Genomic DNA, 57,671 nt, shown 5'->3' with positions numbered 1-57,671 from the left:
TATGTGTAATAAAGAAATAAACGAGTATGTATTAAAAAATATAAAACTATACTTTTTTACAAATATGCGATATAATGATATGAAGTAGTATTTTTTGTCAAAGTGTATATTTTAAAAATATAAAGTCTTTAAATGATTTATCATACAGCCTTGTACCTATAACAGGGCTGTTTTATTTTTATTTAGTTATTTTATAAAATTTAAATCGGAGGTTTTATGAATTACGTAAAGAAACAAGAGCTAAAAAGACAGTATAAAGTTGAAATTTTTAAAGGAATACAGGTTATAAATAATGAGAATTATGACTTTATAGATTCAAGACAATTTTTTCCTACACCAGAAGATGCATGCAAATATATTGAAAAATTAAAGTTAAAATTAGAAAACGATTGGGTTATTAGATATTTCAAAAGAAGTGAAGAGGATTGGGACCTATTAGAAATTATAAACTAATAAATATTTTTCTTGAATTTATATTTGATTAATGGTACTCTAAAAATAAAATTTCAAGAAGGATGTATTTATGATTAAGAGAAAATCTGATTTAAAGGTTAATGAAATTGAAGGTTTAAAAGGTGGATTTGGTAGGTTGAAGATGATTGAAATTTTAACTGCAACTGAATTAAAAGATGAGGGAAAACTCTTTAGTAGAGTGATTTTAGAGAGAGGTTCATCAATAGGGTTTCATAAACATATTAATGATTTTGAGGTTTACTATATCTTAAAAGGAAATGGTGAAGTTCAAGAAGCAAATGAAATATATAAAGTTGGTGAAGGAGATGTTGTATATACATCTCATGGAGAAGAGCATTCTCTTATTAATACTGGCCAAAGTGAACTAGAAATGATAGCAGTTATAATTAATCATAAAGAATAATATAAAAAGATAGAATTTAAAAAATTCTATCTTTTTTTTATAAAAAAAATAAAATAACAAATTTATTTAAAAGAAGATTTTAAATAAATATTATTTTTTTTAAAGGAATCGCATTTTTTATTTTGAATAAAAAAACAATTTTGAATTGATTATTTTCAAATTATAAATTATTTTATTATCAAAATAAGGAGGAATTTATTATGACAGCACCATTAAAGGGAATCAAAGTAATTGACTGGACACAAGTACAATCAGGACCAGCATGTACACAATTATTGGCTTGGTTAGGAGCAGATGTTATTAAAATTGAGCGACCGGGAACAGGTGATCCAACAAGAACCCAGATGTTAGATATTCCTAATTTAGATGGATTATATTTTTTACAATTAAATAGTAACAAACGTTCAATAGAATTAGATGCAAAAACACCTGAAGGAAAAGAAATTTTAACAAGACTTTTAAAAGATGCTGATATTTTTGTTGAAAATCTTCATCCAGGAGCAGCAGATAAATTAGGGTTCTCATGGGAAGAAGTTCATAAATTAAATCCTCGTTTAATATATGGTTCTATAAAAGGATTTAATCCAGAGTCTCCATATGCAAATGTAAAAGCATTTGAACCTGTTGCTCAATGTGCAGGTGGAGCAGCAGCAACTACAGGATGGTGGGATGGGGATCATAATATTCCAACTCAATCAGGAGCAGCGTTAGGAGATAGTAATACAGGAATGCATTTAGTAATAGGACTACTTGCCGCATTAATGCAAAGAGAAAAAACAGGAGAAGGTTGTTTTGTATATCAATCAATGCAAGAAGCTGTTTTAAATTTATGTAGAGTTAAACTTCGTGATCAATTAATTTTAGAGCATACAGGAGAATTAAAACATTTTCCAGGATATCCTGAAGAAAAAGTGAAAGATACAGTTCCACGTTATGGAAATGCTGAGGGTGGCCAAGTTCTTGGTTGGTGTTATAAATGTAAAGGATGGGAAACAGATTCAAATGCTTATGTATATATAGTTTTACAAAATGAAGATAAAGCTTTTGCGGAAGCTTGCAAAGGTATTGGTAAGACTGAATGGATTACAGACTCTAAATTTAATACTCCAGCGGCTCGTAATCTAGTAAAACAAGAAATTTATAAAGAAATAGAAAAATATACAATAACAAGAGATAAATTTGAAGTAGTAGATGAATTGAGTAAATTTGGAGTGCCTTGTGGGCCTGTTTTAAGTATGGCTGAAATAGAAAAAGATGATTCACTACATAAATGTGGAACTCTTGTAAAAGTTGAGCAACCAAAACGTGGAGAGTATTTAACAATAGGTTGTCCTCAAAAGTTCTCAAACTTTACTCCAGATATAAAAAGCGCGCCCTTATTAGGAGAGCATACAGATGAAGTTTTAAAATCAATTGGATATTCAGATGAAGAAATAAAACAATTTCGTGAAAAACATATTATTTGTAAATAATTAATTAGATTTTGTGGTAATTGATTCTAATTACCACAAAATTCTTTACAAAGACATAAATATATTTAGGAGGTTACTATGTCTAGTGTTCAAAATGATAACTTAACAGATGGAATGCATGTAATGGTAGAAGCTTTGAAAAAAAATGGAGTTGATACTATTTATGGAGTTGTAGGAATTCCTATAACAGATTTAGCAAGACATGCTCAAGAAGAAGGAATTAGATATATAGGATTTAGACATGAACAATCAGCTGGAAACGCAGCAGCTATAAGTGGATATTTAACAAAAAAACCAGGGATATGTTTAACTGTTTCAGCTCCAGGATTTTTAAATGGTTTAACTGCTCTTGCAAATGCAACAGTTAATGGTTTTCCAATGATTCAAATAAGTGGTTCTAGTGATAGAGCTATTATAGATTTGCAGCAAGGAGACTATGAAGAGTTAGACCAAATGAATATTGCAAAACCTTTTGCTAAAGCAGCCTATAGGATAAATAAACCAGAAGATATAGCAATAGGATTAGCTAGAGCTATTCGAGCTGCAACTTCAGGAAGACCAGGAGGAGTTTATTTAGATGTAACTACAGAGTTATTAGGAAGTGTCATTGATAAAGTAGAGGCAGAAAAAACTTTATTTAAAGTAGAAAATCCAGCTCCAAAGTCTATACCTAGTTCTGATTCTATAATTAAGGCATTAAATTTACTTTCAAATGCAAAAAAACCTTTAGTTCTTTTAGGAAAAGGAGCTGCCTATTCTCAAGCAGACGAATTAATAAAAAAATTTTTAGAGGAAACTGGAATTCCATTTTTACCAATGTCAATGGCAAAAGGGTTGCTTCCAGATAATCATCCACAATGTGCAGCAGCAGCTCGTTCATTTGTTTTAGAAAATGCGGATATAGTTATGCTTATAGGTGCTAGATTAAATTGGCTTTTAGGTCATGGAAAAGGAAAACATTGGAATCCAGACGTTCGTTTTATTCAATTAGAAATCGATCCTAAAGAAATAGATAGCAATCGTCCGATAGAAGCTCCAGTGGTAGGAGATATTGAATCAAGTATGGAATTATTAGTAAATGGATTGGAAAAAATATCTATAAAAGTAGATTCTTCTTGGATTGAAAATATTGAAAAAGATAAAGAAATTAATATAGATAAGATGGCAACAAAATTAAATGCAATAACTATGCCTTTAAACTACTATAATGCTTTAAAAATTGTTAAGGAAGTTGTAGATTCTCATAAAGATATTTATCTTGTAAATGAAGGAGCTAATACTCTAGATGATACAAGAAATGTTATAAATATGTACTATCCTCGTAGACGTTTAGATTGTGGAACTTGGGGAGTAATGGGAGTAGGAATGGGGTTTGCAATTGGAGCAGCCATAACTAGCAACAAACCAATTTTAGCCATTGAAGGAGATAGTGCTTTTGGATTCAGTGGAATGGAAATTGAAACAATTTGTAGATATAAACTTCCTATAACAATAGTAGTATTCAATAATGGTGGAATTTATCGTGGAGACCATGAAAATTTAGGTAGAGGAACAGATCCATCTCCAACAACTCTTATGGCAACAGCACGATACGATAAGTTAATTGAAGCTTTTGGAGGAACTCCATATAATGTAGAAACTCAAGAGGAGTTAAAAAATGCAATTACAAAAGGTATAGAGTCATTAAAGCCAACTTTAATTAATTGTAAAATAGATCCAAAAACAGGAACTGAAAGTGGTCATATTACCTCTTTAAATCCTAAAACTGCAATAAAAAATTAGAAAATTAAAAATTAAAAGGAGCTGATAATATGTGGGATATTATTATGAAAGATATAGTTCCAATTTTTGTAATTATGCTTTTAGGATTTTATGCTGGAAAAACAAAAGCTTTTAATCAAGATAATGCTAGAAGTTTTAATAAATTGGTTCTAAATTATGCTCTACCTGCAGCTTTGTTTGTATCAATTGTAAAAGCAGATAGACATATGTTATTTGAAGATATAAAACTAACTTTAGTAAGTACTTTTGTTATTGTAGGTGTTTTTATGTGGTCATTCTTTAGTTGTTATAAATTTTTTAAACATACAAAGGGTGAAGCAGCTGTCTGTGCATTAATTGCAGGATCACCAACAATTGGATTTTTGGGATTTGCTGTTTTAGATCCTATATTTGGTGCTACAGCTAATACTGGACTTGTTGTAGCTATAGTTTCAATAGTGGTTAATGCAATTACAATTCCAATAGGACTATCTCTTTTAAATCCTGGTGGAGCAAAAGTTCAAAACCAACTAATTAAAGACTTAAGCACTGAAACTGGCATAAAAAAAGAGATTGACGAGTTTGAGCAAGAGATGCAAAAATTAGAAAAAAATCCAGTTATAAGTGCATTAACACAACCAGTAGCTTGGGCTCCTATACTGGCCGTGATAATTGTTTTACTTGGAATAGAATTTCCTCCTATTTTAGATCCTAACTTTGAATTAATATCAAAAGCTAACTCTGGAGTTGCTGTATTTGCAGCTGGATTAACATTATCAGGATTAAAATTTGAATTTGATTTAGAAATTATTTATAATACATTCATTAAGCTAATATTAATGCCTGGACTTTTATTAATAGTTGGATTACTTGTAAAATTAGATCCAATACACCTTCAAATGCTTGTACTTTCAGGAGCTTTACCACCTGCATTTTCTGGGATTATTATAAGTAGCCGTTATCAAGTTTATGTACGTACAGGTACATCCTCATTAGCTGTAAGTGTACTTTTATTTATGGTTGCTGCACCGTTCTGGATATGGATAACAAGAATGGTATCAACATGGAATTTTTAGACTTCTAAAATAAATAGTCTAACTAAAGATGAGGAGAGTAATTTATGAAGAAACGATATTTGATATTTTCTTTTCTTTTAACTTCAATTTTATGTAATAAAGCTTTTGCAGAACTCAAAAATACAGAGATTGGAAATAGTATACAAACTTCTTATGATAAGAGAATAAAACAAGAAACAAATTTTTTAGAAAATTCATTTACTCCTTATGGAGAAGTTGGAAGTATATTTACAATTTATGGAAATTCCGGTAAGTATAAAACTGCGACAGCTCATCCTATGCTTTACTTAGATTATACATTCACACCCCAATGGTCATTATTTTTTGAATGGAATAGATTAATGAATATCTATAGTGGTGAATATAAAAAAGATAGTAATAAAGCTAATCATAATTTTAGTGTACCTAAGGGCTATTTTGAATATATTCATAAAAACTTTTTTGATACTAAAGCTATTTGGAGAACTCAAATAGGAGCTAGACAAACAAATTTTTTTAAAGATTCTGATGATAAATATTGGACTTGGATAAGTTCATCTTTAGATTTTTATAAATATTTTCCAAAGAGTGAAAATTTTGAAGTATTGCAATTTGCAATACAACCATTATATTATTATGGGTCATTTGTAAAATCTAATCCTAACGGTCATATGAATCATGCAGCACTTAATTTATTAACACAATTTAAAATTTATGAAGATTTTAAATTTCAATTTAACGGATACTTATCTAAGGAATGGTATAATGGTGATTTTAAAATTGATAAAAAAGAGGAGATGAATTACTTTGCAATTGTTTCTTGGCTTGAATATTCTAAAAATATTTATCAATTTAATAAAAGAACAAATCTTCAATTTAATTTTGCTACAGGTTTTGATCCGTATATATTTACAAGTAGTAGTGAAAAGAATTGGAAGCCAACATTTTGGATAATAAATCATGGGTATGGTTGGTTATGGCCAACAAAATTAGATAGTGATAAAAGTTACTCTAATATGTTTAATGCTTTTGTTTTACCTCAATTAAAAATAATATATAATCATTCTGAAGATTTAACAATGGATTTATTTGTGCAAGTCAAGTATTCAAATCAAGTTTGGGGTTCTTCGCAAAAAGATTGGAAACTTCAACCTCAAGGAGGAGTTGGAATTACTTATAGATTTTAAAATTAAAAGCTGAAGTAGGTTTATTTTACTTCAGCTTTTTTTAATAAATATGTATAATTACTAGGAAAAACGTATTTTTTTTCCACTAAAATAATACCTTGTTGAGAAAATAATTTTATAATATCTTTACAAGAGTAAATTTTATAATCTCCAGTTTTCATATAAGGAAGAAATAGATTTATCAAATTTCTAAATATAGGTGGTAACCAAATTTCTCCTAAAATAAGTATTCCTTCTGATTTTAAAACTCGATTTATTTCATATATTGATTTTTCAGGATTAGAATAATGATGAAAAGAATTAATACATGTTATAATATCAATTGATAAATTTTTATAAGGTAATGATTCACTATCTCCAACGTTTAAGTTAACAGGGAGTTTTTTTTCAAGAGCTTTTTTTATCATCTCTGGCGATATATCTAAGCCAATTAAATTCCAAGATTTATTTTTAATAGAGATATTATTTAGAATTTTTACTAAAAGATCTCCTTTCCCCGTTCCTAAATCTAAAAGGGTATATTTCTCATTTATGGATAGTTCTTTAAGCCATTTTAAAACATTATTATAGTGCTTAAAAGAATCTCCATGACTTTTATGAGCCATTTGATTAAAAAATTTAATTGTATTTTCTTTGTATTTTATAGATTTATCTGATTTCAAATTATTCTCCTTTTTATTTTTTTATAGAGAACCAATGAGTAACTGCAGGAATATTTCCTGGATTTCTATATTTATGAGGTGTATTTTTCTTTATATAGATAGAATCTCCTTCTTTTAATTTATAAATTTTTCTATTTGAAAGATTTATTTCTAATTCACCTTTAATAACTATTCCAATTTCATCGTGCGAATGACTCCATCGTACATTTTCAGATGTACATTTAGGATTGATAATAACATAACTTCCATTAATTTCTGAATTATCAGGTATTAAATTATAGTACTTAGTTCCTTCTTTATTGGAAGTAAATAATAATTTTCGATCTTCTGCTTTTAACGTTGTAACGGATTCTTTATCTTCTTTTAAAAGATCAATCAAACTAATATCTAAAACTTTACATATTAGTTGAAGATTAGCAATAGATGGACTATTAATATTTCTTTCTAAATTACTAATAAATCCAACAGAGAGACCTGTTTTTTCAGAAAGTTCTTTTATAGATAACCCTCGATCTTTTCTTAGATTTTTAATTTTTTCAGATATTTCCACTAGTCAACTCCTATTTATTTTTTATTAATTATATCATAAAAATTACTTTAGTACAAAAATTCAAAATAATGAATAAAATATTCATTATTTTGTTGAAAAAAACATTTTTTTATGTTAATATCTCTTTGTAATATTAATTTTACAGACAAATTCATATAGAAAGGACTAAAATATGCTACTAAGTTTTTTATTATCATCTTTAATTATTGCAGCAACACCTGGAATAGCAACAATTTATGTATTGAATAACTCAGCTTCTTTAGGAAGAAAAGAGGGAATTTTATCAGCTTTAGGTATAATGACAGGAGGTATGATTTACAATATTCTTGCTGCTATTGGACTTTCTTCAATTATATATATATTTCCAAATATGTTAAGCCTTATAAAAATTGTTGGTGGTCTTTATTTAGTATATATTGGAATTGTTACTTTAAAAAGTAAACAAAATAATGAAAGTTCAAATGCTTCACTAGTATTAAAAAATGATTGTTATATAAGAGGAGTTATTACTAATTTAGCAAATCCTAAAATACTATTATTTTTTGTAACTTTTATTCCTCAATTTGTAATAAATACTAATAATTATGCAAAAGAAGCTTTATTATTAGGAACTGCATATTTAATAGTTGAAATTATCTGGTTTATTTGTTTGGCTAGTTTTGTTTCTCATTTTATAAAAAATATAAAAGGGAATTTCCAAAAATATATGACTTATATTTCAAGTGGAGTATATTTAACTATGGGTTCTGTATTAATATTAAGTATATAATTGATTTTTACTATAAATTACAAATTATAATAAATAATTATTTTTCAAAAATAATTTTAAGAAATAATAAAGTGAATCCTATGAATTTAATCTACTGGATTCCTTTTTTTATTTATATAATCTCGTATTTAGTTAATTCAAATCTCTTTTTTTTATGTATATTTTATAATTTATTAAAAAACTTTAGTAAATTCATTACAAATCATCTCGTATTATACATATAATACGAGATGATTTATAAAAAAAAATCTTTCTAAATAAATAGAAAGATTTTTTTATTAAGATTTTTTTGCACTTTGTTGTTTATTTGAAGATTTTTTAAATCTATTAGATTTAGGTTTATTTTGAGTATTGGTAGGTTTTTCATTATATTTTTTTATAGGCTTTTTAGATAAATCTTTCTCATTTCCATGAACTTTAGCAAATTCTATCTTATTTAATTTTAAAATTTCTGTTAAAATCTTTTTATCATCTAATGACGAAAAAGAAATTACTATACCATTTTTATTAGCTCTTCCTGTTCTTCCACTTCTATGAGTAAATGCTTCAGCCGTTTTAGGTAAATCAAAGTTTATAACATGAGTAACTTGAGGTATATCTAAGCCTCTAGCAGCAATATCAGTAGCTACAAGTATATTATATTTTCCTTCTCTAAAACCAGATAAAGCAGCATCTCTTTGATTTTGTGATAAATTACCTTGAAAATTTACAGCTTTTAATCCTTTAATTTCTAATGTTTTACTAAGATGTCTAGCTTTGTGTTTTCCATTTGTAAAAACAATAACAGATTCTATACTCGAATCATCAAGTAATTCTATAAGTTTTGATTTTTTATCATCGTGATCTATGTGATATAATTCATGCTCAATCAATTTAACAGGATCTTTGTATTCTACTTCAATTGTTTTATGTCCCTTTTCTAAAACTTTAAATGCTAAAGTTTTAATTTCTTTTGGCATTGTTGCTGAGAAGAAAAGAGTTTGCTTTTTTTTAGGAGTATGTTTTACAATTTTTTCAATATCTTTTAAAAATCCCATGTCTAACATGTGGTCAGCTTCATCTAATACCAAAAATTCAAGTCTTGTTAACCCTAAATTTCCTTGGTTAATATGGTCTAATATTCTTCCGGGACATCCTACAACAATATCCACACCTGTTTTCAAACCTTCTATCTGTTTTTTTGCTGATGTTCCACCATAAACAGTTAAACTTTTTATTCCAATTTGTTTTCCTAATTGTAAAACTGTATTATTAATTTGTTCTGCAAGTTCTCTAGTCGGTGCAATAATAAGAGCTCTGACTCCTCTTCCTTTTCCTTTTGTTGTTGCTATTTTTTCCAAAATAGGTAAAACAAATGCAGCAGTTTTTCCTGTTCCAGTTTTTGCTAATCCAAGAATATCATTACCTTCCATAATAACAGGAATAGCTTGAGCTTGTATAGGTGTAGGTTCTTTATATCCAACAGCATCTATTTGTGCCATTATTTCTGTTTTAAAATTAAATTCTTTAAATTTCATATTTTCTCCATTTATAATATTTTTTGTGTATCTGTTATTATAACATTATTTTGAAGAAAATAATATAAATTAATTAATAATTTGTCACTATTGTTCCTTTACCATTTTTTTTAGCTGTATATAGAGCCATATCTGCTTTTTTATATAAATCATTTATTGTTTTTAGTTCTATCTTTTTTTCAGCAACTCCTATACTTATACTTTTATTAAAAGCCTCAAATTCTGATAAAATTATTTTAGCTAAATTTAATGCTTCTTCTTTTGTTTTTTTTACTAAAATTAAAAACTCATCTCCACCCATTCTTATTGCATAACTTTCGGAATTAATAGTCTCTTTTATTATTTTAGAAAGAGCTTTTAGTATTTTATCACCTTCAATATGACCTTTTGTATCATTTAAACTTTTGAAATTATCTATATCTAGTAAAATTACACTAAGATGTTCCATATTATTATAAATTTTAGAAATTTTTTCTTCATAAAAATTTCTATTATATAAACCTGTTAAAACATCTCTGTATACTTTTTTATTTACTTCATCTATATTTTGATAATATAAATAAAATTCACTAACTTTATCATGCTTTATTGGAAATACTTCAATTAATACCTCACCTTCGTCTGAATCAATTACAGGTTTCACACTAATTCCAAAAAATTTTTTTAATTTTTGTTGCTCTTCTGATAAGTAGAATTCCTTTTCAAAAACAACAATTTGAGAAGCTTTAGAGACTTCTCCTAAAGATTTTCTTAATGGACATTCGGGACAGTTTTCGGTTTCCCCACATCTTTGATTACTGTCTTCTGTATGAATACAAGTAAATAAATTTCCAAAAAGTTCACCTAATTGTTGATTTTTTAAATGCTTTTTTTTCATTATACTCATCATATACTTATTTAAAAATTTAACTTCAGCCTTATTATTTAATACAACGACTCCTGTTGATAAAGTATTTAAAATTAATTGTAGTCCCTCTAACATTTGTATCCCCCTAATTATTTTGATTAAACTTTTATGTCCAAATTTTTTAATCTTATTATTAGTAGTATAACTTTTGTTCTATTAAAAATCAAACTAATTTTTATTTGTTATGATTGTAAACAATTGAACATATTATAAAGTTGAAAAATTATACCAAAACTTTTGATCTAAAATTTCAAATATACAATCTCTTAAAATAGTTGTACAATATGTCGTAAATTTAACAACAAAAGGAGTTCTAAATGAAAAAAATTTTATTATCTTTAGCAATACTAACAATTTTTACAGCGTGTGGAAAAGAAGAGGTTGCTCCACAAGAAGTTATAGTTGAACAGACTACTGTTATTGAAAAAGTGCCTACTAATAGTGCTATTGAAGCTATTGAACAATCTGTTGTAGCAGATGTAATCGAAGAAACAAGTGGAGATGTTATAATTCCAAACTCTGAAATTGTATCAACTGAAGAAATAGTTGAAACAGTTGCTAACTAATTATAAAATCGAGCATCAAGATTTTCTCTTGATGCTTATTTTTTTATAAACTTAAAGGAAATAACTATGTTTAACTGTATAATTTTAATATAAACTATATATTATGGAGGTGGGTGAGAGAATATTTATCAAAATATCTCTCTTGAAAATGGATATAAAAGATAACGAAAAAGTGTTGACTGTCAAAGACTGGATTATAATTCAAATAATTATGATGATTCCCATTGTAAATATAATTATGTGGATTAAATGGCTAGTTTCTGATAAAACTAATCAAAATTTAAAAAATTTTTTAATTGCTTCTTTAGTTATGCTAGTTATTGGTATGATTATTTGGTTTCTTTCAATGACATTTTTAATGACTTCAAGTATGCAATAAAAAAAAGGATAAAATTCATTTAGAATTTTATCCTTTTTTATTTTAAACTTTTATATGGCTCTATATTTAACAATTCATCAAGTTTGACAAATTCATATCCTTTGCTTCTATAATATGGAATTAATTTTTTCAAAGCTTCATATGATGTATCTTTATCTGGTTGTGTATGCATAAGAATAATACTTCCATTTTTTGTTTCTTTTTCTTGAGTATTTACTACATAATCTAATGATCTCTTTGCATTCCAATCCTCTCCATCTACATTCCAAAGCACTATATTCATATCTAAATTTTTAACAGCCTTTTTTACATTTTCTGTAATTATACCGTATGGTGGTCTATATAACTTTGGAGTCATACCTATAATATCATTAATTGTATTATTTGTTTTTTCTATTTCAGATATTATAAGTTCTTGAGATGCCTTATCAAAATTTGAATGCGTATAACTATGATTTAAAACTAAATGTCCTTCCTTATAAACTCTTTCAACTTCTAATTTTCTATCTAAAATATTTTTACCTATGAAAAAAAAGGATGCTTTTATCTCTTCTTCTTTTAATAAATCTAAAACTTTCGGAAGAGAAGTATCATTCGGTCCATCATCAAAAGTTAAAGCTATCTTTTTGATTTTACTATTTCCTTGAGAATATATTTTTTCTTTTGCAAATCCATTACTAAAAATAATAAAAAATATTATCATTAATGAAAATAACTTATTTTTTTTTTTCATGATTACCTCCAAAGCTTAAAAAAATTTTAAAATAAAAAGACATACTTTGTTTTATCTATTCGTTGAAAATACTTACCTTCCTTTTATTTTAAATACAGCTTGAAATTTAATAATATATTTTTTATTTCAAACATATCATAACTATATATTTTTTATATTTTATTTAATTAATAATACCAGTGTATAATAACAAAAATTTATAACAATAATATTTTTTATTTGGTACTATTTGGAGGGGATTTTTTATGAGTTTAATTACAGCTATTATTTGTGTTTTGGGAGCTCTAGCTATCGGAGAAATAATTTCTATTAAAACTAAGGCTATTGTTCCATCTGTTTTTATTACCGCTATTGTTTTTTTAATTGGTTATTGGACAATATTTCCAGAAAATATTCTTGAAATAGCTGGATTCGTAACTCCAATTATTATAAGTTCTATGCTTTTTCTTGTTACACATTTAGGAACTATGTTAAGTTTAAAAGAACTTATTAGACAATGGAAGTCATTTTCAATAGCTATTTTTGGAATATTGGGAATTTGTTTTGGAACTTTAGTTTTAGGAAAACTATTTTTTCCTTGGGAAATGTTAGTTATTGCAACCCCGCCACTTAGCGGAGGTGTTGTTGCTTCAATTATTATGTCCGAGGCCGCAACTGCTAAAGGATTGCCTGAGCTTGCTGTTTTAGCTGTTGTTATGTATGTTATGCAAGGATTTATTGGTTATCCTTTAACAGCTTTTGTTCTAAGATTAGAAGGAACAAGTCTTTTGAAAAAATTTAGAAAAGGGGAAGCTATTAATCTTGATAAAAAAGAGATTGAAGAAGAGGAGACAAAGCGATTAATTCCACCTTTACCGAAAGAATATCAAACAACTTATATTGTTCTTTTAAAGCTTGCTCTTTTAGTTGGAGGTGCAATTTTATTTACAGAAGCAATTAATGAAGTTGTTTCTAGATATGTTATCTGTTTATTTGTTGGAGTAATTGGTGCTGAAAGTGGCTTTATTGAAAGAAAACCTTTAAATGTATCTGGAACTTTTGGATTTTATATGACTGGTCTAATGGCTTTTATATTTGGAGGATTATCTAAAGCTACTCCTGAAATGCTTCAAACTCTTTTGATTCCTTTCATAGGTATTATTGGATTTGGTGTAGTTGGAATGTTAATATTTTCATTTGTCGTTGGTAAAATTTTAAAAGAATCTTCTCCAATGGCTTGTGCCATATCTTTAAATGCTTTATATGGATTTCCTGCAAATTATGCTTTAACAGTTGAAGCAGCTAAATCTTTAGGAGAAACAGAAGAAGAAAAACAATTTTTAATTGATGCTATGTTACCAAAAATGTTAGTTGGAGGATTTGTTTCTGTAACTATTGTTTCTGTTATTATAGCTGGAATATTTGTAAAATTACTATAAGGAGGATAGAAAATGATTAAAAAACTTGTAGAACAAAATAAAAATTATATTATTAACATGAGAAGGGAGTTTCATAAATATCCTGAACCAAGTTTTCAAGAATTTAGAACATCTAAGAGAATTCAAGAAGAATTAACAAAAATGGGGATTCCATTTAAAGTAATTGCAGGTACTGGCGTAGTTGGATTTATAAATAAAGGTAAAAAAGGTAAAAAAATTATTTTAAGAGCAGATATGGATGCCTTACAAGTTCAAGAGTGTACTGGTGTAGAATATTGTTCTGTAAATAACGGTTTGATGCATGCGTGTGGCCACGATGGACATTCTGCAATGCTTTTAGGAGCTGCTAAAGTATTAAATGAAATAAAAGATACTTTAGCTGGCGAAGTTCGACTTTTTTTCCAACCTGCAGAAGAAATTGCGCAAGGTGCTTTAAAAATGCTTGAAGAGGAACCTATTGATAATGCAGATGGATGTTTTGCAATTCATTTATGGAGTGATCTTCCTTGTGGTAAAGTTTCTGTAGAAGCTGGTCCTAGAATGGCATCAGCAGATATATTTGAAATTGTTGTAAACGGTAAAGGTGGGCATGGATCGCTCCCACATCAAACTATTGATGCCGTTGTTGTTGGTTCAGCTTTAATTATGAATTTACAATCAATTGTAAGTAGAGAGATTAGTCCGTTAGAATCTAGTGTTGTAACTGTCGGTTCTTTTCATTCTGGAACAAGATTTAATGTTATTGCAAATCAAGCTATTTTAAAAGGAACAACTCGTGCTTTTAATCCTGAAATTAGAAATAATTTTAAATCAATATTAGAAAGAGTTACAAAGGGAACTTGTGATACGTATAGAGCTTCTGGTCAAGTTAATTATACATATGGAACTGCACCTTGTATAAATGATGAAAATTGCTCAAAGATAGCTTTAAAATCTGTTGAAACTATTCTTGGAAGAGATGGAATTATAAAAATGGAAAAAATTACTGGTGGAGAAGATTTTTGCTATTTCTTGGAGAAAGTACCCGGAGTTTTAGCTTTTGTTGGAGCTGGAAATCCAGCTAAAGATGCTAATTATCCTCATCATCATGAAAAATTTGCAATAGATGAAGATTCTCTAGAAATTGGTACAGCTTTATATGCTCAATATACTTTAGATTTTTTAAGTTAAAATAAAAACACACGGAATGATCCGTGTGTTTTATTTTTTCAGTAACTCAACAATTGTATCAAATAATATTTGGCAACCAGCTTCTATATCTCTTTCTTTAGTTAATTCTTCTTTACAATGACTTCTTCCATCAACACTTGGTACAAATATCATCGCTGATGGGATATGTTGTCCTAAAATACTTGTATCGTGATTAGCTCCACTATAGAGCTTTGTATAATTATACTTTCTTATTTTTATAGTATTTTCTATTATATCTAAAATATCTGAATTAGATTTTACTCCCTTTGCTTCAGCTATTTGTTCAATTTCACAATAGAAACCTTTTTCTTTTAATTCATCTAATTGGCTACCTATTACATCTATTACAGTTAATAAATTTTCCTCATCGATTCCTCTTAAATCTATTGTGAACTCTATAAATTTAGCAATTATATTAGTTTGATTCGGAAATATATTTATTTTTCCAACAGTTGCTACTATTGAACTATCATCCATAGATTTTACAATATTTGGTATTTCTGAGATTAACTTACATCCTTCTACTACAGGATCTAATCTGTACTTCATAGGTGTAGCCCCTGCATGATTAGACTCACCTTTTATTATTATCTTAAACCACTTTAATCCTACAATACCTTTAACTACTCCAAGAGATTTATTTTCTAAATCTAATACTCTTCCTTGTTCTATATGAAGTTCAATCATAGCCTTAAACTTATTAGAATCAAATGAAATCTTATCTATATCCTCTGGATTATATTCTACTGCTTTCATAATTTCATACATTGACTTTCCATCCGAATCTTTAATTTTCTTGCTATGAGCTGTAGAAAAATTTTTACAAAAAGCTTTGCTTCCTATTAAATTAGTACTAAAATGAGGCCCTTCTTCTTCAACAAAAATTGAAACTTGATAATCATTATAGATTTTCACTTCATTCTTAGAAAGTATTCTAGCAACTTCAAGAGCACCAATTACTCCGAGGTTCCCATCATATTTTCCTCCATTTGCAACAGTATCTATATGTGAGCCACTTAATACAATCTTTTTATTATCTCCATTTCCTTTTAAAAGTCCATGTAAGTTTCCAATACCATCAAACCAAACTTCCATACCAGCAGCTTTCATTTCACCTATCAAGTATTCCTTTGCTCTTTTATCTTCAATAGTAAAAGAATATCTGCTACAACCATTTTTAGGAGTGTTGTTAAATGTATTTAAAATTTCTAAGTCACTCATAATTCGTTTAATATTAATTTTCAAAACTCGTCCTCCAAATATTTTAATTATAGTTGTTCGTTATCTATATTTACTGTATTATCTATCCAATACCTACAAAGATCTTCATTAATATCGTATAATACTCCTCCATTACTCTCTACAGCTTTTCTAGAAGGTATATTATCTTCATAAATTGTTATTAAAATTTTATAAACACCTTTTTCTTTTAGAAGCTCTACTCCTTTTTTTATAATTAATTTACCATATCCATTACCTCTAAATTTTGGAGAAATACTAACACCCATATTTCCACCATTTATTAATAAATTTTCATTCAATTGAGGTCTTAATTTTAATATTCCTACAATTTCATTATTAATATACATCCAATATATTTCTTGCATTACTCGACCTATTGGCTGAATTTCCTCTGAATCTTTTAAAAATTTTTTTAATAATTCTTTGAATTCTGTTTTATCACTTGGAGGGGTCATATGAAATCCATTTTCTCCTATTCCTAAATCACAAAGAAATCTATAAACATCAACTCCATCATTTAAGTTAGATTTTTTCATTTCAAGTTTCATATAGTCACTCTCCTTTAAAATTTTTGTTCTTATGATATTATTATATTGAGCCTCAAATGTCAATACAAAATTATTTTTATTAAAAATATATTCCAATTTTTTTTAGAGAATGTTACTATGAGGTTAGAAAAATAATAAAAAGGAGTTTATATGAAAAATACTATTAAAGGCATTCTTTTTGATTTAGATGGAACTATTTTGAATACTCAAAAAATGAATATAATTCCATTACAAAAGTTAATTTTAGAGGAACTTGGAAAAGAAATTTCTTATGATAATCTTATTAAATATTGTGCATATCCTGGCAAACAAACTATTAAAATGCTTGGTTTTGATAATATTGAAGACTCTTATGGTAAATGGGTTAAATATGTTAATGAATTTGAAGAAGGGGCAGTTTTATATGATGGATTTAATGAGGTTTTTAAAACTTTATATGAGAAAGGAATTAAAATAGGAATAGTTAGTTCTAAAATGAAAAAACAGTATGAAATTGATTTTATTCCTACAAAACTAGATAAATATATTAACTGTGCTGTCCTTGCAGAAGATACTACTCTTCATAAACCTAATCCTGAACCATTACTTTTAGGAGCAAAGCTTTTAAGCTTAAATCCAGAAAATGTTATATATGTTGGTGATACCATAGCTGATGAGATTGCTAGTAAAAAAGCTGGTATGAAATTTGCTCTAGCTTCTTGGGGAGCAATCGATATTTCTAAAACAACAGCTGATTTCATTTTGAATAAACCATTAGATATTTTATCAATAATTTAAAGGAATTTATAATTTTCTAAATATATTATTTAATATAACTCTGAATATTTATATTCCTAGTAGTTATTTCATGAATTCAACTAAAGTTAATTATTTTCAATAAATAAGTTTTCTGATACACTAATATATAAAATCTTCCATAGAATATTTGAAAGCTCATGCTAATGACTTAGTATTGATAATAATAATTTCGTTTAATAAAGTTTTGAAATAAAAATTAGAGAGGAACTTTCTCCTCTCTTAATATTTTATAAATTTATATAAGAAATTCCCTCAGCAACTATTTCAACAGGACCATCTATAAAAACTTCATTATTTTCATGAGAAACTTCTAACCAACCTCCCGGTTGAATAATTTTTGCAAAATCTATATTTTTATATTTTTTTAAATAATATCCAACTGCAGTTGTCCCTGATCCACAACTATTTTCCCAAACTCCATCAAATCCTTGAACTTCTACATATGGTACCATATGCATTTTATTATAATCAAAAAACATCACTCCAAAAGCTGAATATTTTCTCTTATTAGAATACTCTCTAATTTTATTTATAATTTCATTATCTACAGAAGACTCTACAATAAAATGAACAATTCCTTCAAAAATAATTTCACTTATTTTTAAAATTTTTTCTTTTGATAATTTTAAATCTATTGTTTCAGTAGAAATACTTTTAGGCATTTTAATTCTTGATAAAAATATATTATCAATTTCTGAAACTCTAACTTCTACATTTAATTTTGAATTTTCACCAGAGCAAGTTATTTTATAATCTTTTTTATTTTTAAAATTTATATCATTAAACGCTAAATAAGCTGCAAAAGATCTGCAAGCATTTCCACAAAACTCTCCGCCCATCATTTGAAGATGAGTATCATTAATAAATCCTACTTGTTCTGCATACAAATTTAAATCACCCATAGAAATTTTAGAAATTTTTTGAATATCATCGCTATCTATATTTTTCATATCATAAAGTAAAGTTATATTTCCTGCTGGATTTATTTTTGAAAACTTTAATTTTTTTAAACTCATTCTCTCCTCCTTATTGTATATAATTATTCAAAATGACTAAGAATAAGTTCATAAATTATATTAGCCATCAATCTAGATGTTCTATCATCATAATCAAAGGTTGGATTAATCTCTGCTACATCTATTGTTAAATTTTTTGAATATCTTGCAATTGTTTTTAAAAGAGGTAATGCATTTCTTGGATTAACTCCAAAAGTTTGTGGTGCACTCACTCCAGGAGCAGAAGTTATATGAAATACATCAGTACATAATGTTAAATGTATATAGTCATTTCTCTTTAAAATCGAGTAAAGATCATCACTTGGAATAGTTCTTATCTCTTCAGCAAAATAATATTTAACTCCTAATTCATCTGCTCTATCAAAAAGTCTCTTAGTGTTAGAAAATTTTTGAATTCCGAAAACATTATAATCAAAATTTAACGCTTTTTCCTTACAAATATCAGCTATTTGTAGAAACATAGTTCCTGAATTTCTACCGTTTTTATACTCTCTCATATCAAAATGAGCATCAAAATTTATTATTCCAATCTTAGGTTTTTCTTCTTTTTTTAAAGCATAATCTAAAATTCCAGAATAATTTGCAAACGCTATATCATGACCTCCTCCTAAAACAACTACTAGAAAATTTCTTTCTTTTAAAGCTGAAACTATTTCAGACATTCTTATATGAGCTGACTCCAAGTCATGATTTATAACTTCGATTGTTTCTTTTAAATCATAAAATTTTAAATCTTCTTTAAAAATTGGGAATCCTGACAAAGCTTTTTTAACATGAATCCATCCATCTTTTGCTCCTAATCTTCCGGAGTTTCTTCTAACACCCTCATCAGAATTAAAACTTACAAAACAAACTTTTTTCTCTTTTAAATCAACTCTAAGTAATTGATTTAATTCCATAACGTTAACAACTTGGTGTATACGAAGAACATCTAATTCTTCTCCATCTATCCTTCCGCTCCAGTACATATCTTATCTTCTCCTAGCTTTTTATTAAATATTATACACAATTTCTCCATTTTTTATAACCATTTTTGTATGATTAATACCAAAATGATAAAGAATATACTCTAACGATTTAGAGTTAAACATAACTAAATCAGCTTTTTTCCCAATTTCAATAGAACCTATTTGCTTCTCTTTATTTAATGATTTTGCTCCATTTATTGTAACTGCTTTTATAATCTCTATTGGAGACATATTTAAGTATAAAGCTGCTATCTGCATAATTAGTTGTAAATTTTCAGTAGGACATGATCCAGGATTATAATCTGTTGATAAAGCTATTTGAACTCCATGGTCAATCATTTTTCTAACAGGAGCGTATTCTTTTTTTAAATAAAAGGATGTCCCAGGAAGAATATTAGCAATAACTCCACTATTTTTTAGTGCTATTATTCCTTCGTCGCTAACAGCCATTAAGTGCTCAGATGATGTAGTCTCCAACTCTCCAGCTAATTCAGCCCCTCCAATACTTTCAATTTCATCAGCATGTATTTTTAATTTAAATCCTAGTTTTTTTGCTGCTTTTAGTACCTCTCTACTTTGATCTACAGAAAAAATTCCGTGCTCACAAAAAATATCACAAAATTCTGCCAAATTTTTTGCTTTTATTTCAGGAAGCATTTGAATAATATTTTTAATAAAAGCCTCTTCTTTTCCTTTATACTCCTTTGGAATAGCATGAGCTCCCATAAAAGTAGAAACAATATCAATAGGTTGTTCTTTATCTAGTATTTGATTAACTTCTAGCTGCTTTATCTCTGTTTCTAAATCTAATCCGTAACCACTTTTACTTTCAATTGTAGTAACACCAAAGGCTAACATTTTTTTTAAACTAATTTTAGCTTTTTCAACTAGCTCCTCTTTTGTAGCTTCTTTTGTAGCTTTTACAGTACTTAAAATTCCACCACCAGCATTTAAAATTTCCATATAAGTTGCTCCCTTAGCTTTTAAGAACATCTCATTTTCTCTAGATCCACCATGTACTAAATGAGTATGAGAATCAATTAGTCCAGGAATAACAACATTTTTTTCAGCATCAATAAGAATAGTATTATTCTCTATAAGACTACTATCATAATCACCTTCTCCTAAGGAAAATATGTGGCCATTTTTTATAGCCACATATGCATTATTTAATACTTCTATATTTTCCATGGAGGTTTTATTAATAATATCAATTTCTTTAGAAGTTATTAGAACTCCTATATTATATACTAATAAATCACTCGCCATTTTTACTCCTTTATTTTACTAATTTTTCTATTAAATTTTCGTTTACAATATATGGTAAAGTAATATGATCTGTTCCCTCATTATTTTTATTAAATTCTATAACAGTTTCTATAGAGTGTGGATTTCTTGCCCAAGCTCTTCTTGCAACTCCTCCCATAACATCCCATGGCATTGCTTGAGCTAAAATATTATCTACTCTTTTACTTCCGTCTAAAACCATTCCAAATCCACCATTAATAGATTTTCCTATTCCTACTCCACCACCATTATGTAATGCTATCATAGTCATTCCTCTGGCAGCATTTCCAGCAAAACATTGTGTTGCCATGTCAGCCATAATATTACTTCCATCTTTTATGTTTGATGTTTCTCTAAATGGTGAATCTGTTCCTGAAACATCATGGTGATCACGTCCTAACATAACTGGTCCTATCTCACCTTTTCTAACCATATCATTAAATTTTAAAGCTATTGCAGTTCTACTCATAGCATCTTGGTAGAATATTCTAGCTTGTGTTCCTACAACAAGTCCATTTTCATCTGCATCTTTAATCCACATATAGTTATCTCTATCTTGATATCTTCTATTTGGATCTACTAGTTCAAGAGCTGCTGCATCAGTTTTTAAAAGATCCTCTTTTTTACCTGATAAACAAACCCATCTAAATGGTCCATAACCATAATCAAATAGTTCTGGTCCTAAAATATCTTCAACATATGATGGAAATATAAATCCACCTTTATCATCTCTTCCATTTTTTGATATCTCTTTAATTCCAATGTCATAAATAGATTTTAAGAAACTATTTCCATAATCAAAGAAGTATACCCCTTTAGTTGTTAAATTTTTAATTACGTTGTAGTGTCTTCTTAATGTTTCATCAACTAATTTCCTAAAAGTTCCTCTATCTTCTGCTAGTAATCTTGTTCTTTCTTCAAATGTTATCCCAACTGGACAATATCCTCCGTCGTAAACTGCGTGACAAGACGTCTGATCAGACAACAGATCTATATGAACGTTATTTGCATCTGCGTATTCTAATAAGTCTACTATATTTCCTAAATAAGCAATAGCATATGGAGTTTTTGAATCCATTTTCTCTTTAGCTAAATCAAAAGCTTCCTTAGGAGTTGAAACAAATTTATTTATCCAACCTTGTTCTAATCTAGTTTGAATTCTAGATAAATCAACTTCTGCGATAATAGAAACCCCTTTAGCTATAACAGTAGCTTTTCCTTGAGCGCCACTCATTCCTCCAAGTCCTGATGTTACAAATAGTTTACCCGCTAAATCTCCATCAGCAGGAACTCCACAGAAAAGTCTTCCTGCATTTAAAATTGTAGAATACGTACCGTGAACTATTCCTTGAGGACCAATGTACATCCATCCTCCTGCAGTCATCTGACCATAGTTAGCTACTCCAAGAGCTGCCCCTCTAGCCCAGTTATCGTAATCATCAAAAGCTCCAATCATAAGTCCATTAGTTATTATAACTCTAGGAGCTGAAGGGTGAGATTTAAATAATCCTGTTGGATGCCCTGAAGCTACAACTAAAGTTTGATCCATTGTTATATTTTCAAGATATTTTTTAATTAATCTATATTGCATCCAGTTTTGACAAACTTGTCCTGTTTCACCATAAGTCACAAGTTCATATGGATAAAGAGCTATGTCAAAATCTAAATTATTATCTATCATAACTTGAATTGCTTTAGCATCAGTACATTTTCCTTCATATTCAAATATAGGTTTTCCATGAATATTTCCTGCAGGTCTAAATCTATATCCATATATTCTACCGTGAGTATGAAGCTCTTCTAAAAATTCAGGAGCTAACATCTCATGGAATTCTTCTGGAATATATCTTAAAGCATTTTTTAACGCTAATGCAACTTCATCTTTTTCTAAATGTACAACTCTTTTAGGAGCTCTTCTAATTTTAGGATCAAACTTAGGTGCTTCTAAAGGGATATCATAGGCAGTTAACTTAATAGTCATAGCATTGAAAATTTCTTGATTTAACATAATTTAAAACCTCCACACTTTATATTTTTTAAATGACTTTAATAATTTCTAAAAAATTTAACTTCTGATAATGTTAATACCTCGAAAAATATGAAAAATATAATATATATTTTATATAAAGTCTATTCAAAAAAAATACAATACTCTCTATTATTATGTTTTAAGAATAAAATACGAACTATAATTTTTTTTAAAAAAAAGAAGTGTTGACTTTAATTTTTTTTAAAGGTATATATTTGATTAGAATACATCTGAATTACTAAATTGGTTTTAAAAATATCTTTGGAGGAATAAATGTATCAAAAAAAAATAAAAGAAAATAATGAAAAAAAGGTCTTTCATTATATTTATCAAAAACAAAGGAATCTATCTATAGCTGATATTTCTAATGATTTAAATATAAGCTTTCCAACTGTAAAAACGATTATTAATAAATTTTTAAATACAAATATTATAAAAGAGGATTTAAAAATAGGATCTGGTTCAGGAAGAAAAGCACAATATTACTCTTTAGAAAAAAATTTTTTTTATAGTATAGGAATATCAGTACATTTGAAAGCATTGAAAATACATCTTGGAAATGAACGAGGTGAAATATTAAAAGAGGTTATTATAAAAGATGACTTTTTTAAAGAAACTTTAATAGAAAAAATTGACGACGCTTTAGATGAGTTTCTTGCAGATATTCAAAACCATGTAAAAGAAAAAATTATAGGAATAGGAATATCTATACCTGGAATCGTTGATAATGAAAATAATATAATTGAAATTACTTCATCCATAAGAATTAATTTAGATAAAATTAAAATTCTGTCTAAGAGATATAACTTAAAAGTTCTTATTGATAATGAGGCCAATCTTTGTGCTATAGCTGAAAAATTTTTAGGAATAGGAAAAGATTTTTCTAACTTTTTAGTACTTAATATTTCAAGTACTTTAAATATGTCAAGTTTTATAGAGAAAGATTTTTATGGTGAATTTTTTTTAAAAGCCTCTAGAGTTAATCATATGATTATAAATTTCAACGGACTTTTATGTGAATGTGGAAATAAAGGGTGTTGGGGAAAGTATGTTTCTGAACTATCTTTAGTTGAAGAAGCGAAAAAAGTTAATCCAAATATAGTTAAATTAAAAGATGTATTTAAAAATGAAAATTTTGAAAATAAACAAATTAAAGAAATATTTGAAAAATATTTAGATTATTTATCTATTGGCATTAAAAATATTATTTTTATGTACAATCCAGAAAAAATTATTATTTCAGGAAATATCTCTCAATATAAAGACTTCTTTAAAGAAAAACTGATAAAAAAAATATATGATAAAAATATTTTTTTTAGAGGAAGTGAAACAATTATATTTTCAAACTTTGGAGAGCGTAGTGTTTCTCTTGGAGCTACAATGTTACCGTTAATAGATGAACTATTTTAAGGAGGAAGAAATGAAAAATACTTATGTGATTGAAAAAAAGGACATTTTATTAGAGGATCTTATGAATATTACTAGAAAAGGTTACAAAGTAAAAATTTCAGAAGAAGTATATAAAGATGTTGAAAAAGCTAGAGAGCTCGTTGAAAGATACGTAGCAGATCAAAAAGTTTGTTATGGAATAACTACTGGTTTTGGAAAATTTTCTGATCAAGTTATCTCTGAAAATGAAACAGAAGCTCTTCAAAAAAATCTAATAATGAGTCACTCTTGTGGAGTAGGAAACCCTTTATCCATTGAATATGTTAAAGGAATTATGATGTTACGTATTGTCAATCTTTGTAAAGGACATTCTGGAGTTAGAAAAATAACTTTAGATACTCTTGTTGAAATGTTAAATAAAAATGTAACTCCATATATTCCAGAAAAGGGTTCTTTAGGAGCTTCTGGTGATTTAGCTCCTCTTTCTCATATGGTATTAGTTATGCTTGGTTTAGGAAAAGCTTATTATAAAAATGAACTTCTTTCTGGAAAAGAAGCTATGGAAAAAGCTGGTATTAAAATCTTAGATTCTCTTTCATCTAAAGAGGGATTGGCTCTTATAAATGGAACACAAGTTATGACATCTATTGGTGCTCATGTGACATATGATGCTTTAAATTTAATGAAACATCTTGATTTAGCAGGTGCTTTAAGTATAGAAGCCTTAAATGGAATTATCTGTGCTTTTGATAAAAAAGTTCATAAAGTTAGACCTCACGCTGGGCAAATAACAACAGCTGAAAATATAAGAAAAATATTAAAAGGAAGTAAATGTATAACAAAACAAGGAGAGCTAAGAACTCAAGACCCGTACTCTTTAAGATGCATACCTCAAATTCATGGAGCTAGTAAGGATGCTTTTAATTTTATAAAAACAAAAGTAGAGATAGAGATGAATGCTGTTACCGATAATCCTATTATCTTTGTAGATGAAGATGAAGTTATCTCTGGCGGAAATTTCCATGGGCAACCAATGGCACTCCCATTTGATTTTTTAGGAATAGCTCTTTCTGAAATGGCTAATATATCTGAAAGAAGAATTGAAAGACTTGTTAATCCTCAATTAAATAATGGATTACCTGCATTTTTAGTTGAAAAAGGTGGTGTTAATTCAGGATTTATGATTGTTCAATATAGTGCAGCTTCTTTAGTTTCAGAAAATAAAGTTTTAGCACATCCTGCATCTGTTGATTCAATTCCATCTTCAGCTAATCAAGAGGACCATGTTTCTATGGGAACAATTGCAGCTAGAAAAGCTGGAGAGATTTTAGGTAATGCTAGAAAAGTTATAGCTATGGAAATTTTATGTGCTTGTCAAGCAATTGATTTAAAAAAATCTAAAGACTCTCTTGGTTTAATGACTCAAGAAGCTTACAAAATCATCAGAGAAAATGTAAAGTATTACGATGAAGATAGAGTTATGTACCCTGATATAGATACAGTTGAAGATGTAATTAAGAAAAATTTAATTATTGAATCTTTAGAAAAAGAAAATCATCATATTAAAAATTAAGAATTACATCAAAATTAATAGGAGGGCAATATGATTTTTAATCCAGTAATACTCTCTGTTTCCACTATGATTATACTCAGTTTATTAAAATTAAATGTAATTTTAGCTATATTAATTGCTGCTTTAGTTGCAGGAGTAACTTCAGGAATTGGAGTTAATGAAACGATGAAAACTTTGATACTAGGCATGGGTGGAAATTCTGAAACTGCTCTGAGCTATGTACTTTTAGGTACTTTAGCTGTTGCTATTAATAGTACTGGAGTCGCTGCACTATTATCAAAAAAAATTTCAAAAGTTGTTAGTGGAAAAAAATGGATTCTTGCCGTAATTATTTCTACAATAGCTTGCTTTTCACAAAATTTAATACCTGTGCATATAGCTTTTATTCCTATTTTGATTCCTCCTTTATTAAAATTAATGGATGAGTTAAAAATGGATAGAAGATCTATGGCTTGTGCTTTAACTTTTGGTTTAAAAATGCCATATATTGTTTTACCTGTTGGCTTTGGTTTGATTTTCCACGGAATTCTTAGAGATCAGATTGTCAGCAATGGACTAAATATTGAGCTTAATCAAGTTTGGAAAGCAACTTGGATTTTAGGATTAGCAATGTTAATAGGACTTTTGATTGCTATTTTTATTAGCTATACAAAGCCAAGAGTTTACAAGGATTTAACTATAGCTGGTGTTCATGAAGAGATACCTGAAAAAATGGAGTTAAAGCATTGGTACACTTTATTATCTGCTATAATAGCCTTTGGAATTCAACTATATACAGGATCTTTACCTCTAGGAGCAATTGCTGCTATATTATTTATGTTAATTACTAAAGTTATTAGATGGAATGAGATTGATGATTTAATAAATGGTGGTATTGGTATTATGGGATTAATTGCTTTTATTATGTTAGTTGCGGCTGGTTATGGAAGCGTAATTAGAAATACTGGCGCAATTGCTCCTCTTGTTCAAAGTGTTGTGGGGGTTGTTGGGGGAAGTAAATTAATGGGATCATTTGTAATGCTTTTAGTTGGTCTTTTTGTAACTATGGGAATAGGAACATCTTTTGGTACAGTTCCTATTTTAGCAGCTATTTATGTTCCATTATGTATAGAACTTGGTGTTTCTCCTCTAGGTACTATTGTTTTAATAGCATGTGCTGGAGCTCTTGGAGATGCTGGTTCTCCAGCTTCTGACTCCACATTAGGTCCAACTGCTGGATTAAATGCTGATGGTCAACATGATCATATAAGGGATACTTGTATTCCTACATTTATGCATTATAGTATTCCTCTCTTAGTTGCGGGAGTAATTGGTGGTGTTTTGTTCTAATAATAAAAAAAGACACTTAAAGGTGTCTTTTTTTATTCATAATTTTTCTTATAAAGAAAAAAATTATGAATATAATTATCGCAGTTATAAGACTATATATTCCTATATTTTTTGTTATTTTTTCTCCATAAAAATATATCAATATACCTTGAGGAATATGCCTCAAAGCTCTACTAAAAACTACTCCTAATAAAAATATTTTAAATTCTATTTCAAGAATCCCTGCTACTATAATATATCCTTCAAAAGGTATTGGTGTAAATGCAGATGTCAGCAATGTTAATAAAGCATTTTTTTCATACATTTTTTTTATTTTAACAAATATTTCTGATTTTAAATATCTATTTTTAATTGGTCCACTAATTTTTCTCCAAAATAAATAACCAATTATGCTACCTAAAGTAGAGCAAATTATTAAAATTATTAATAAATACGCCACTTTCTCTCTTGAAGAAAGATATACTGGTACGGATATTGTCTCCATTGGAATAGGTAATATTGTTGCCTCTAACAATCCAGCTATTGCTATTCCGTAAATCCCAAACTCTTTTAATATTTCAAACATAAACTATCCTTTAAGAATTTTTTTTAATTATACCATTATGGAAACAAATAGTAAATCAATTAAGCTAAAGCCTCTAAAGATTCTGGTAAAATTTGTCCACCGTCTATAATTAAAGTTTGGCCTGTTATATATCTGCTTTCTTTTTTAGCAAAAAACATAACACCGTTAGCTATATCGGAAACATCACCTAAAAATCCTACTGGTACACTTTTTTTCATACTATTAATATAATCATTTCCTTGCTGAGCTAATCCTTCTGTTAATATATTTCCTGGCATAACTGCATTTATTGTAATCCCAAATTTAGCAACTTCTAAACAAGCTGATCTCATAAACCCTAACAACGCCGCTTTACTCGCACCGTAATGACTCCATCCCGGAAATCCTGTTACTGGTCCTGTTATTGATGATGTTAAAATTATTCTTCCATATTTTGCTCCAATCATCTTCTTTATAGAATGTTTAGTTACTAAAAATGTGCTTGTTACATTTACTTTTTGAACTTTTTCCCAATCCTCAACATTCATATCCATTATTTTTTTTTGTGGAAATATTCCACAGTTACTACATAAAACATCTATTTTTGGAATTTTATCTATAACTTCTGCTAGTTCTATCTCTTTAGTTATATCTACTAATCTAAAATGAACACGATATCCTTTATCATTAAGCTCATTCTCTAATTTATTACCACTTTCAAAATCCATATCTAAAAAATATATATCTGCATTTTCCTTGGCAAAAGATTCTACTAGTCCTCTTCCAATACCCTTTGCTCCACCTGTAATAACAACAATTTGATTTTTAAAACTCATATTTCTACCTCCAATTAGTTGTTTATTATGTTATTCTAATTTTTTAGTAATTTCCCTTTTAAAAATCAATAATTACTATTTTTTAGTTTGCAAAAGTTCCGTTTTTTAATTGATATGTTTCTAACTCTAAATAAGTCCTAGTAATCTCATGTAACTTATTTAGAGTATCTATATCTTCTAAATATTCTGATCTTTGCATATCTACAAGTTTTGGCTTAACTCCATCTCCATCAATAAGAAGAAGATTATCTTTTATTACTCCGTAAAAGTTATTTTGTACTATGTAAGCATATGAACTTTCTTCAGAAGAAATAAAAAGATTTTTTCCCCAACTTGAATTTTTATAAGTTCCTCCTAAAATTCCCATTATAGTGGGAAGAATATCTACTTGAGATGATGTGATGTCTCTAATTTCAGGATTAAATATGTCTCCTGGTGACCATAAAAGAAGTGGAATTTTAAAATTTTCCCAATTTAAATCAAAATTTGAATCTGTTTTAAAGCCATGATCAGCTACAAAAACAAAAATTGTATTTTTAGCCCATTCTTGTTTCTTTGCTTTTTCTATAAACTGTCCTAAAGCCATATCCGCAAAATAAAAGGCATTTAACCTATTAGTTAATTCACCAAACTCATTATTTTTAAAACGTTTGTAATTTGAATCTATATCATATGGTGCGTGATTACTCAAAGTAAAAATTGTTGTAAAAAATGGTTTCTTTAAATTATTTAAATAATCTATAGATTTTTCAAATAATTTATCATCTGGTACTCCCCATTTAATAGTTTTATCATCTTTAGAAAAATTTTTTTCGTCTATTATATTATCTACACCATTTAACTTTAAAAAACCAGCCATATTATCAAATTCAGCGTCACCACCATATATAAATGATGTTTCATAACCTCTTTCTTTTAAAATCTTTGGTAACGAATAAAATGCCTTTTGACCTGCTGTAAATTCTTTAGTTACAGAAATTACTTTAGGCGACGGGTATGAAACTGTAACAGAAGCTATACCTCTATTAGACCTAGTTCCAGTAGCATAAAAATTATTAAATAAAACTCCCTCTTTTGCTAGTTTATTAAAATTAGGTGTTAAATCTATTTCAGCTCCTTGAGCTCCAATATATTTTGACATAAAACTTTCCATCAATACAATTACAACATTATAATTTTCCTGATTTTTTTTTGTATCTGTTATTCTTAGTAATGGATTTTTATCAGAAATATATTGTGCTTGTTGATCTTTTACTATTTCTCTTATATTATATTTAAGTTCATCTATTGAAAAAGTTCTTTCCAATGCTCGTCCTTTTCTTTGCTCTTTTTTTAAATTGTAATAAGATCTACCTAAAGAAAAAATAGGATTTATAGCAAATTGGTTCATATATGAATATTCTGAATAATATCCTCTTCCCCAGTCTAAAACTGCCTCTGAAAATCCACCTCTTGATGAAAATACTCCTAATGTTATAATGACTAAAATAGATACCATAGTCTTTAAATTCCCAAAGAAATCAAATCTTAAATTTATTTTTTCTAAATTTTTTTTAGTTAGCTTTATAAAGCCTATTGTTAAAATTAAAATAATTGATAAATTTGTTATAGGGTTATAGTCGTTTCCTGAAAAAAATGTAGCTACTATTTCATTCGTGTCTCCAAAGTAGTTTAAAATAGATGAATTAACATTAAATCCAAATTCTCTAAAATATTCAACATTTCCAAAACTTAAAGAACAAATGATTAAAAATAAAATACTAGTTGGGATTATGTAGATATTCTTTGCTACTCTATAATTTTTTTTATTTAGAATATAAAAAATTATAAATAAAAGTGATGTAATCACGGTGAAACTACCAATAATAGAATTATCGAAAATCCATCCGACTTTAAATCCTTCATAAATTATTTCTTTTGGAATTTTTATTTCTTTGGGAAAAGTTCTATACAAAAAATAAATTCTACTGATTACCATCATAAAATAAAGATAGATATACTGTTTTATAAAAAATTTCAAAATTATAAAACAGTTATTTTGATTGTTCTTTAACATAAAATAAACCTCGCTCGTAATTAATTGAGTATAAATTTTAACATTTTTTTTATATTAATACAAGTTTTCTAGTCTTTCTTGAACTCTTGTAAAAAAGTATGTATCATTTATTTGAAAATCATGATAAAATTAGAGCATTGCGTATCGTAAAAAAAATATTAATTAAATATATTAGGAGTTAAATTTTATGAGTATTTTAGATGTTAAAAACGTAAGTCATGGATTTGGTTCTAGAGTTATTTTAGAAAATGCCTCTTTCAGACTTTTAAAAGGTGAACATGTTGGATTAGTAGGAGCCAACGGAGAAGGAAAATCTACATTTTTAAATATTATTACTGGTAAACTTATGCCTGATGAAGGACAAGTCTCTTGGTGTAATCACATCACTACAGGATATCTTGATCAGTATAGTACTTTAGAAAAAGGAAAAACAATTAGAGATATCTTAAAATCTGCTTTTGCTCATATGTTTGAGTTAGAACAAGAAATTATGGATCTTTACACAAAAATGGGAGACTGTACTCCTGAAGAAATGGACATAATTTTAGAAGAAGTTGGAGAAATCCAAAGTATCCTTGAAGGAGCAGATTTTTATAATTTAGATTCTAAAATTGAAGAGTACGCTGCTGGATTAGGTTTACTTGATATTGGTTTAGAAAGAGATGTTTCTGAACTTTCTGGTGGTCAAAGAGCTAAAATACTTTTAGCTAAAGTTTTATTAGAAAATCCTATGATTCTAATTTTAGACGAGCCTACAAACTTCCTAGATGAAGATCATATAACTTGGCTAAAAAATTTCTTAAAAAGCTATGAAAATGCTTTTATTTTAGTTTCACATGATATTCCATTTTTAAATGAAGTTACAAATGTTATCTACCATATTGAAAATGCAGTTTTAACTAGATATACTGGTGATTACTATTATTTTAGAGAGATGTACGAACTGAAAAAAAGACAAATAGAAGCAGCTTATAAGAAACAGCAAAAAGAAATTGCTCATCTAGAAGATTTTATAGCTAGAAATAAAGCTAGAGTTGCTACAACAAACTTAGCTAAAGATAGACAAAAAAAGTTAGACCGTATGGAAATTATCGAAATTGCTAGAGAAAAACCAAAACCAATTTTTGGATTTAAAACTGCACGTACACCATCTAGAGAGATTATTACTGTAAAAGACCTTGTTATTGGATATAACGAACCTTTAACAAAACCACTTAATTTTACAATAGAACGTAACCAAAAAATTGCTATAAAAGGTGTTAATGGTTTAGGTAAATCTACACTTTTAAATACAATTTTAAAAAGAATAAAATCTTTATCTGGAGAGATTGAACACGGACAATTCTTAGAAATTGGTTATTTTAAACAAGAAGAAGAAAGTTCTTCTATAACTGCTTTAGATGAATTTTGGAATGAATTCCCTGGATTAACTAATGCCGAAGTTAGAGCAGCTCTTGCTAAATGTGGTTTAACTACAGATCATATTACAAGTCAGATGCGTGTTTTATCTGGAGGAGAAAATGCAAAAGTTAGACTTGCTAAAATTATGAATCGTGAAATTAATTTCTTAATTCTAGACGAGCCCACAAATCACTTAGATGTAGATGCAAAAGAAGAGTTGAAAAGAGCAATTAAAGAATTTAATGGAACAGTATTAATGGTAAGCCATGAACCTGATTTCTATATGGATGTTGCTACTGAAATTTGGAATGTTGAAGATTGGACAACAAAAATAATTTAATATTAGATTTAATTTCGAAACTGCTAATAAAGTTTTTATTAGCAGTTTTTTTATTTAAAAAATTAAAAATAGCTTGCATTTTTTTATCTTATAGTTTATAATTAATTTAAAATTGTAATAATTACAATTTTATAAAAGGAGGAAAATCATGAAATTATTAATAATAAGTTCAATATTATCTCTATCTTTAATGGCTTATTCTACTGAAAAAAATTTATTAGTTCCTGCCACTGGAACTTTAATGAAATATACTTCACAAGATACGAAAACAAATTTTAAACCTGTTTCAGCTACTGGAACAATGTTTATTTACTCAAATAATTAATACTTACGCAAAAAAAGCCCATTGAATAGATTAACTATTCAATGGGCTTTTTCTTTTAAAAAACTTCCAAAAATAATTCCAACAACTATTAAAATAATACCTACCATAGATAATATTGAAGGTAAATTATTGCCTAGCAATACTCCTCCTATAATCGTAAATACTATTTCCGTAGCTTGAGTTGCTTCAATTACAGCCAATCTATTCGGACAATTTTTACTTAAATCTGTAGCTTTAAAAAATAATGTTGTCGCTATAACTCCAGAAAAAAGTGCAACTAATATTGAACTTAAAATTTGGTTATATTTTGGATATCCACTTGAAAAAAAACCATAAATTGATACTATAATCCAAAACGGAAGACTACAAAGGGTCATTCCAAAAACTCTTTGTAAAGCTGTCAATCTTTCTCCTACAAGATTCATCATCTTTCTATTTCCTAAAGGATATGCAAAAGCTCCTATAAAAACCGGAATAATTCCGAAAAGTCCACTTTTCAAAGAAATCACTTTAAAGTTTTCAAACTGTATAATAAATATCCCTAAAAGAATTATTAATGATAGTTTTAAAAATTTTACTGGGAGTTTACCTTTAGAAATAATAGGAGTCATCAAAGCTCCTGCTACTATTGTTATTTGCCATGTTGAAGCAACTAACCATCCTTCACCATAAGTTGATGCAAAACATAAAGGTAAATAAAAAAATCCAAATCCTATTGTGCTCCAAAATATCCATTTTTTTGGAAATTCTAAAATATGTTTATATACTTCACTAACCTGCTTTTTAGTTAATAATATTACAAATAAAATTATTAACATAAAAATATATCTAAGAGAAGCTGTCCATAAAAAATTTCCTTGAGTTGAACTAATAACCTCATTTAAAATAAATGTTAATGAAAAAAATAAAGCTGAAATAATACCTAGTATAAACCCTCTCATCAAATTCTCCTTTTTATTTTCATTATAACATATTTTTTTTTCATTATATAAAACTTTTTTAAAAAAATAAAACTGTCATAATTAAGTTGACAGTTTTATCTAAAAAGTATTTTTTTATTTCCAAATAATGTTTGGAGCTTTTCTCGGAGCAGTTCTTGAATACTTTACATTTGGATATCCAATAACCATGCATGTTACTACAATTTGTTTCTCTTCGATTCCTAAAAAATCTTTTATTCTAGAATTACCTTCACAAGCTCTTGTAAAAAATCCACTAAAAACAGTTCCTAATCCTAAAGCATCAACCATAAGCTTCATATTTGCTGAAGCTAATCCAGCATTTAAAGGATGTTCTGAAGTAACTACTATCAAAGCTGGTGCTCTAAAAAATAAATTATCTATTCCTAAAGGATTATCTATAAAATCATTATACATTTTTCTCCACATTTTAGCATATCTTTTATATAAAGGATTTGTTGAATTCTCTAAAACATATTCTCCTAAACTATTCAAAACTTCTAGAGTTATTTTTCTAACTTCTTGAATCTGCTCTTTTATTACTACATAGTTTACATTTTGTGCATTACTAGCTGTTTGTGTAAATCTTCCAGCTTCAATTATCTTTAAAAGCTTTTCATTCTCTACATCTTTTTCCTTAAATTGTCTTATTGTTCTCTCAAATTTTATAAAATTTAAAAGATTATCAGGCTCAATAGTAAATTTTTCTTTATTATATTCAACTACATCATCCATACTATATTCATCTGTAGACACCGCTGCTACAGGACATACAGCTACACAATGTCCACACTTAAAGCATGTCACATTTTTTATTACTGCCTTTCCTTCAACTAACTCAATATCTCGTACAAAACAATCTTTTACACACATTCCACAACCTATACATATTTTATCATTTACTTTAAACATTTTAAAAACTCTCCTTTCATAAGTGTATTTTTTATTAAACTAATTATCTAATATTTTTAATTTTACTATAAATTTATTCTGATCTACTTTTATCTCGTATTTTATTGATGCTAAATTTAAAGCTTTAGATATTATAGATAAGCCTAAACCCATTCCATCAAATTTAAAATCTTCAGCATTTTTGCCTCTTGAAAAAGGTTGAAGAAGTTTTTCAATCTCATTTCCAAGTTCTCCTTGAAAAGTATTCTCTATAACTAAGTAATTAAATTTTTGGAAAATCTTTACATCACCACCAATAATACTATATTTTAAAGCATTTTGGATTAAATTATTTAAAACTAATTTTATAATTCTTGAATCTCCAAGTACATTCTCTGTATCTAAATTTAGATTTATATTTATATCTCTTTCTAATTCAATTATATCGTATCTTTCCAAAGCTTCCTCTATAATTTTTTTTAAATTTACACTCTCATTTCTTAATTTGAAAACTGTACTATCTAATTTAGATAATATTAATAAATTTTCAATTAATTCTTTCATTTCATTTCCAACTTTTAAAATTATTTCATAATACTTTCTTTTCTCATCTTCTTTAATTTCTTTATGCTCAAGGAGTGCTGTTGCATGAGTACAAATAACAGCAATCGGAGTTCTTAGTTCATGAGATGCATTTGATACAAAAGATTTTAAATTAGATACTGATGTTGAAAGTTCTTTTGACATTTTTTCTAAATTTTTACTTAAATCTCCAATCTCATCATTTCTATTAATTTCAATATTTTCTGAGAAATCTAATTTTGAAATTTTATCAGCCTTTTTATTTAAATACTCTATATCTTTTGTAATTCTTTTTGAAAATATTAATCCTGTTCCTAAAGATATAGCTAATGCTACTAATGCTGTCATAATATTAAATATGTTACTTTCATGACTATGGGCTTGAATAACTGATAAAGAAGTACTTACAAATATTCCCGTATCTTTTGATATCTCTTCTCCATAGTACAAAATCTTAGCATCATTTCCTAACAACTCCTTATCTATAAATTTATTATATGGAATATTATCTATACTATCACTTCTTCTCATCATATGACTTCCCATCATACGACTCTTCTTGGAATTTTTTATATCTATATCTATTCCCATGGATTCTTTTACATCATAGACATAATTTTCAAAATTATTTTCAGACTGTGTTTCATAAATAATTTTTGCATTTTGTATAACTTTTAACATTACTTCTTTTTTTCTATAAATATAAAACTTCTCTAAGAAAATAGCATTAAAAGAATAATTTATTAAAATTGTTATCAATACTATAAATAGTGAAAATACAAATATTTTAGTAAAGAGGTTAACTCTTATTTTTGCTAAATACATATCCTACCCCTCTTATTGATTTTATATGTTCTCCATACACTCCCATTTTTTTTCTGAGACGAGTTACTAATGTATCTACTGCTCTTTCTTCTCCACTAAATTCAAACCCCCAAACTTCATTTAATAATGTCTCTCTTGATAAAATTATATCTTGATTTCTAAAAAAATATTCTAAAAGTAACGTCTCTCTTTTTGATAATATTATCTCTATATCCTCTATCATAATTTTAAATGTATTATAATCAAAGCTTAATTTATCTAAATAAAAAAAACTATTATCCTCCATTTTCAAAAGTTTTTTTATTTTTAATATAATTACCTTTGTACTAATCGGCTTAGTTACATAATCATCAGCTCCTAATTCTAATCCATGAATTTCATCTAACTCTGTATCTCTAGCAGTCATTATAATTATAGGTATTTTTGAGTATTGGCGAATTTCTTTACAAATATCCCAACCATTTTTTTTAGGTAAATTTATATCAAGAAGAACCAATGCCGGAGAAAAAGAATAAAATTCATCTAAGGCCAAATCTCCTTGAGTTACTATTTTTATTTCAAATCCTTCATTTTCTAAACTTTTTCCTATTATATTTGCCAAGTTTTGTTCATCTTCTATTATTAAAATTTTTTTTCTCATAAAAACTCCTTTTAATACATCCCTCAAAATTTACTTTATTATACAATAAAAAGACGGGAATTCCCGCCTTTTTATAATAAATTAATTTGTTTTCATCATATTTTGTTGCATTTTTGTCATATGAGTAGCTTTTATTTGATATATTTCATTATTCAATCTCTCTATTTTTTTCATATCTGGATTTGTTGTATTCATTATTTTATTAATTTCTAATTGTTTTTCTTGAATTTTTATCATATCATCTTGCATTTGTTTTTTTAATTCTGGAGTCATATTCATTTTCCCCATCATTTTACAATTCATATCTCCATTCATCATTTTCATACTTGAATGGTTCGTATTACTTCCCATAGATCCATGATTCATATTCTCCATTGTTGTATGTCCATTTGCAAATGAAACTGCTGATATTACAAAAGCTCCTACTAATAATATTTTTTTCATAATCTTCACTCCTCTTTTTTAATCTATTTTTTATTTTATAAATTAATATTACCAAAGATTTGTTACAGAAATATGTCAAAATAAATATATTATTAAAACTCTATTATTTTTTTAAAAAACCATGTTTCTCTAGTTCGCAAACATTATTTAATATATACTTAAAATCCATCTTTATCGTTGGAACTTTTGTCTTTTTTATATTTATATCATTTAAAGTTAATATGAAATCTATTTCATTTTCATTTTTTAAAAAATCTTTTAATTGATAATTATCCAATATCTTTAAAATGTTTACATAATAATTTCCTTTTATATATTTTAATAACATTTTTCCATAAATATGATTAAAAGAGTTATCTATTATTGCTATATTTTTTGGTTTTTTATGTTCTAAGTCATTCATATCTACACTATTTTTTATAAGTATAGTTAAGTATATGATATCCTCTAAATAAAATTTAGGAATAATTTCTTTAATTACATTATTTATTTCTACATAATATTTTTTATATTCTCTATCTAATTTATGTAGCTCTTTATGCTCTAAAAAATTTAATTCTGCTTTAAACTTTCCTATTCTTATTGCATTAGAAACTTGCATTAAAAAATCTTGTTCTTTTGGAATAGTTATATTTAATTTAAATTCAAGATTTTTTAAAAATAAATTTACTTCATTCTCAATATTCATTGTATATCTTTCAATATCTAATGATAAAAGAAGTTCCGCTATTGTATCTAACTCGTATATTTTTAACTCCTCCAATCCATGAGTTTTTAAAAAATTTATAACTTTATTATAATATTTATTTTCCAATAAAACCTGAGAAGTTCTATATTCCTCGTATGAACATGGAAAATTAATCTCTCTAAACGAATGAATCAAAATTATTGAAACAATTTTAAAAAAATCTTCTGGTGGAAGGGAAATATTCATTTTATTTATTAGATTTAAAACTATCTTTTTAGCTAGACTCACCTCTTTTTTAGAAAAAATGCTGTTAATCAAATTAATAAATAGATTATGACAACTATCTCTTTCTACAAAATACTTAGTTAAATAACTTGCAAATAAAAATCTTATATTTATTTCATTTCCAATGAGAAAAACTCCTTTTGAAGGTAAACTTTCTAATTTAAGCTTATACTTTATTAAATATTCTTTTATTCTTTCTAAATCATAGTTTAACGTTCTTCTTGTGATATCTAATTCAATAAAACTATTACTTAATATCACTTTATTAGTAAAAAAAAGTTTTAATAAAATATAGTCTCTTCTTTCAATAGGACTAAAAGGTGCATGTGATAATAAATCTTTTATTTTTAAAATTTCTTTCTCGTCGATATAAAAAATTTCATCCTCTTTCAGTATTCCATTTATATTATGGTTATGTAAAAAACTATTTACTGTATTTATATTCATTGTTATTGATCTTTTCTTTATTTTCAGAACTGTTTCTAATTCTGAATAACTGTACCTCTTTAAACTTAAAAACAAATTTAAAATATTCAATGATTTTTTATTTAAAAACATTTTTAGATAACACTTTTAGCTTTATTTTTCTATATTAAATTGCTAAAAGTAAATCCTTTCACCCCTCTTCTTTAATTTTTTTACTCTTACTTAATGATAATTAAATAAAGATATGTTTAAAGAAAATAATCCTCTAAAACATATCTTATCAAATTTATTATATTTAAAATTTTAATAATATATATGTCTTAATAGTATATCATTTTTCTCATATAAATAGAAGAACTTTTAATTATGCAACACAGTACATTTTTTTTAGTATTTCTTTGCAAATATACAAATATTAAATTTAAAGTATATAATATTTAGTCAAATTTAAATTTAGGAGGATACTGTGATCAAAGTTTTATTTTTATTACTTATAATGAATATTTCTATTTTTTCTAAAACACTTAATACTGCAGTTATTTTAGAAAATAATGATGAAATATCAAATACTTACTTAAATATTCTAAAAGATGAACTAACTAAAAATTTTGCTGGTACTAATTTTCAGCCGAATATAATAAAAGTTCTATATGTTGATAATCAAACTCTAGAAAATCAACTAAATTCTATTAATTTAGATAATAAAATTGATAGTCTTTTTATTTTAACTGATACTTCTATCGATAAAATAAAAAATTTAAACAAAAATAAATTTTATTCTGCACCTTTAGGTTTTGGAAAAAATTTAGAAAAATTACCAAATAATTTAAATTATGTCTACAGTGATTTAGATTTAAAAAACTATCTTCAAATCTTTAATAATGTAAATGGAGTAAATGAAATCGATATTTTTATTTCAAATATGAGTGAAGTAAACATTACTAACTTATCTAAAAATATTAATATAAACAATTTAAAAATTAATATATATAAAGCTGACGAAAAGAAAATAAAAGAAAGTAAAAATCCTATATTTTTAATATCGTTCAATGAAAATTTTAATAAATATGCTTATGTTGGTATTGATATGAAAAAGGAATTTTCAAAACGTATTAGAGCTGCATCATTAAATTATATGCTTTATAAAACTAACAATAGATTGGGCAAAGTAGTTGAAGTCAATGAACCTAGAGAAAATATTTTTTTTAATGGAGATGTAGCTAACAAACTTGGACTATATCCAAATCTTATTTTTTTACAAAATATTTCAAATTTAAAAATATCTGAAAAAGATAGAATTAAACTTACATTAAAAAATGCAGTTGAAAGAGCATTAAATTCAAATTTTTCACTTTTAAAATCTAAACAAGATTTAGAAACTAGTTCTTATAATGTGAAAATTTCTAATAGTTCAAGATTACCTCAGTTGAATGCAAATATGCAATATAATGCTATTGATAAAAAAACAAGTAATTTTAAGATGGGAGCTCCTACAAATAGTGTAAGCTCATATTTAGAACTTTCTCAAGTTATTTTCAATGATCAACTTAATGCTTCTGTTCAAATTGAAAAACTTGCACTTGATTCTAGTAGAAAACAATATGAACAGACAAAGTTAAATATTTTATATTATACAGCATCTACTTATGTCAATATACTTCAATTAAATGCTCAACTAGATATTCAAAAAAGTAACTACGCTCTTTTAAAAGAAAGTTTAGAGATTGCTAAATTAAATTATAAAGTAGGTGCTGGTGGTCTTCAAGATGTTTATAGACTTGAATCTGATGTTGCAAGTTCCTTAGCAAATATAGCTAATATCGGAAGTGAAATCAAAAATCAAGAGATTTATCTAAACACTCTTTTAAATTTACCAACAGATAATAGTTATAATTACGAGTCATTAAAAGATGTATCTACTTATTTTGTTTTAAGTGATTCATTCAATAAAAATTTTTCATATGGATCTGATAGATCTAAAAAGATAGAAAATTTTCTTGTTCAAGGAGCTATTTCAAATTCTAACTCTTTAGCATCTTTAAATAATAATATAAAAGCTAAAGAAAGAGAATTATCTGCTAATAAAAGAGAACGATTTTTACCAAAGGTTTCTGCAGCAGGAAAATATTATAAAGATAATATGATTACACCATGGGGAGAAAATTCTAATAAAAAATTCCCAGATGAATATTGGGAAGCTGGAATAGTTGCAACATTACCTCTTATTTCTGGTGGTGAAATATATTATAACTCTAAAAAAATAGAAAGTGAAATTCAATCTTTAGAATATTCTTGGGCAGATTCAAAAAATAATTTAGTTCAGCAAGTTTTACAAACTTATACTGAACTTTTAAGTAATTATGTTCAAAATTATTCAACTTCAACTTCTTCAACTGTAGCTAAGAAAAATTTAGATATAGTACGAAATCTTTACTCTGAAGGTACAATCACTGTTACAGATTTACTTTCGGCACAAAATAATGCACTTTCTCAAGAATTAAATAATGTTATTCAAAATTTTAATCTAATTAATTCAGCATTAAAATTAGAAAATCTTTATGGTAAATCGTCAATTACAATGACTTCTGATGAAAAATTAGAAATATTAAATAATTTAAATGAAGTACTAGAAAAATAGGAGGATCACATTGAAAAATAAATTTTTAATTTTTTTACTAACACTATCAGTTTTAGCTTGTGGTAAAAAAGAAAGTAATAATAAAAATGAAAATATAAAACCAGTTGTTTATGAAATTGTAGGTTCGAAAGAAAATTCGGTTAAAAGAACATATTCTGGAACTATTAAATCAGAAGCTCTATCAAATCTAAGTTTTAGAGTTTCTGGAACTATAAATAAAAGAATTGCTGATTTAGGAGATACTGTAAAAAAAGGTGAAGTTTTAGCAACATTAGATAATACTGAGTATGTGCTAAACTACGAAAAGGCTTTAGCAGATTTAGCCAAAGGACAAGCTTCTTTTGCAGAAACAGAAGCTAATTATAAAAGATCTCAGATTCTTTATTTAGAAAATAGTATTTCTAAAGCATCTTATGATAGCGCTATAGCTCAATATAAATCTGCTTTTTCTACTGTAAATGCCTTAAAAGAAGCTTTAAATTTATCTAAGTTAAAGCTTAGTTATACACAATTAAAAGCACCAGAAAATGGAACTATTGGACAAGTTAAAAGTGAAGTTAATCAAATTGTTAGTCCTGAGACTACTATTTTTATCTTAAATAGTGATGGTGATAGAAGTGTTGAATTTAATGTTTCACAATCTATCGTTGGGAAATTAAAACAAGGACAAATGGTTAATATTACTATATCATCTTTAAATAATAAAAAAATAGATGGCGTTATAACTAATATTGGAACTCTTTCAACTGGTTATGGAAGTACATACCCTGTTAAAGCTAAATTAAACGATGCTAATTCCTCAGATATAAAAGTTGGAATGATTGCTAATATATCTTTAAATACATTAGAAGAGGATGAAAATATAATCTCTCTTCCTTTAAGTTCTATCATTACAGGACCTAGTAACGAAAAATATGTTTATGTTGTTACAGATATTGTAAATAATATTGGTATTTCTAAAAAACAAAAAGTAGAAATTTTAAATACTCCAACATCAAATGGAGTTATTATAACATCTGGCTTAAGTCACGGGGACTTTGTAATAACAAAAGGAAGTAATCAAGTGTTAGAAAATCAAAAAGTTTCTTTAATAAAAGGTGAGATGTAATATGAGTTTAACAGAATTAACCATAAAGAACAAAGTTACAGCTTATTTATTATTTATTCTTCTTTTAATAGTTGGATACGTATCTTACGATAAGTCAGAAAAAGCCGAAGATCCTGGTTTCACAATTAAAGTAGCATTGATTACAACTAATTGGCCTGGAGCAAACGCAAAACAAGTTGGTGATTTAGTTAGTAAGAGAATTGCTGATCAAGTTCAAAATATGGATGCTCTTGACTATGTCGAATCCAAAAATGTTGATGGACAATCAAATGTATATGTAAATATAAAAAGTGAATACAAAGATTTACAGCCTGTTTGGCAAGAGTTAAGAGATAGAATTAATACTTTCGTTGTTCCTTATTTGCCAACTGGAGTCCAAACACCACAAATAAATACATATTTTGGTGATGTGTATGGAACTCTTTTAGCATTAGGTGGAGATGGGTATACATATGAAGAGCTTTATGAAACTGCAACAAAATTAAAAGAAACACTTTTATTTGCTGTTCCACAAATTGGAAGAATTGATATAAGTGGAGTTCAAAGTCAAACTATATATGTTGATATCGACAATAAACTCCTTTCACAAACTGGAATTACCTTACAAACTATTCTTACAACTTTAAATAATTCTAATATTATTATCAAGGGTGGGGATATTGTTATCAATGAAGATAGATTAAAAATAAATCCAACTGGTAATTTTGAAAGTATAGAAGATATTAAAAATACCGTTATTACAAGTAATGATGGAAAAGAAAGTATTTACCTTAAAGAAATTGCTAATATCTATAAAGGATATCAAGACCCATCACCATATTCAATAGATTTCAATGGGAATAATGCAATTACTTTGGGAGTTTCTTTAGGATCTGGTGAAGATATTTTAGTTATGAGTAATGGAATTCAAAATACTTTAAAAGAGTTCAAAAAAAATCTTCCTATAGGTTTAGAAATAGGTGAAATTTATTATCAACCTGATTTAGTGCAAGTAAAAGTTACCTCTTTTATTGCTAATCTTTTTCAAGCTGTAATTACAATAGTTCTTGTTATGCTAGCATTTTTAGGAATTAGATCTGGTCTTATAGTTGCTGCTCTTACTCCAACATCAATCGCATTTACTTTAATTGGTTTATACTATATGGATTATGGTATTAATCAAATTACCTTGGCTGGTCTTATAATTGCTCTTGGAATGTTAGTAGATAATGCTGTTGTTATGTCTGAAAATATTATTGTTCTTTTAGAAAATGGAAAAGGAAGAATGGAAGCTTGCTTAGAATCTGCTAAAACTCTTGCTATTCCTTTACTTGTAAGTTCTATAACAACAATAATGGCATTTTCGCCTATTATTTTGAATAAAGAGGACATGGGACAATATGTTGGACCATTAACAATAGTTGTTATGTTAGCTTTAATTGGATCATGGCTTATAAATCAAACTTTGATTCCATTGCTTTGCTATGATTTTATTAAAATAAAAGCTGGAGAAAAACAAGACTTAAATAGTAAACCATATCTAATATATAGAAATATTCTTTTAACAGTTCTAAAAAATAAAAAGATAACTCTTATTGGAACTGCTATTTCATTTATTTTAGGACTTTGGCTACTTGGGCTTGTTCCAAACAATTTTATGCCAGCTTCAACTGATCCTGTTATGTCAACATACATAAGATTACCTAAAGGTACTGACATAAACTTTACAAGAAAAGTGGTTAAAGATGCCAATAATTTTATATCTAAGAATTATTCGACTGGAGATCAAGAACCACTATCTCCAACGCTTTGGGACTACATAACAACTGGTGGAACAACTTTAGTTTATAAAAAACCTGGAGTTTTAAGTTGGGGGTCTTTTATAGGAGGTGGAGCTCCAAGATTCTCTACAGGATATACTCCTGAAACTCGTTTAACTGAATACGCTTATATAATGTATAATTTAACTGATTATACTCTAATTCCTAAAATAAGTACTGAAATAAACACTTACTTAAAAAATAAATATCCAAGTATTGATATTGTTACCAAAGGTTTAGGAAGTGGAGTTACTTTAGAAAAAGATTTAGGATATGTTTTAACATCAAATGATATTACACTTCTTAAAAAATGTGCTAACGAACTTAAAAATAAACTTAATAATACTCCTGGTGCATACTCTATCTCAGATGCTTGGGGTAATGAAGTACCTGATATTAGTATAGAAATAAATCAAGAAAAAGCTCAAGCAGCTGGATTTAATAACGATACAATTGGAAAAGATTTACAATTTGTTCTACAAGGTTATAATGCTACTATTTTTAGAGATTTCAATGCTCCTCCTCAAAGCACAATCATTCCTATTGTATTAAGAGGAAAAAATACTTATAAAAATGATATTAAATCTATTGAATCTATTGAGTTAATAAACTCTTCTGGAAAAGCAGTTCCTTTAAAACAGATTGCTAATATAAAATTAGATTTTAGACAAAATTATATTTCTACAAGAAATATGGCTTACTCTATCGAAATTGATGCAGCTGTTAAAGATGACACTACCCCTTTAGAGGTTAATAAACTCGTAGAACCATGGCTAGAAGAAAAACTAAAAGAATGGGGTCCTAATATAAAGTATTATCCATCTGGAATAATGAAAACATCTAAAGAAAATCAAGATGCATTATTTGCACAAGTTCCTTTTGCGATACTTATGATGTTTGTTTTAGTTGTAGGACAATTTAATTCTATGAAAAAAGGATTAACTATAATGCTTGTTATTCCATTATCTCTTTTAGGAATTGCTATTGGTCTTCTAATTACAAATACGCAACTAGGATTTATGGCTATGATTGGAATTATATCCTTAGCTGGGGTTGTTTTAAATCATGCAATTATTTTAGTTGATAAAATGACAATTGAAAAAGAAGAGTTAAAAAGAAGTGATCAAGATGCAATCGTATTTGGATGTCAATCTAGACTTAGACCTATATTCCTAACTGTTGCAACTACTTTAGTTGGACTTATGCCTCTATACTTTTTCGGTGGGCCTCTTTTTCAACCATTAGCCGTTGTATTAATCTTTGGTTTAGCAACAGACACAGTTTTAGCTCTAGGAGTTATTCCAGTTATTTATGCAACTTTCTATAAAGTTAATTTTAAAAATTATGAATACGATGAAAATAAATTAATTATAAAATAAAACTAATTTATAAAAAGAAAAATTAAAAAAGGTACCTAAGTACCTTTTTTAAATATTTCTTTTTATTGAAAAACTTATCATAACTAAATTTATACCACTAAATAAAATATACCAAGCTATACATAAAAAAATAAACTGTTGTGATATAAATGGAACTACCATTAATAAAACTCCAAATAAAATATCTATCAATCCACTGCTAAAACTTACACTAGCTAATCCTGGAAAAATATTTTTATGAAATAAAGTATTAAATACAACAAATATTCCTTTTAATAACATAATGAATCCAATATAAATTATTATAAAAATTTGGCTTGAAAATGGAGTTATTAAAAGTGATAGTGCTGCTATAATTTCTAAAATACTTAAAAGTATAAATAAACTCCAATGGACATTTGGATTTTTAATTAACTGTATTCCTTTTGTTAAATTTTTAACTCCATTCATAAAGAAAAATATAGCTAAAATTTCAATTAAATAAATAGAAAACACTAGTGGATTAAAAATACCAAACACTCCAATTAAACTAAAAATTATTCCAATTACTAATAATGTGAGGTAAATATTTTTTGATAAATTATTCATTTTTAAAACCATCCTTATATATTATTGTTCTGATAGATTAATTGTATCATTTTTTTATTTTTTAACTATTTGAAACTTGTTACCTATTTTTCTTTCATAATTTGCAAATATAATTTTTTTTAATTTTAGCTTCAATTTTTCTACAAATTAGTATAAAATATACATATATAATTTTTTTCGGGAGGGATTTATTTGAACAACTTAAATAAAAGAGAACATTTATCAGAAAGTGAATTATGTGAAAAAATAACAAAAGAACTACTACCAAAATTAGAAGCATTAGATTTTAAACTAAAATCTATAAATTTTGAAAATTCTACTGATAGCTTATTAAAATTAAAGCTAACTAGAGTTTAAGATTATATATGTTATATATTATTTTTATAATCATTATCATAGTAGTAGTTTTCTTTCATATAAAAAATTCAAAATTTAAATCAAATATTAAAAGTCAAGATAGTAAAAAAACTATATCAATATCAAAAAAAGAGATTAGTAAAACTATAGCTTCTACAAAACAAGAAGAATTAGAGCTTTCTAAAAATTATAAGAAAATAATATTTTTTTCTTTGAGTAATAATAATCTAGATATAAACTCAGATATTCTTTATATCAGTGCTATTAAAATTGGCTTTAATTTAAAAACAGGAGAAATAATCTATTTAGAAGAACTTAAAAATACTAGTAATTTAAAAGAGTTTGAATATTTTTCTAAAGATACAATACATTTTGTTTCATACAATATTAAACTTTATAACCATTTATTAAATTTAGAAACCAAAATTCAATTCTGTACTATGCTTACAAATGTTAGCACCGTAGAAATAAAAAATTCTCATGGCAGAAATCGATGGCCAAAACTTTTTGAAATATCAAAATATTATGGTATTAAATTCAGTAATAATTTAAATCTAAATACTTTAAATAACATTAAACTTAATATACAAATATTTCAAAAGATGCTAAAACATCCTAAAACCTCTATTCTAATAAGGGAGTTTATCTTCAATAATAAATCATTTTTAAATGAATTGTAAAAAGCTAGATTACTCTAGCTTTTTTATATACTCTTTAGAAAAATTACACCTATATTTGCCAATACAATAATTCCAAGTAAATTATATAATTTTTTCATTCTTACTCCTTTTATTTTTATCTTTTAATTTTTATTGATATAGATTATAATACTTCAAAAATATGGCCATAATATGGCTTGGTTAATAAAAAAATCTCTACGTAAAATAGAGATTTTTTTTATACTTTATTTATTTATTTATTTTATTATATCTTTGAATTATTCTATTTGAATCAATTACAACTTTTTCAACTATTTTATCAATCGAAGTTTTTTCTTCATAATTAACTTCCATTGCTTCAACCATTTTCTCTCTTACCTCTGGGAATACACCTAAAATAGCTCCTTGAGTAGCAAAAGATGGTTTTGTTTCTTTAATTTCAGCAACTGCTGTTTTAAATTGTGGATATTTTTCCATATTTTCTTTCATCTCTGAAGTTTCATAAGATCCTCTATTAACAGGATAGTATCCTGTATTAATTGACCAATATGTCTGGACATCTTTAGATGTTGCATACTTTATAAAATCCCATGCAGCTTTTTGTGTAGCATTATCCGAGGAATTTGTTATCCAAAGAGACGCTCCTCCAACAACACTTCCATTAAATTCTCCATTTGCATTTGGAATAAATCCTGTTCCCACTTCAAAATTTGAATTATTGATAATACCCTTTATTCCAGCAGAAGAATCTAAATACATTGCAACTTTACCTGATGCAAAAGCTGTTCTAGTAGAATCCCATTCTCTTCCATAAGATGTTGCAGAATCCTCTTTATACATTTCTCTTAACCATTCTAAAATTTGAGGTAGATCTTTTTCATAAGTAACTTCTGTTGGAGTTTCACCCATTCTTCCATTTTCTTTATTTACATACAATTTATTATCATTAGCTAAAAATTGCTCTATAAACCATCCATACATAATCATAGCTGAACCATATCTTTCAATTGAACCATTACTATTTTTCTTTGTTAACTTTTTAGAATATTCAGCATATTCAGAATAATTTCTAGGTGGACTATTTGGATCTAATCCTACCTCTTTAAAGGCATCTTTATTATAAATCAATATCGCTGTTGATGAGTTAAATGGCATTGAATATAATTCACCACCAATTCTATAGTAGTTCAGTAATGCATCCTCTAAATTATTTACATTAAAATTATCTTCTTTTATAAACTTCTCAATTGGAGTTATAGCTCCGCTTTTATACATAAAAGCTGTTGAAATATCATTCATTTGAATTAAGGCAGGTGCTTCTTTCGTTCCTGAAATAGCTTTAAATTTAGATATTGTTTCTTCGTAAGATCCTTGATAAATTGCTTCTATTTCAATATTATTTTGTGAATTATTATAATCTGTAACTATTTTATTTAAACTATTTTGAAGCTGCCCACTCATTGAGTGCCAAAATACAACCTTTTCTTTTGCAAATATAACTGTTGAAATTGTTAATCCAAGTACTACTAAATTCTTTAAATTCATTTTTCCTCCTAGTTATTTTAAATTTATTTTAATTTATTCTTTTACTGCTCCAGATGTCATTCCCTTTTCAAGTTGACTTTGACCTAAAAATAATACTATTAAAGATGGTATTATTACTATAACTACAGCTGCCATTAAAACACCAAAATTTGTACCTTCTTCTGATTTTATCATTTTTAATCCAATTTGAATTGTTCTTGACTCTGGTCTTGTTGATATCATTAATGGCCATAAATACATGTTCCAAACATTTAAAAAAGAATAAATTCCCCAAGTGCTTAAAATTCCTTTAGATAAAGGTAATACTATTTTTAAATATATAAATCCATGGCTACATCCATCAATTTTAGCAGCTTCAATCAGAGATTTATTTAATGTTTTGAATTGCTGAACCATTAAAAATATTCCTAATCCATTTGCTAAAAATGGTAATATAATTCCTAATTTTGTATTTAATAATCTCATTTTTAAAATTATAAAATAATTTGGAATGAATATAGCTTCCCACGGTATAAATATTGAACACATCACTAATAAAAATACTATCTTTTTTTCTTTAAATTCAATAAAAACTAAAGCATAAGCTGTTAAACTACATATGATAATTTGAAAAATCATTGCAACTATTGATGTTATTAAACTATTAAAGAAAAACTGAAGTATTGGAATATTTTGAAGTAAATCTTTATAGTTTATAAAATTTATTTGTGATGGCAGAATCTTTCCACTCATTATATCTTTAGTTGTCATAAAACTAGCTACTAAAGAATAAATTATTGGAAAAAATACTACAATTCCAGAAATAATAAGTAATATATACATAGCTCTTTTTTTCATATTATTGATAGTGCACCTTCCTCTCTAATTTGAATTTAATTACCATTATTATTGTAATTAAAATAAGTAAAAATAATCCCTGAGCACTAGCGTAATCAAATCTATAGTTACTAAATGCTGTTTTATATATACTGTAAACTATAAAATTAGTTGAGTTTGCAGGTCCACCACCAGTTAACATATCTACTTGACCAAAACTTTGAAAAGCTTTTAAAGTCGTTGTGATTAACAAATAAAATAAACTTGGACTCAATAATGGAATAGTTACTTTAAAAAGTTTTGTAAAATAATCTACTCCATCAATTTCACAACTTTCATCTATCTCTTGACTTATATTTTGCAATCCAGCTGTTAAAACTAAAAACCCAAATCCTATATTCATCCATATTGTGGCAAAAGATATTGCCCAAATAGCGTAGGTTGAACTTGTAAACCAATTTATCGGTAAAACTCCAAATAAACTTAATATATCATTTATTAATCCAACACTTGGATGAAATAAAAATAAAACTATACTTGAACTTGCGGATACTGATACTCCCATACTTGATGAAAAGATAATTCGAAATAACTTTATCCCCTTTAATTTTTCATTGCATATTATTGCTAAAAATAAAGATATTATCATGCTAAATAAAACTGTTATTAATGAAAATTTTAAAGTTACTAAAATACTTTGATGAAATGTTGAATCTGTAAATAGTTCATAAAAATTTTCAATTCCTGCAAATTCTACTATTTGTCCTTTTGCATCAGTAAATGAAAAAGAATATAAAACGGTTTTCATTAATGGAAAAATATAAAATGTTATTAGTATTATTAATGATGGTATTGAAAATAAAATTCCTGTTAAATTTTGTTCTTTTTTCATAATCCCTCCTTATATAACACTTTATACTATCTATGTTAATTCATTATGAATTTTATGTAAAAGTTATGTATAATTTCATCTGTTGTTTGATATTATTACTATTAGATAATTTGAAATTTGTAATAAAAAAAAATTTTTAAAATTTCAAATAGAAAATTAAACATAATTTCTATATAATGTTTATATACATAAACTTTAAAACATACAAAAAAAGTATACTTGAGTTTTGTTTAAATTTTTCAATCAAGGGGAATACAATGGAACAATACAATGATGAGCAAAGAAAAATAGATTTACTCGAATGGTTTTTAGAAAATAATTTTTTTAATAAGAGAATTGAATATTATATGAAGAAATTTGAAATTATATCTAAAATTCAAAATATCAATGAAAAAAGAGAAGAGTTTTTGAAATTTCAAATTGAAATTTTAAAAGAATTCGATACTATGTCTAATAAAAATTTAAGATTAATTATATAAATTTAATGTAAAAATATGCTATACTTAAAAAATAGTACATGGTTTAAATTTATAAAAATTAGGAGGCATTTATGAATTTCAAAATTTTATTATTAACTACAACTTTTATATTTTTAGCTGGGTGCAAACCTTTAACCTCAAAATCAAACTCAAAGGCATCAGCTCCACTAACTCAATCACTTATAGCTCCTAAAATTAATGAAAATCAAAAACTTATTCTAATATCTAATGGTAATAAAACTATTGGAACTCTTATTACAAATGACAATTGGGAAACTGCTACCTTTACAGATTCAAATAAAAAAACATATAATTTAACTAGAGCTATATCAGCTGATGGAATTAAATTAAATAATGGTCCAATAGTAATTCATTTTAAAAAAAATGAAGGAATTTTAGAAAAAAATAGTATTATTACTCATTTTTTAATTAAATAAATTTAAAAGGTAGATTAATATAATCTACCTTTTTATATTATAATACTATTTAAATTCATATTATCTTACTTATCTAATATATAAACTCTTTCTATTTGATTTTCTTCCCATATAACTTTAACTACTCCCATTAATGTAACCCCTAGTGTTAAAAGTAAAATTATTTTTTTCACTTCATTCCTCCCTGACAAATAAATTTAGTAATATTAGATTTTTTTAAAAAAAAATAAATTCTTCTATATATTCTATCATATTTTATCTTTTTTTGTTAATTTTTAACATAAATCAACTTAAAAATTACACGAATATAATATAAAACAACATAAATTTTCACAAGGTTATCAATATTTTTGTGATATAAACTTACAATTTTATATAAAACTTTTTATTTACATTTTTTTTACAAATTTAAACATATCTTTACCTTAAATTAATTTTTGTTTAACATCTATCTGATATTATATTTTGAGTTTGAGAAAAAATAATTTAAGGAGACATGATGAAAAAAAAGGAAACACTTTTAGCAGTAGCATTTCTAATGCCCGCTTTAACCATTTTTACCATTTTTATTTTTTATCCCATTTGTAAAACTTTCTATTTAAGTTTTTTTCAATGGAATATGATTAGTAAAAATAAAAAATTTATTGGACTTGAAAATTATATAGATATATTAACAGAAGATAGTGTCCATAAGTCTTTAATAAATACGCTTATATATATAGGTTTATTGATTATATTTAACTTTATACTTCCATATATTATTGCTTATATTTTAGCATTTTTAGTGAATAAATTTAAAGGATTCTATCGAACTATGTTCTTTTTTCCCAGCATAATTTCGTTAGTTGTAGCCTCACTAGTCTTTGTATGGGTATTTAATCCTATGATAGGACCTATATCAAAAATTTATGAGCTCTTAAATTTAAAACCTCAATTTTGGTTAAAAACTAATGGTCTCGTAATGGTTTTAATAACTCTTATTACTGCTTGGAAAATTTTTGGTTATAATTTAATTCTTTTATTAGCTGGAATACTCGAAGTTCCTACTGAACTTATAGAAAATGCTAAACTTGATAAAGTTTCAAATTTACAAATATTTTTATACATTGTTATTCCAATGACATCATCAACTGCACTGTATGTTATCGTTATGACAATTGTATACGGATTACAGCAGGTGTTTGTCCCCATAAATGTTTTAACTCAAGGTGGGCCAAATAATGGTAGTACAAACCTTGTATATAGTATTTATCAATATGCATTTACATTTTTTCAAACAGGAAGAGCTTCAGCACTTTCTGTTATAACAATGCTTTTCTTCTTTATATTAATTTCTATAAAGATTAAAGTTTTAGAAAAAGGAGTTTACTATGAAAATTAAAGAAAGTAAGTGGCATATCTTATTTTTACTAATTATAGGAGTTCAAATTTTTCCTCTTATATATATGTTATCAATCTCTTTTAAAAGCATGGATCAAATTTTTGCAGATCCTTTAAGCATAATTCCTAAAGTTATAACATCTAGAAATTATACTTATATATTTGAAAATGTAGATATTTTAAGATATATATGGAATACATTTTTTATATCTGCTGCTATAACTTTTGGAAAAATTATCACGAGTATTTTAGCTGGGTATATTTTAACTTTTAAAAATTTTAAAGGCAAAAAAATCTTAATTTTTCTAATTTTAGGAACTCTATTTGTTCCTTTTACAGTAACTATGATACCTAATTATCTTATGATTTCTGAGATTGGACTTTTAAATTCAAGCTTAGGAGTTATTCTTCCTCAATTAGCTGATGGAATGGGAATATTTATGATTATACAAAATATGAAAGGAATCCCTAAATCTATTCTCGAAGTAACTAAATTAGATAAAATTAAAGAAACTAAAGTCTTATATCATATTATTTTACCAATGATTAAAAATTCTATTATATCTATGGGAATACTATTTTTTATAAACTCATGGAATGAGTATTTTTGGCCTTTATTAATTTTAAGTGAAAAGAAAAACTACACACTATCTTTAGCTCTTCAGATGTTTATAAGTTCTGAAGGTGGAAATGATTGGGGTGTAACAATGGCAATTGCAGCATTAACAATTATTTTTCCAATTATTATGTATGCATTCTTCCAGAAAAAAATAATGACAAGTTTTGTAAAATCAGGAGTAAAAGGATAGGTAAATATGAACGAAATTAAATTTAAAAATGTATCAAAAAGTTATGGAGATACAAAAATTGTAAATAGTTTAAACTTAACAATAAATGCTGGAGAAAGATTAGTCTTATTGGGTCCATCTGGATGTGGTAAAAGTACAACTTTAAGAATGATTGCTGGCTTAGAAGAGATTACATCAGGAGATATATTATTTGGGGATAAAAGAATCAACGATATAGAAGCTGGTGATAGAGATATTGCAATGGTATTTCAAAACTATGCCCTATATCCTCATCTTACGGTATGGGATAATATAATATTCGGTTTAAAGATGAATGGAGTAGATAAAACTGAAATCAATACAAGAACAACTGAGGTCATAAAAATATTAAATCTTCAAGGATTAGAAAAAAGGTATCCTAAAGAATTATCTGGAGGACAAAGACAAAGAGTAGCTCTTGGTCGTGCTGCTGTAAAAAATTCTGATTTTTTCTTACTAGATGAACCTTTATCAAATTTAGATGTTCAACTTAGAAACTCATCTAGAGAAGAGCTTATAAAGCTACACGAAATAAATAGACCTACATTTATTTATGTTACTCATGATCAAATTGAAGCTATGACAATTGGTCATAGAATAGCAATTTTAAATAAAGGAGACTTACAGCAAATAGACACCCCTGAAGAAGTTTACAATAATCCAGCAAATATATTTGTAGCAAAATTTATTGGAACTCCGCCTATGAATATTTTGATAGGTAAAATTGCTAATAAAAAACTTTATATAAATGATAAGTGTATATTCAATAATGAAAATGTAATCCCTAATTTAAATAACAGAAACTTAATATATGTTGGTATTAGACCTGAACATATTTTAGTTCACACTGAAGATGCTTTTGATAGAATTCAAGGAGAAGTAACAAGAGTCGAAAACTATGGAAATCAAAAATGTGTCTCAGTTTCTATTGGAAATGAAAATATTAAAGCATCTATTAAAAATGACCAAGATATTAAAAAAAATCAAAAGATTTATTTAGAAATTGATATAACAAAATGTAGCTATTTTGATATTAAAACAGAGAAAAATTTAAAGGTGGAGGGATAATTTTGAAGAAAAATATTTTAAAAGGAATTATTTTAGGGAGTCTATTTTTAGTAGGATGTGAAAAAGAAGAAAAAACTATAATATCAAATAAGCCTATTGAAATTGAATATTGGCATGTTGCATCTGAAAGTTTTGGAGGTGGGACAATAAAAGAACTCGTTAAAAATTTTAATGAAAAAAATTCTGATATAAAAGTTATAGAAAAATTCAATCCTGATATGTATAAAGGATTGACACAAAATTTACAAGTAGCTGTAGCTGCTAGAAAGAAACCTGCCATTGTTCAAATGGGGTATTCATATTTAAATTATGCAAATGATAATTTTGATTACGTAACAGCTCAAGAAATTATAGAAAAATATTTTCCTGAAGATAAAAATTATTTAAATAATAGTTTTTTATCAAATATATTAGAACTTGGGCAAGTTAATGGAAAACAAGTTGGAATTCCATACTCAATAAGCAATCCTATCATGTATATTAATTCAGATCTTATGAATGAAGCTGGAATAGATATAGCAAATACTCCTAAAGATTGGGAAACTGTTCGTAAATATTCAGAAATAATAAAAGAAAAAACAGGAAATATGGGATTATTTGTTCAAGAGTATGCTGATAATTGGGCTCAACAAGCTTTAATTGAGGGAAATGGAGGTAAAATTTTGATAGAAAAAGATGGAAAAACTATTCCAACATTTGCCTCTAAAGAAGCTTCTGAAGCATATCAATACTTAGCTGATATGGTTCAGGACAATATAGCTTTACATGCTTCTAATGATGAAGGATTTCAAACATTTTTAAATGGTAAACTTGGAATGGTTATAACTACAATTGGAAAAAGGGATAATTTTGAATCAACAGCTAACTTTAAAATAATCGGTGAAAAATTCCCTTTATTTAATGGAAAAGAAAGAAGATTACCTGCTGGTGGAAATATGTTAATGATTATGACAGATAATTCTGAAGAACAAAAAGCTTCTTGGAAATTTATGAAATATTTATTGGAAGAAGAAGCTTCTGAGAAATGGACTAAAGGAACTGGTTATTTACCATCTGCTATCCAAAATGAAAATAGCGGTATTGCAAAATTTTTAAATGAAAATCAACTTATGAGAGTAGCTAATGAGCAACTTACAGATATGGGGAAATGGGCTAGTTTCTCAGGAACTAACGCACTTCAAGCAGAACAATTATTAATCGATGTTAGAGATGTTATTTTAAGTGGTGAAAAAAAAGCAGAGCAAGCTTTAAAAGAAGTTGAAGAAAAAATAACAAACTTAATTAAATAAGGAGAAATATGAAAAATAATATATTTGTAAGTGATCTTATATTTTATAATAACACAAAAGAAGAAACACTTAACTTTATTGAAATGTATGATTTAAAAAATTTAGAATTTTTTTTAGAACCTAGAGATTTTAATCATACAGAAAAATTTAATTTTTTAATTAAACATGCGAAATTAGAAAATGTATCTTTTCATGGTCCCTATAGATTCTTTAATATTGATTGTAGCAATATCTTGTGGGAAGAACTTAAACTAAACTTTGTTGAAGCTTTAATTTGTTGTAAAAAAAATAATGGTGAATTTCTTGTTCTTCATACAAATGAAGCTAAAAGAAAAGACAGTTCTAAAAAAGAGATTGAAAAAAAGTTAGATGAATTATTACTTTTAGGAAAAGAAATCGGAGTTCAAATACTAGTTGAAAATGTTGGTATTGGAAAAAATATGATTTACTCTCAAAAAGAATTTGAAAAATTAGTTCTACAAAAAAATCTTAAAGTTTTAATTGATATTGGTCATCTATTAGCTAATAAATGGAATTTAGATGAAGTTTTAGAAACTTTAAAAAATAATATTATAGCATATCATATTCACAGTAATGATGGCGAAAAGGATCTTCATCAGTCTATTTTTCATGGTATATTTAATGGTGTCGAAATTTTAAAAAAAATCCTTTTAGAAACCCCAAATAGCAAATTAGTTTTGGAATATTCCCCAACAACAGATAAAAAAATACTTTTAGATGATTTAAAAAGAATAAAGGAGATACAAATTTAATGAAACAATATAAGGGATATCTTTTTGATATCGATGGTACAATCTTACTTGGAAACACTCTGATTCCAGGTGCAAAAGAAAAAATAGAAGAGTTAAGAAAGAATGGAAAAAAAATAAGTTTTTTTACAAATAATTCATCAAAAAATCCTAAAAAATATGTTGAAAAGTTTAAAGAGTTTGGAATTGAGTCTGAATTAAATGAAATAATAACTGCAGGAATGGTTTTACTATCACATATTGAAAAAAATTATAGTGATAAAAAAGTTTATATCATTGGAACTGAAGAATATAAAGATTTATATAGAAATAAAGGAATACAAGTTGTAAATGAGATATCTGATTTTAATAATCACAATATTGATATATTAATTATCGCTTTAGATACAGAGTTAGATTTTAAAAAACTTGAAACTGCTTGTCAATTATTAAAAAAAGATATTAAATACTTTGCTGCTAATGAAGATTTAGTTTATCCGATTGAAAATAAAGTTTATCTTCCAGATTGCAAAGCAATTTGCAATATGATCGAAGTTTGTACTGGAAAGCAACCAATCTATTTTGGAAAACCTAATTTTATAATGCTAGAATATGCTCTTGAAAAGTTAGGATTGGATAAAAAAGATATTGTTATTGTAGGAGATCGATTATATACAGACATAGCCTGTGGAAATATAAACAATTGTGATACAATCTTAGTTTTAAGTGGTGAAGCTACCGGAAATGAAATTAACACCATATATAAACCCAGTTATATTTTAGATAGTATTAACTATCTTTAAGCAAAATGGCAACCAATTTAAAAGTTGGTTGCCATTTTATTTTAAGGTTTTATATAACTATACCCATCTTGTTGCTTCAAAATTAACTCTATTACACCTGCAGGAACAACTTTTATAAAATCATAAAGATCTTCCTTTTTTACATTATATTTTTTCATTGTGTTATTACAAACTGAAAATATTACATTTTTTTCAACTAATTCTTCCAGTTCCTCTTTTTTTAATATACCTGATAATTTTTTTATACCATTAATAGCTGTCCCCATAATAACTACTTCTAAACAATATTCCGAACCTAACTCTCTTATTCCATTAACTACATTTTTTAAATTTCCTATAAGAACAGACCAACGCTCTTCTTGATTAATATCAAAAACTGCTTTAACTATCATC

55 protein-coding genes are annotated in these 57,671 nt (G+C 26.6%); 30 read left to right on the top strand and 25 right to left on the bottom strand.

What is annotated here, in order from left to right:
- Positions 1-216 precede the first annotated feature (216 nt).
- The 6 genes from MKD34_RS13775 to MKD34_RS13750 all read left to right on the top strand — a co-directional run bounded on the left by MKD34_RS13775 (position 217) and on the right by MKD34_RS13750 (position 6,352).
- A complete protein-coding gene (locus tag MKD34_RS13775) occupies positions 217-453 on the top strand; it encodes a hypothetical protein (protein WP_240222089.1) in 237 nt (78 codons plus the stop codon).
- Positions 454-523: 70 nt separating this feature from the next.
- A complete protein-coding gene (locus MKD34_RS13770) occupies positions 524-877 on the top strand; it encodes a cupin domain-containing protein (protein ID WP_240222087.1) in 354 nt (117 codons plus the stop codon).
- A 200-nt stretch (positions 878-1,077) separates the two neighbouring features.
- The gene (frc, locus tag MKD34_RS13765; protein ID WP_240222085.1) at positions 1,078-2,349 is read left to right on the top strand and encodes a formyl-CoA transferase; all 1,272 of its coding nucleotides are present in this window, start codon (positions 1,078-1,080) and stop codon (positions 2,347-2,349) included.
- A 78-nt stretch (positions 2,350-2,427) separates the two neighbouring features.
- Positions 2,428-4,131, top strand: coding sequence for an oxalyl-CoA decarboxylase (oxc, locus tag MKD34_RS13760; RefSeq protein ID WP_240222083.1), 1,704 nt, complete (start codon positions 2,428-2,430; stop codon positions 4,129-4,131).
- Between the two features lie 29 nt (positions 4,132-4,160).
- The gene (locus tag MKD34_RS13755; RefSeq protein WP_240222081.1) at positions 4,161-5,186 is read left to right on the top strand and encodes an AEC family transporter; all 1,026 of its coding nucleotides are present in this window, start codon (positions 4,161-4,163) and stop codon (positions 5,184-5,186) included.
- A 44-nt stretch (positions 5,187-5,230) separates the two neighbouring features.
- Positions 5,231-6,352 carry a FomA family porin-like outer membrane protein gene (locus MKD34_RS13750; RefSeq protein ID WP_240222078.1) on the top strand — a complete coding sequence of 374 codons (1,122 nt, stop codon included), beginning with the start codon at positions 5,231-5,233 and terminating at the stop codon, positions 6,350-6,352.
- 20 nt (positions 6,353-6,372) lie between these two features.
- Here the strand turns inward: MKD34_RS13750 and MKD34_RS13745 are convergent, their stop codons facing one another.
- Both MKD34_RS13745 and MKD34_RS13740 read right to left on the bottom strand, forming a co-directional pair.
- Complete coding sequence (locus MKD34_RS13745) at positions 6,373-7,014, bottom strand: class I SAM-dependent methyltransferase (protein ID WP_240222076.1); 642 nt, start codon at positions 7,012-7,014, stop codon at positions 6,373-6,375.
- Between the two features lie 13 nt (positions 7,015-7,027).
- Positions 7,028-7,564 carry a helix-turn-helix domain-containing protein gene (locus MKD34_RS13740; RefSeq protein WP_240222074.1) on the bottom strand — a complete coding sequence of 179 codons (537 nt, stop codon included), beginning with the start codon at positions 7,562-7,564 and terminating at the stop codon, positions 7,028-7,030.
- A gap of 172 nt (positions 7,565-7,736) precedes the next feature.
- Here MKD34_RS13740 and MKD34_RS13735 point away from each other — a divergent pair, with 172 nt between their 5' ends.
- Positions 7,737-8,333 (top strand): LysE family translocator, encoded by a 597-nt coding sequence (locus MKD34_RS13735; RefSeq protein WP_240222072.1) that lies wholly within the window; start codon positions 7,737-7,739, stop codon positions 8,331-8,333.
- Between the two features lie 278 nt (positions 8,334-8,611).
- Here MKD34_RS13735 and MKD34_RS13730 read toward each other — a convergent pair whose 3' ends face one another.
- On the bottom strand, positions 8,612-9,850 hold the full coding sequence (locus tag MKD34_RS13730) for a DEAD/DEAH box helicase (RefSeq protein ID WP_240222063.1): 1,239 nt from the start codon (positions 9,848-9,850) through the stop codon (positions 8,612-8,614).
- 73 nt (positions 9,851-9,923) lie between these two features.
- Positions 9,924-10,832 carry a GGDEF domain-containing protein gene (locus MKD34_RS13725; protein ID WP_240222061.1) on the bottom strand — a complete coding sequence of 303 codons (909 nt, stop codon included), beginning with the start codon at positions 10,830-10,832 and terminating at the stop codon, positions 9,924-9,926.
- A 242-nt stretch (positions 10,833-11,074) separates the two neighbouring features.
- Between MKD34_RS13725 and MKD34_RS13720 the strand changes: the two genes are divergently transcribed.
- On the top strand, positions 11,075-11,323 hold the full coding sequence (locus MKD34_RS13720; protein ID WP_240222059.1) for a hypothetical protein: 249 nt from the start codon (positions 11,075-11,077) through the stop codon (positions 11,321-11,323).
- A 172-nt stretch (positions 11,324-11,495) separates the two neighbouring features.
- Positions 11,496-11,702, top strand: a complete 207-nt coding sequence (locus MKD34_RS13715; RefSeq protein WP_240222056.1) for a hypothetical protein — start codon at positions 11,496-11,498, stop codon at positions 11,700-11,702.
- Positions 11,703-11,739: 37 nt separating this feature from the next.
- Here MKD34_RS13715 and MKD34_RS13710 read toward each other — a convergent pair whose 3' ends face one another.
- Positions 11,740-12,435, bottom strand: coding sequence for a polysaccharide deacetylase family protein (locus MKD34_RS13710; protein WP_240222054.1), 696 nt, complete (start codon positions 12,433-12,435; stop codon positions 11,740-11,742).
- 245 nt (positions 12,436-12,680) lie between these two features.
- Here MKD34_RS13710 and MKD34_RS13705 point away from each other — a divergent pair, with 245 nt between their 5' ends.
- Together MKD34_RS13705 and MKD34_RS13700 are read left to right on the top strand one after the other, a co-directional pair.
- Complete coding sequence (locus tag MKD34_RS13705) at positions 12,681-13,853, top strand: hypothetical protein (protein ID WP_240222043.1); 1,173 nt, start codon at positions 12,681-12,683, stop codon at positions 13,851-13,853.
- A 12-nt stretch (positions 13,854-13,865) separates the two neighbouring features.
- On the top strand, positions 13,866-15,023 hold the full coding sequence (locus tag MKD34_RS13700; protein WP_240222040.1) for a M20 family metallopeptidase: 1,158 nt from the start codon (positions 13,866-13,868) through the stop codon (positions 15,021-15,023).
- 30 nt (positions 15,024-15,053) lie between these two features.
- On the opposite strand, the gene MKD34_RS13695 is transcribed toward MKD34_RS13700, so the two are convergent.
- Together MKD34_RS13695 and MKD34_RS13690 are read right to left on the bottom strand one after the other, a co-directional pair.
- Positions 15,054-16,289 carry a M20 family metallo-hydrolase gene (locus MKD34_RS13695; RefSeq protein ID WP_240222038.1) on the bottom strand — a complete coding sequence of 412 codons (1,236 nt, stop codon included), beginning with the start codon at positions 16,287-16,289 and terminating at the stop codon, positions 15,054-15,056.
- 23 nt (positions 16,290-16,312) lie between these two features.
- The gene (locus MKD34_RS13690) at positions 16,313-16,834 is read right to left on the bottom strand and encodes a GNAT family N-acetyltransferase (RefSeq protein ID WP_240222036.1); all 522 of its coding nucleotides are present in this window, start codon (positions 16,832-16,834) and stop codon (positions 16,313-16,315) included.
- Between the two features lie 150 nt (positions 16,835-16,984).
- Between MKD34_RS13690 and MKD34_RS13685 the strand changes: the two genes are divergently transcribed.
- Positions 16,985-17,611 carry an HAD family hydrolase gene (locus MKD34_RS13685; protein ID WP_240222034.1) on the top strand — a complete coding sequence of 209 codons (627 nt, stop codon included), beginning with the start codon at positions 16,985-16,987 and terminating at the stop codon, positions 17,609-17,611.
- Positions 17,612-17,859: 248 nt separating this feature from the next.
- On the opposite strand, the gene hisR is transcribed toward MKD34_RS13685, so the two are convergent.
- Genes hisR through MKD34_RS13665 form a run of 4 tightly spaced genes read right to left on the bottom strand, consistent with a single transcriptional unit; the run spans position 17,860 to position 22,911 of the window.
- Positions 17,860-18,648, bottom strand: coding sequence for a histidine racemase (hisR, locus tag MKD34_RS13680; RefSeq protein ID WP_240222032.1), 789 nt, complete (start codon positions 18,646-18,648; stop codon positions 17,860-17,862).
- Positions 18,649-18,671: 23 nt separating this feature from the next.
- Positions 18,672-19,616 (bottom strand): formimidoylglutamase, encoded by a 945-nt coding sequence (gene hutG, locus MKD34_RS13675; protein WP_240222030.1) that lies wholly within the window; start codon positions 19,614-19,616, stop codon positions 18,672-18,674.
- Between the two features lie 24 nt (positions 19,617-19,640).
- The gene (gene hutI / locus MKD34_RS13670; protein WP_240222028.1) at positions 19,641-20,885 is read right to left on the bottom strand and encodes an imidazolonepropionase; all 1,245 of its coding nucleotides are present in this window, start codon (positions 20,883-20,885) and stop codon (positions 19,641-19,643) included.
- Between the two features lie 10 nt (positions 20,886-20,895).
- The gene (locus tag MKD34_RS13665) at positions 20,896-22,911 is read right to left on the bottom strand and encodes a urocanate hydratase (protein ID WP_274722685.1); all 2,016 of its coding nucleotides are present in this window, start codon (positions 22,909-22,911) and stop codon (positions 20,896-20,898) included.
- 294 nt (positions 22,912-23,205) lie between these two features.
- Between MKD34_RS13665 and MKD34_RS13660 the strand changes: the two genes are divergently transcribed.
- The 3 genes from MKD34_RS13660 to MKD34_RS13650 are packed head-to-tail and all read left to right on the top strand — an operon-like array spanning position 23,206 to position 27,223.
- Positions 23,206-24,342 (top strand): ROK family protein, encoded by a 1,137-nt coding sequence (locus tag MKD34_RS13660; protein ID WP_240222026.1) that lies wholly within the window; start codon positions 23,206-23,208, stop codon positions 24,340-24,342.
- A gap of 10 nt (positions 24,343-24,352) precedes the next feature.
- Positions 24,353-25,894 carry a histidine ammonia-lyase gene (hutH, locus tag MKD34_RS13655; RefSeq protein WP_240222024.1) on the top strand — a complete coding sequence of 514 codons (1,542 nt, stop codon included), beginning with the start codon at positions 24,353-24,355 and terminating at the stop codon, positions 25,892-25,894.
- 30 nt (positions 25,895-25,924) lie between these two features.
- On the top strand, positions 25,925-27,223 hold the full coding sequence (locus MKD34_RS13650) for a Na+/H+ antiporter family protein (RefSeq protein ID WP_240222022.1): 1,299 nt from the start codon (positions 25,925-25,927) through the stop codon (positions 27,221-27,223).
- A 16-nt stretch (positions 27,224-27,239) separates the two neighbouring features.
- On the opposite strand, the gene MKD34_RS13645 is transcribed toward MKD34_RS13650, so the two are convergent.
- The 3 genes from MKD34_RS13645 to MKD34_RS13635 form a co-directional block, all read right to left on the bottom strand.
- Complete coding sequence (locus MKD34_RS13645; RefSeq protein ID WP_240222020.1) at positions 27,240-27,788, bottom strand: YqaA family protein; 549 nt, start codon at positions 27,786-27,788, stop codon at positions 27,240-27,242.
- Positions 27,789-27,847: 59 nt separating this feature from the next.
- Positions 27,848-28,603, bottom strand: coding sequence for an SDR family oxidoreductase (locus tag MKD34_RS13640; protein ID WP_240222018.1), 756 nt, complete (start codon positions 28,601-28,603; stop codon positions 27,848-27,850).
- Between the two features lie 82 nt (positions 28,604-28,685).
- On the bottom strand, positions 28,686-30,659 hold the full coding sequence (locus MKD34_RS13635; protein ID WP_240222016.1) for an LTA synthase family protein: 1,974 nt from the start codon (positions 30,657-30,659) through the stop codon (positions 28,686-28,688).
- A gap of 187 nt (positions 30,660-30,846) precedes the next feature.
- On the opposite strand from MKD34_RS13635, the gene MKD34_RS13630 reads away from it, so the two are divergent.
- Positions 30,847-32,400: an ABC-F family ATP-binding cassette domain-containing protein gene (locus MKD34_RS13630; RefSeq protein ID WP_240222013.1), complete on the top strand. Its 1,554-nt coding sequence runs from the start codon at positions 30,847-30,849 to the stop codon at positions 32,398-32,400.
- A gap of 148 nt (positions 32,401-32,548) precedes the next feature.
- Positions 32,549-32,725: a hypothetical protein gene (locus tag MKD34_RS13625; protein ID WP_156898026.1), complete on the top strand. Its 177-nt coding sequence runs from the start codon at positions 32,549-32,551 to the stop codon at positions 32,723-32,725.
- 38 nt (positions 32,726-32,763) lie between these two features.
- On the opposite strand, the gene MKD34_RS13620 is transcribed toward MKD34_RS13625, so the two are convergent.
- From MKD34_RS13620 to MKD34_RS13595, 6 genes are all read right to left on the bottom strand, one after another.
- On the bottom strand, positions 32,764-33,669 hold the full coding sequence (locus tag MKD34_RS13620) for a DMT family transporter (protein WP_240222011.1): 906 nt from the start codon (positions 33,667-33,669) through the stop codon (positions 32,764-32,766).
- Between the two features lie 111 nt (positions 33,670-33,780).
- On the bottom strand, positions 33,781-34,596 hold the full coding sequence (locus tag MKD34_RS13615; RefSeq protein WP_240222009.1) for a nitroreductase family protein: 816 nt from the start codon (positions 34,594-34,596) through the stop codon (positions 33,781-33,783).
- A 39-nt stretch (positions 34,597-34,635) separates the two neighbouring features.
- Positions 34,636-35,982, bottom strand: coding sequence for a sensor histidine kinase (locus tag MKD34_RS13610; protein ID WP_240222007.1), 1,347 nt, complete (start codon positions 35,980-35,982; stop codon positions 34,636-34,638).
- Positions 35,957-36,622 carry a response regulator transcription factor gene (locus tag MKD34_RS13605; RefSeq protein WP_240222005.1) on the bottom strand — a complete coding sequence of 222 codons (666 nt, stop codon included), beginning with the start codon at positions 36,620-36,622 and terminating at the stop codon, positions 35,957-35,959. Before MKD34_RS13605 ends, MKD34_RS13610 begins: the two co-directional genes overlap by 26 nt.
- 81 nt (positions 36,623-36,703) lie before the next feature.
- Positions 36,704-37,066 carry a hypothetical protein gene (locus MKD34_RS13600; RefSeq protein WP_240222003.1) on the bottom strand — a complete coding sequence of 121 codons (363 nt, stop codon included), beginning with the start codon at positions 37,064-37,066 and terminating at the stop codon, positions 36,704-36,706.
- Between the two features lie 103 nt (positions 37,067-37,169).
- The gene (locus MKD34_RS13595; RefSeq protein ID WP_240222001.1) at positions 37,170-38,597 is read right to left on the bottom strand and encodes a helix-turn-helix domain-containing protein; all 1,428 of its coding nucleotides are present in this window, start codon (positions 38,595-38,597) and stop codon (positions 37,170-37,172) included.
- Between the two features lie 334 nt (positions 38,598-38,931).
- Between MKD34_RS13595 and MKD34_RS13590 the strand changes: the two genes are divergently transcribed.
- The 3 genes from MKD34_RS13590 to MKD34_RS13580 are packed head-to-tail and all read left to right on the top strand — an operon-like array spanning position 38,932 to position 45,389.
- Entirely contained in the window at positions 38,932-41,103 is a 2,172-nt protein-coding gene (locus MKD34_RS13590) for a TolC family protein (RefSeq protein WP_240222000.1), read from the top strand.
- A gap of 10 nt (positions 41,104-41,113) precedes the next feature.
- Positions 41,114-42,211, top strand: a complete 1,098-nt coding sequence (locus MKD34_RS13585) for an efflux RND transporter periplasmic adaptor subunit (protein ID WP_240221998.1) — start codon at positions 41,114-41,116, stop codon at positions 42,209-42,211.
- A 1-nt stretch (position 42,212) separates the two neighbouring features.
- Positions 42,213-45,389 (top strand): efflux RND transporter permease subunit, encoded by a 3,177-nt coding sequence (locus MKD34_RS13580; protein WP_240221996.1) that lies wholly within the window; start codon positions 42,213-42,215, stop codon positions 45,387-45,389.
- Positions 45,390-45,437: 48 nt separating this feature from the next.
- Here the strand turns inward: MKD34_RS13580 and MKD34_RS13575 are convergent, their stop codons facing one another.
- Entirely contained in the window at positions 45,438-45,977 is a 540-nt protein-coding gene (locus MKD34_RS13575; RefSeq protein WP_240221994.1) for an HdeD family acid-resistance protein, read from the bottom strand.
- A gap of 192 nt (positions 45,978-46,169) precedes the next feature.
- Here MKD34_RS13575 and MKD34_RS13570 point away from each other — a divergent pair, with 192 nt between their 5' ends.
- Both MKD34_RS13570 and MKD34_RS13565 read left to right on the top strand, forming a co-directional pair.
- Positions 46,170-46,334 (top strand): hypothetical protein, encoded by a 165-nt coding sequence (locus MKD34_RS13570; RefSeq protein WP_240221992.1) that lies wholly within the window; start codon positions 46,170-46,172, stop codon positions 46,332-46,334.
- Positions 46,335-46,342: 8 nt separating this feature from the next.
- A complete protein-coding gene (locus MKD34_RS13565) occupies positions 46,343-47,014 on the top strand; it encodes a hypothetical protein (protein WP_240221991.1) in 672 nt (223 codons plus the stop codon).
- A 228-nt stretch (positions 47,015-47,242) separates the two neighbouring features.
- On the opposite strand, the gene MKD34_RS13560 is transcribed toward MKD34_RS13565, so the two are convergent.
- Genes MKD34_RS13560 through MKD34_RS13550 form a run of 3 tightly spaced genes read right to left on the bottom strand, consistent with a single transcriptional unit; the run spans position 47,243 to position 50,246 of the window.
- Positions 47,243-48,538 (bottom strand): ABC transporter substrate-binding protein, encoded by a 1,296-nt coding sequence (locus MKD34_RS13560; RefSeq protein WP_240221989.1) that lies wholly within the window; start codon positions 48,536-48,538, stop codon positions 47,243-47,245.
- 33 nt (positions 48,539-48,571) lie between these two features.
- Positions 48,572-49,375: a carbohydrate ABC transporter permease gene (locus MKD34_RS13555; protein WP_240221987.1), complete on the bottom strand. Its 804-nt coding sequence runs from the start codon at positions 49,373-49,375 to the stop codon at positions 48,572-48,574.
- A 1-nt stretch (position 49,376) separates the two neighbouring features.
- Positions 49,377-50,246, bottom strand: coding sequence for a carbohydrate ABC transporter permease (locus MKD34_RS13550; RefSeq protein WP_240221985.1), 870 nt, complete (start codon positions 50,244-50,246; stop codon positions 49,377-49,379).
- Positions 50,247-50,503: 257 nt separating this feature from the next.
- Between MKD34_RS13550 and MKD34_RS13545 the strand changes: the two genes are divergently transcribed.
- The 8 genes from MKD34_RS13545 to MKD34_RS13510 all read left to right on the top strand — a co-directional run bounded on the left by MKD34_RS13545 (position 50,504) and on the right by MKD34_RS13510 (position 57,278).
- A complete protein-coding gene (locus MKD34_RS13545; protein WP_040407736.1) occupies positions 50,504-50,725 on the top strand; it encodes a hypothetical protein in 222 nt (73 codons plus the stop codon).
- Between the two features lie 71 nt (positions 50,726-50,796).
- On the top strand, positions 50,797-51,162 hold the full coding sequence (locus MKD34_RS13540; protein ID WP_240221983.1) for a hypothetical protein: 366 nt from the start codon (positions 50,797-50,799) through the stop codon (positions 51,160-51,162).
- 499 nt (positions 51,163-51,661) lie between these two features.
- Positions 51,662-52,543, top strand: coding sequence for a carbohydrate ABC transporter permease (locus tag MKD34_RS13535; RefSeq protein ID WP_240222256.1), 882 nt, complete (start codon positions 51,662-51,664; stop codon positions 52,541-52,543).
- Positions 52,533-53,351 carry a carbohydrate ABC transporter permease gene (locus MKD34_RS13530; RefSeq protein ID WP_240222254.1) on the top strand — a complete coding sequence of 273 codons (819 nt, stop codon included), beginning with the start codon at positions 52,533-52,535 and terminating at the stop codon, positions 53,349-53,351. The genes MKD34_RS13535 and MKD34_RS13530 overlap by 11 nt, the downstream gene beginning before the upstream one ends.
- 6 nt (positions 53,352-53,357) lie before the next feature.
- Positions 53,358-54,437 carry an ABC transporter ATP-binding protein gene (locus MKD34_RS13525; protein WP_240222253.1) on the top strand — a complete coding sequence of 360 codons (1,080 nt, stop codon included), beginning with the start codon at positions 53,358-53,360 and terminating at the stop codon, positions 54,435-54,437.
- Positions 54,438-54,439: 2 nt separating this feature from the next.
- Positions 54,440-55,726 carry an ABC transporter substrate-binding protein gene (locus MKD34_RS13520; protein WP_240222251.1) on the top strand — a complete coding sequence of 429 codons (1,287 nt, stop codon included), beginning with the start codon at positions 54,440-54,442 and terminating at the stop codon, positions 55,724-55,726.
- 8 nt (positions 55,727-55,734) lie between these two features.
- Complete coding sequence (locus tag MKD34_RS13515) at positions 55,735-56,499, top strand: TIM barrel protein (RefSeq protein WP_240222249.1); 765 nt, start codon at positions 55,735-55,737, stop codon at positions 56,497-56,499.
- Positions 56,499-57,278, top strand: a complete 780-nt coding sequence (locus tag MKD34_RS13510) for an HAD-IIA family hydrolase (protein ID WP_240222247.1) — start codon at positions 56,499-56,501, stop codon at positions 57,276-57,278. Before MKD34_RS13515 ends, MKD34_RS13510 begins: the two co-directional genes overlap by 1 nt.
- Before the next feature lie 41 nt (positions 57,279-57,319).
- Here the strand turns inward: MKD34_RS13510 and MKD34_RS13505 are convergent, their stop codons facing one another.
- Positions 57,320-57,670, bottom strand: coding sequence for a DsrE family protein (locus MKD34_RS13505; protein ID WP_240222245.1), 351 nt, complete (start codon positions 57,668-57,670; stop codon positions 57,320-57,322).
- Position 57,671: the final 1 nt, after the last annotated feature.

This window comes from Cetobacterium somerae (genome assembly GCF_022430525.1).
Classification (GTDB): Bacteria; Fusobacteriota; Fusobacteriia; order Fusobacteriales; family Fusobacteriaceae; genus Cetobacterium_A.
The sequence above is the reverse complement of the archived record's forward strand: the minus strand, read 5'-3'. Positions and strand labels throughout refer to the sequence as shown.

Excerpts from the sequence above, each read along its gene's own strand:
- MKD34_RS13775 (WP_240222089.1), top strand. The coding sequence starts at position 217 with ATGAATTACGTAAAGAAACAAGAGCTAAAAAGACAGTATAAAGTTGAA.
- MKD34_RS13770 (WP_240222087.1), top strand. The coding sequence starts at position 524 with ATGATTAAGAGAAAATCTGATTTAAAGGTTAATGAAATTGAAGGTTTA.
- frc (WP_240222085.1), top strand. The coding sequence starts at position 1,078 with ATGACAGCACCATTAAAGGGAATCAAAGTAATTGACTGGACACAAGTA.
- oxc (WP_240222083.1), top strand. The coding sequence starts at position 2,428 with ATGTCTAGTGTTCAAAATGATAACTTAACAGATGGAATGCATGTAATG.
- MKD34_RS13755 (WP_240222081.1), top strand. The coding sequence starts at position 4,161 with ATGTGGGATATTATTATGAAAGATATAGTTCCAATTTTTGTAATTATG.
- MKD34_RS13750 (WP_240222078.1), top strand. The coding sequence starts at position 5,231 with ATGAAGAAACGATATTTGATATTTTCTTTTCTTTTAACTTCAATTTTA.
- MKD34_RS13735 (WP_240222072.1), top strand. The coding sequence starts at position 7,737 with ATGCTACTAAGTTTTTTATTATCATCTTTAATTATTGCAGCAACACCT.
- MKD34_RS13730 (WP_240222063.1), bottom strand. The coding sequence starts at position 9,850 with ATGAAATTTAAAGAATTTAATTTTAAAACAGAAATAATGGCACAAATA.
- MKD34_RS13725 (WP_240222061.1), bottom strand. The coding sequence starts at position 10,832 with ATGTTAGAGGGACTACAATTAATTTTAAATACTTTATCAACAGGAGTC.
- MKD34_RS13720 (WP_240222059.1), top strand. The coding sequence starts at position 11,075 with ATGAAAAAAATTTTATTATCTTTAGCAATACTAACAATTTTTACAGCG.
- MKD34_RS13710 (WP_240222054.1), bottom strand. The coding sequence starts at position 12,435 with ATGAAAAAAAAAAATAAGTTATTTTCATTAATGATAATATTTTTTATT.
- MKD34_RS13705 (WP_240222043.1), top strand. The coding sequence starts at position 12,681 with ATGAGTTTAATTACAGCTATTATTTGTGTTTTGGGAGCTCTAGCTATC.
- MKD34_RS13700 (WP_240222040.1), top strand. The coding sequence starts at position 13,866 with ATGATTAAAAAACTTGTAGAACAAAATAAAAATTATATTATTAACATG.
- MKD34_RS13690 (WP_240222036.1), bottom strand. The coding sequence starts at position 16,834 with ATGAAACTTGAAATGAAAAAATCTAACTTAAATGATGGAGTTGATGTT.
- MKD34_RS13685 (WP_240222034.1), top strand. The coding sequence starts at position 16,985 with ATGAAAAATACTATTAAAGGCATTCTTTTTGATTTAGATGGAACTATT.
- hisR (WP_240222032.1), bottom strand. The coding sequence starts at position 18,648 with ATGAGTTTAAAAAAATTAAAGTTTTCAAAAATAAATCCAGCAGGAAAT.
- hutG (WP_240222030.1), bottom strand. The coding sequence starts at position 19,616 with ATGTACTGGAGCGGAAGGATAGATGGAGAAGAATTAGATGTTCTTCGT.
- hutI (WP_240222028.1), bottom strand. The coding sequence starts at position 20,885 with ATGGCGAGTGATTTATTAGTATATAATATAGGAGTTCTAATAACTTCT.
- MKD34_RS13665 (WP_274722685.1), bottom strand. The coding sequence starts at position 22,911 with ATGTTAAATCAAGAAATTTTCAATGCTATGACTATTAAGTTAACTGCC.
- MKD34_RS13660 (WP_240222026.1), top strand. The coding sequence starts at position 23,206 with ATGTATCAAAAAAAAATAAAAGAAAATAATGAAAAAAAGGTCTTTCAT.
- hutH (WP_240222024.1), top strand. The coding sequence starts at position 24,353 with ATGAAAAATACTTATGTGATTGAAAAAAAGGACATTTTATTAGAGGAT.
- MKD34_RS13650 (WP_240222022.1), top strand. The coding sequence starts at position 25,925 with ATGATTTTTAATCCAGTAATACTCTCTGTTTCCACTATGATTATACTC.
- MKD34_RS13645 (WP_240222020.1), bottom strand. The coding sequence starts at position 27,788 with ATGTTTGAAATATTAAAAGAGTTTGGGATTTACGGAATAGCAATAGCT.
- MKD34_RS13640 (WP_240222018.1), bottom strand. The coding sequence starts at position 28,603 with ATGAGTTTTAAAAATCAAATTGTTGTTATTACAGGTGGAGCAAAGGGT.
- MKD34_RS13635 (WP_240222016.1), bottom strand. The coding sequence starts at position 30,659 with ATGTTAAAGAACAATCAAAATAACTGTTTTATAATTTTGAAATTTTTT.
- MKD34_RS13630 (WP_240222013.1), top strand. The coding sequence starts at position 30,847 with ATGAGTATTTTAGATGTTAAAAACGTAAGTCATGGATTTGGTTCTAGA.
- MKD34_RS13625 (WP_156898026.1), top strand. The coding sequence starts at position 32,549 with ATGAAATTATTAATAATAAGTTCAATATTATCTCTATCTTTAATGGCT.
- MKD34_RS13615 (WP_240222009.1), bottom strand. The coding sequence starts at position 34,596 with ATGTTTAAAGTAAATGATAAAATATGTATAGGTTGTGGAATGTGTGTA.
- MKD34_RS13610 (WP_240222007.1), bottom strand. The coding sequence starts at position 35,982 with ATGTATTTAGCAAAAATAAGAGTTAACCTCTTTACTAAAATATTTGTA.
- MKD34_RS13605 (WP_240222005.1), bottom strand. The coding sequence starts at position 36,622 with ATGAGAAAAAAAATTTTAATAATAGAAGATGAACAAAACTTGGCAAAT.
- MKD34_RS13600 (WP_240222003.1), bottom strand. The coding sequence starts at position 37,066 with ATGAAAAAAATATTATTAGTAGGAGCTTTTGTAATATCAGCAGTTTCA.
- MKD34_RS13595 (WP_240222001.1), bottom strand. The coding sequence starts at position 38,597 with ATGTTTTTAAATAAAAAATCATTGAATATTTTAAATTTGTTTTTAAGT.
- MKD34_RS13580 (WP_240221996.1), top strand. The coding sequence starts at position 42,213 with ATGAGTTTAACAGAATTAACCATAAAGAACAAAGTTACAGCTTATTTA.
- MKD34_RS13575 (WP_240221994.1), bottom strand. The coding sequence starts at position 45,977 with ATGAATAATTTATCAAAAAATATTTACCTCACATTATTAGTAATTGGA.
- MKD34_RS13565 (WP_240221991.1), top strand. The coding sequence starts at position 46,343 with ATGTTATATATTATTTTTATAATCATTATCATAGTAGTAGTTTTCTTT.
- MKD34_RS13560 (WP_240221989.1), bottom strand. The coding sequence starts at position 48,538 with ATGAATTTAAAGAATTTAGTAGTACTTGGATTAACAATTTCAACAGTT.
- MKD34_RS13555 (WP_240221987.1), bottom strand. The coding sequence starts at position 49,375 with ATGAAAAAAAGAGCTATGTATATATTACTTATTATTTCTGGAATTGTA.
- MKD34_RS13550 (WP_240221985.1), bottom strand. The coding sequence starts at position 50,246 with ATGAAAAAAGAACAAAATTTAACAGGAATTTTATTTTCAATACCATCA.
- MKD34_RS13545 (WP_040407736.1), top strand. The coding sequence starts at position 50,504 with ATGGAACAATACAATGATGAGCAAAGAAAAATAGATTTACTCGAATGG.
- MKD34_RS13540 (WP_240221983.1), top strand. The coding sequence starts at position 50,797 with ATGAATTTCAAAATTTTATTATTAACTACAACTTTTATATTTTTAGCT.
- MKD34_RS13535 (WP_240222256.1), top strand. The coding sequence starts at position 51,662 with ATGAAAAAAAAGGAAACACTTTTAGCAGTAGCATTTCTAATGCCCGCT.
- MKD34_RS13530 (WP_240222254.1), top strand. The coding sequence starts at position 52,533 with ATGAAAATTAAAGAAAGTAAGTGGCATATCTTATTTTTACTAATTATA.
- MKD34_RS13525 (WP_240222253.1), top strand. The coding sequence starts at position 53,358 with ATGAACGAAATTAAATTTAAAAATGTATCAAAAAGTTATGGAGATACA.
- MKD34_RS13515 (WP_240222249.1), top strand. The coding sequence starts at position 55,735 with ATGAAAAATAATATATTTGTAAGTGATCTTATATTTTATAATAACACA.
- MKD34_RS13510 (WP_240222247.1), top strand. The coding sequence starts at position 56,499 with ATGAAACAATATAAGGGATATCTTTTTGATATCGATGGTACAATCTTA.
- MKD34_RS13505 (WP_240222245.1), bottom strand. The coding sequence starts at position 57,670 with ATGATAGTTAAAGCAGTTTTTGATATTAATCAAGAAGAGCGTTGGTCT.